This is a genomic window from Paenibacillus pasadenensis (assembly GCF_023715725.1).
Taxonomy (GTDB): domain Bacteria; phylum Bacillota; class Bacilli; order Paenibacillales; family Paenibacillaceae; genus Paenibacillus_O; species Paenibacillus_O pasadenensis_A.
In genome coordinates, this window is sequence record NZ_JAMBOT010000001.1 from 1 (window position 1) to 57671 (window position 57671).

The 57671-nt window shown below is 50.0% G+C and carries 52 protein-coding genes (1 of these 52 running past the window's edge); 9 read left to right on the top strand and 43 right to left on the bottom strand.

Annotated elements, in window-relative coordinates; genetic code table 11:
* Nucleotides 1-556: 556 nt before the first annotated feature.
* The 17 genes from M3223_RS00005 to M3223_RS00085 form a co-directional block, all read right to left on the bottom strand.
* The gene (locus M3223_RS00005; RefSeq protein WP_251557703.1) at nucleotides 557-1882 is read right to left on the bottom strand and encodes a hypothetical protein; all 1326 of its coding nucleotides are present in this window, start codon (nucleotides 1880-1882) and stop codon (nucleotides 557-559) included.
* 101 nt (nucleotides 1883-1983) lie between these two features.
* Nucleotides 1984-2898, bottom strand: coding sequence for a hypothetical protein (locus M3223_RS00010; RefSeq protein WP_251557705.1), 915 nt, complete (start codon nucleotides 2896-2898; stop codon nucleotides 1984-1986).
* On the bottom strand, nucleotides 2895-3725 hold the full coding sequence (locus M3223_RS00015) for an inositol monophosphatase family protein (protein ID WP_251557706.1): 831 nt from the start codon (nucleotides 3723-3725) through the stop codon (nucleotides 2895-2897). The genes M3223_RS00010 and M3223_RS00015 overlap by 4 nt, the downstream gene beginning before the upstream one ends.
* Nucleotides 3722-4786 (bottom strand): ABC transporter ATP-binding protein, encoded by a 1065-nt coding sequence (locus M3223_RS00020; protein ID WP_251557708.1) that lies wholly within the window; start codon nucleotides 4784-4786, stop codon nucleotides 3722-3724. Before M3223_RS00020 ends, M3223_RS00015 begins: the two co-directional genes overlap by 4 nt.
* Complete coding sequence (locus M3223_RS00025) at nucleotides 4783-5631, bottom strand: carbohydrate ABC transporter permease (protein ID WP_251557710.1); 849 nt, start codon at nucleotides 5629-5631, stop codon at nucleotides 4783-4785. Before M3223_RS00025 ends, M3223_RS00020 begins: the two co-directional genes overlap by 4 nt.
* Before the next feature lie 17 nt (nucleotides 5632-5648).
* On the bottom strand, nucleotides 5649-6605 hold the full coding sequence (locus M3223_RS00030; RefSeq protein ID WP_251557712.1) for a carbohydrate ABC transporter permease: 957 nt from the start codon (nucleotides 6603-6605) through the stop codon (nucleotides 5649-5651).
* A 59-nt stretch (nucleotides 6606-6664) separates the two neighbouring features.
* Nucleotides 6665-8074, bottom strand: coding sequence for a sugar ABC transporter substrate-binding protein (locus tag M3223_RS00035; RefSeq protein WP_251557714.1), 1410 nt, complete (start codon nucleotides 8072-8074; stop codon nucleotides 6665-6667).
* A 16-nt stretch (nucleotides 8075-8090) separates the two neighbouring features.
* Nucleotides 8091-9104: a LacI family DNA-binding transcriptional regulator gene (locus M3223_RS00040; RefSeq protein WP_251557716.1), complete on the bottom strand. Its 1014-nt coding sequence runs from the start codon at nucleotides 9102-9104 to the stop codon at nucleotides 8091-8093.
* Nucleotides 9105-9422: 318 nt separating this feature from the next.
* Nucleotides 9423-9962, bottom strand: a complete 540-nt coding sequence (locus M3223_RS00045; RefSeq protein WP_251557718.1) for a hypothetical protein — start codon at nucleotides 9960-9962, stop codon at nucleotides 9423-9425.
* Nucleotides 9963-10018: 56 nt separating this feature from the next.
* Nucleotides 10019-10681: a hypothetical protein gene (locus M3223_RS00050; RefSeq protein WP_251557720.1), complete on the bottom strand. Its 663-nt coding sequence runs from the start codon at nucleotides 10679-10681 to the stop codon at nucleotides 10019-10021.
* Between the two features lie 255 nt (nucleotides 10682-10936).
* Nucleotides 10937-13675, bottom strand: coding sequence for an alpha-L-rhamnosidase (locus M3223_RS00055; protein ID WP_251557722.1), 2739 nt, complete (start codon nucleotides 13673-13675; stop codon nucleotides 10937-10939).
* A gap of 155 nt (nucleotides 13676-13830) precedes the next feature.
* A complete protein-coding gene (locus M3223_RS00060) occupies nucleotides 13831-15504 on the bottom strand; it encodes an extracellular solute-binding protein (RefSeq protein WP_251557723.1) in 1674 nt (557 codons plus the stop codon).
* Between the two features lie 35 nt (nucleotides 15505-15539).
* A complete protein-coding gene (locus tag M3223_RS00065) occupies nucleotides 15540-16424 on the bottom strand; it encodes a carbohydrate ABC transporter permease (RefSeq protein WP_251557726.1) in 885 nt (294 codons plus the stop codon).
* Between the two features lie 12 nt (nucleotides 16425-16436).
* Nucleotides 16437-17294, bottom strand: coding sequence for an ABC transporter permease (locus M3223_RS00070; protein WP_251559745.1), 858 nt, complete (start codon nucleotides 17292-17294; stop codon nucleotides 16437-16439).
* A 77-nt stretch (nucleotides 17295-17371) separates the two neighbouring features.
* Nucleotides 17372-19267, bottom strand: coding sequence for a family 20 glycosylhydrolase (locus M3223_RS00075; protein WP_251557729.1), 1896 nt, complete (start codon nucleotides 19265-19267; stop codon nucleotides 17372-17374).
* Between the two features lie 135 nt (nucleotides 19268-19402).
* Entirely contained in the window at nucleotides 19403-21046 is a 1644-nt protein-coding gene (locus M3223_RS00080; protein WP_251557731.1) for a response regulator, read from the bottom strand.
* A complete protein-coding gene (locus M3223_RS00085; protein ID WP_251557733.1) occupies nucleotides 21021-22712 on the bottom strand; it encodes a sensor histidine kinase in 1692 nt (563 codons plus the stop codon). Before M3223_RS00085 ends, M3223_RS00080 begins: the two co-directional genes overlap by 26 nt.
* 228 nt (nucleotides 22713-22940) lie before the next feature.
* Here M3223_RS00085 and M3223_RS00090 point away from each other — a divergent pair, with 228 nt between their 5' ends.
* Complete coding sequence (locus M3223_RS00090) at nucleotides 22941-24137, top strand: multidrug effflux MFS transporter (RefSeq protein WP_251557735.1); 1197 nt, start codon at nucleotides 22941-22943, stop codon at nucleotides 24135-24137.
* 47 nt (nucleotides 24138-24184) lie between these two features.
* Here the strand turns inward: M3223_RS00090 and efeB are convergent, their stop codons facing one another.
* From efeB to M3223_RS00105, 3 genes are read right to left on the bottom strand one after another with little or no spacing between them, the layout of a single operon-like run.
* Nucleotides 24185-25420 (bottom strand): iron uptake transporter deferrochelatase/peroxidase subunit, encoded by a 1236-nt coding sequence (efeB, locus tag M3223_RS00095; protein ID WP_251557737.1) that lies wholly within the window; start codon nucleotides 25418-25420, stop codon nucleotides 24185-24187.
* Nucleotides 25420-26592, bottom strand: coding sequence for an iron uptake system protein EfeO (gene efeO / locus M3223_RS00100; RefSeq protein ID WP_251557739.1), 1173 nt, complete (start codon nucleotides 26590-26592; stop codon nucleotides 25420-25422). The genes efeB and efeO overlap by 1 nt, the downstream gene beginning before the upstream one ends.
* 24 nt (nucleotides 26593-26616) lie before the next feature.
* Nucleotides 26617-28116 carry an FTR1 family protein gene (locus M3223_RS00105; RefSeq protein ID WP_251557741.1) on the bottom strand — a complete coding sequence of 500 codons (1500 nt, stop codon included), beginning with the start codon at nucleotides 28114-28116 and terminating at the stop codon, nucleotides 26617-26619.
* 300 nt (nucleotides 28117-28416) lie between these two features.
* Between M3223_RS00105 and M3223_RS00110 the strand changes: the two genes are divergently transcribed.
* The 4 genes from M3223_RS00110 to M3223_RS00125 all read left to right on the top strand — a co-directional run bounded on the left by M3223_RS00110 (nucleotide 28417) and on the right by M3223_RS00125 (nucleotide 33478).
* The gene (locus M3223_RS00110) at nucleotides 28417-29733 is read left to right on the top strand and encodes a hemolysin family protein (RefSeq protein ID WP_251557743.1); all 1317 of its coding nucleotides are present in this window, start codon (nucleotides 28417-28419) and stop codon (nucleotides 29731-29733) included.
* Nucleotides 29734-30789, top strand: coding sequence for a hemolysin family protein (locus tag M3223_RS00115; protein WP_251557745.1), 1056 nt, complete (start codon nucleotides 29734-29736; stop codon nucleotides 30787-30789).
* Nucleotides 30790-31128: 339 nt separating this feature from the next.
* Nucleotides 31129-32724, top strand: coding sequence for an ATP-binding protein (locus M3223_RS00120; RefSeq protein ID WP_251557747.1), 1596 nt, complete (start codon nucleotides 31129-31131; stop codon nucleotides 32722-32724).
* A gap of 13 nt (nucleotides 32725-32737) precedes the next feature.
* The gene (locus M3223_RS00125) at nucleotides 32738-33478 is read left to right on the top strand and encodes a response regulator (RefSeq protein ID WP_251557749.1); all 741 of its coding nucleotides are present in this window, start codon (nucleotides 32738-32740) and stop codon (nucleotides 33476-33478) included.
* A 70-nt stretch (nucleotides 33479-33548) separates the two neighbouring features.
* Here M3223_RS00125 and ndk read toward each other — a convergent pair whose 3' ends face one another.
* The 3 genes from ndk to M3223_RS00140 all read right to left on the bottom strand — a co-directional run bounded on the left by ndk (nucleotide 33549) and on the right by M3223_RS00140 (nucleotide 34664).
* Nucleotides 33549-33953: a nucleoside-diphosphate kinase gene (gene ndk, locus M3223_RS00130; protein WP_251557752.1), complete on the bottom strand. Its 405-nt coding sequence runs from the start codon at nucleotides 33951-33953 to the stop codon at nucleotides 33549-33551.
* An 85-nt stretch (nucleotides 33954-34038) separates the two neighbouring features.
* On the bottom strand, nucleotides 34039-34209 hold the full coding sequence (locus M3223_RS00135; RefSeq protein WP_251557754.1) for a DUF3934 family protein: 171 nt from the start codon (nucleotides 34207-34209) through the stop codon (nucleotides 34039-34041).
* A gap of 83 nt (nucleotides 34210-34292) precedes the next feature.
* Entirely contained in the window at nucleotides 34293-34664 is a 372-nt protein-coding gene (locus M3223_RS00140) for a GIY-YIG nuclease family protein (RefSeq protein WP_251557756.1), read from the bottom strand.
* A 174-nt stretch (nucleotides 34665-34838) separates the two neighbouring features.
* Between M3223_RS00140 and M3223_RS00145 the strand changes: the two genes are divergently transcribed.
* Nucleotides 34839-36026: an MFS transporter gene (locus M3223_RS00145; protein WP_251557758.1), complete on the top strand. Its 1188-nt coding sequence runs from the start codon at nucleotides 34839-34841 to the stop codon at nucleotides 36024-36026.
* A gap of 655 nt (nucleotides 36027-36681) precedes the next feature.
* Here M3223_RS00145 and M3223_RS00150 read toward each other — a convergent pair.
* The 4 genes from M3223_RS00150 to M3223_RS00165 all read right to left on the bottom strand — a co-directional run bounded on the left by M3223_RS00150 (nucleotide 36682) and on the right by M3223_RS00165 (nucleotide 40913).
* Entirely contained in the window at nucleotides 36682-37164 is a 483-nt protein-coding gene (locus M3223_RS00150) for a DMT family transporter (protein ID WP_251557760.1), read from the bottom strand.
* A gap of 1 nt (nucleotide 37165) precedes the next feature.
* A complete protein-coding gene (locus tag M3223_RS00155; RefSeq protein ID WP_251557762.1) occupies nucleotides 37166-37891 on the bottom strand; it encodes a Crp/Fnr family transcriptional regulator in 726 nt (241 codons plus the stop codon).
* A gap of 17 nt (nucleotides 37892-37908) precedes the next feature.
* Nucleotides 37909-38334 carry a DMT family transporter gene (locus tag M3223_RS00160; RefSeq protein ID WP_251557764.1) on the bottom strand — a complete coding sequence of 142 codons (426 nt, stop codon included), beginning with the start codon at nucleotides 38332-38334 and terminating at the stop codon, nucleotides 37909-37911.
* Between the two features lie 101 nt (nucleotides 38335-38435).
* Entirely contained in the window at nucleotides 38436-40913 is a 2478-nt protein-coding gene (locus tag M3223_RS00165) for an excinuclease ABC subunit UvrA (protein ID WP_251557766.1), read from the bottom strand.
* A 251-nt stretch (nucleotides 40914-41164) separates the two neighbouring features.
* Here M3223_RS00165 and M3223_RS00170 point away from each other — a divergent pair, with 251 nt between their 5' ends.
* Nucleotides 41165-41872 carry a MerR family transcriptional regulator gene (locus tag M3223_RS00170; protein ID WP_251557768.1) on the top strand — a complete coding sequence of 236 codons (708 nt, stop codon included), beginning with the start codon at nucleotides 41165-41167 and terminating at the stop codon, nucleotides 41870-41872.
* A gap of 71 nt (nucleotides 41873-41943) precedes the next feature.
* On the opposite strand, the gene M3223_RS00175 is transcribed toward M3223_RS00170, so the two are convergent.
* The 11 genes from M3223_RS00175 to M3223_RS00225 form a co-directional block, all read right to left on the bottom strand.
* Entirely contained in the window at nucleotides 41944-42438 is a 495-nt protein-coding gene (locus M3223_RS00175) for a hypothetical protein (RefSeq protein WP_251557770.1), read from the bottom strand.
* 64 nt (nucleotides 42439-42502) lie between these two features.
* Entirely contained in the window at nucleotides 42503-42952 is a 450-nt protein-coding gene (locus tag M3223_RS00180; RefSeq protein WP_251557771.1) for a hypothetical protein, read from the bottom strand.
* Nucleotides 42953-43306: 354 nt separating this feature from the next.
* A complete protein-coding gene (locus tag M3223_RS00185; RefSeq protein ID WP_251557774.1) occupies nucleotides 43307-43705 on the bottom strand; it encodes a hypothetical protein in 399 nt (132 codons plus the stop codon).
* A 148-nt stretch (nucleotides 43706-43853) separates the two neighbouring features.
* Nucleotides 43854-44285 (bottom strand): rhodanese-like domain-containing protein, encoded by a 432-nt coding sequence (locus M3223_RS00190; RefSeq protein ID WP_251557775.1) that lies wholly within the window; start codon nucleotides 44283-44285, stop codon nucleotides 43854-43856.
* A 132-nt stretch (nucleotides 44286-44417) separates the two neighbouring features.
* Nucleotides 44418-45287, bottom strand: a complete 870-nt coding sequence (locus M3223_RS00195; RefSeq protein ID WP_251557777.1) for a LysR family transcriptional regulator — start codon at nucleotides 45285-45287, stop codon at nucleotides 44418-44420.
* Between the two features lie 65 nt (nucleotides 45288-45352).
* The gene (locus M3223_RS00200; RefSeq protein ID WP_251557779.1) at nucleotides 45353-46072 is read right to left on the bottom strand and encodes a YebC/PmpR family DNA-binding transcriptional regulator; all 720 of its coding nucleotides are present in this window, start codon (nucleotides 46070-46072) and stop codon (nucleotides 45353-45355) included.
* 211 nt (nucleotides 46073-46283) lie between these two features.
* Nucleotides 46284-46685, bottom strand: coding sequence for an iron chaperone (locus tag M3223_RS00205; RefSeq protein WP_251557781.1), 402 nt, complete (start codon nucleotides 46683-46685; stop codon nucleotides 46284-46286).
* Nucleotides 46686-46807: 122 nt separating this feature from the next.
* Nucleotides 46808-47635 (bottom strand): carbohydrate ABC transporter permease, encoded by an 828-nt coding sequence (locus tag M3223_RS00210; RefSeq protein ID WP_251557783.1) that lies wholly within the window; start codon nucleotides 47633-47635, stop codon nucleotides 46808-46810.
* Nucleotides 47636-47637: 2 nt separating this feature from the next.
* Nucleotides 47638-48588 (bottom strand): carbohydrate ABC transporter permease, encoded by a 951-nt coding sequence (locus tag M3223_RS00215; protein ID WP_251557785.1) that lies wholly within the window; start codon nucleotides 48586-48588, stop codon nucleotides 47638-47640.
* Between the two features lie 51 nt (nucleotides 48589-48639).
* Nucleotides 48640-50118 (bottom strand): ABC transporter substrate-binding protein, encoded by a 1479-nt coding sequence (locus M3223_RS00220; protein WP_251557787.1) that lies wholly within the window; start codon nucleotides 50116-50118, stop codon nucleotides 48640-48642.
* A gap of 111 nt (nucleotides 50119-50229) precedes the next feature.
* Nucleotides 50230-52113, bottom strand: coding sequence for a sensor histidine kinase (locus M3223_RS00225; RefSeq protein ID WP_251557789.1), 1884 nt, complete (start codon nucleotides 52111-52113; stop codon nucleotides 50230-50232).
* Between the two features lie 132 nt (nucleotides 52114-52245).
* Between M3223_RS00225 and M3223_RS00230 the strand changes: the two genes are divergently transcribed.
* Both M3223_RS00230 and M3223_RS00235 read left to right on the top strand, forming a co-directional pair.
* Entirely contained in the window at nucleotides 52246-52983 is a 738-nt protein-coding gene (locus M3223_RS00230) for a response regulator transcription factor (RefSeq protein WP_251557791.1), read from the top strand.
* A 202-nt stretch (nucleotides 52984-53185) separates the two neighbouring features.
* Nucleotides 53186-53698, top strand: a complete 513-nt coding sequence (locus M3223_RS00235; protein ID WP_251559747.1) for a YdeI/OmpD-associated family protein — start codon at nucleotides 53186-53188, stop codon at nucleotides 53696-53698.
* Between the two features lie 6 nt (nucleotides 53699-53704).
* On the opposite strand, the gene M3223_RS00240 is transcribed toward M3223_RS00235, so the two are convergent.
* The 5 genes from M3223_RS00240 to M3223_RS00260 form a co-directional block, all read right to left on the bottom strand.
* A complete protein-coding gene (locus M3223_RS00240; protein ID WP_251557793.1) occupies nucleotides 53705-54007 on the bottom strand; it encodes a hypothetical protein in 303 nt (100 codons plus the stop codon).
* A gap of 35 nt (nucleotides 54008-54042) precedes the next feature.
* Nucleotides 54043-54747 (bottom strand): DNA alkylation repair protein, encoded by a 705-nt coding sequence (locus M3223_RS00245; RefSeq protein ID WP_251557795.1) that lies wholly within the window; start codon nucleotides 54745-54747, stop codon nucleotides 54043-54045.
* Nucleotides 54737-56071 (bottom strand): histidinol dehydrogenase, encoded by a 1335-nt coding sequence (gene hisD / locus M3223_RS00250; RefSeq protein ID WP_251557797.1) that lies wholly within the window; start codon nucleotides 56069-56071, stop codon nucleotides 54737-54739. Before hisD ends, M3223_RS00245 begins: the two co-directional genes overlap by 11 nt.
* A gap of 258 nt (nucleotides 56072-56329) precedes the next feature.
* Nucleotides 56330-56845: a hypothetical protein gene (locus M3223_RS00255; RefSeq protein ID WP_251557799.1), complete on the bottom strand. Its 516-nt coding sequence runs from the start codon at nucleotides 56843-56845 to the stop codon at nucleotides 56330-56332.
* Between the two features lie 17 nt (nucleotides 56846-56862).
* Nucleotides 56863-57671: the 3' portion of a phosphotransferase family protein gene (locus M3223_RS00260; RefSeq protein WP_353057654.1), read on the bottom strand. 10 nt of this gene lie beyond the right edge of the window; only the last 809 of its 819 coding nucleotides appear in the window; its start codon lies beyond the right edge, outside the window; the stop codon is at nucleotides 56863-56865.

The following is a 57671-nucleotide window of genomic DNA, read 5'->3' on the forward strand; positions in this document are numbered from 1 at the left end:
TTACAACCGAAAGCGAATCCACGGTTCACTGGGTTACGAATCGCCAGATCGGTTTGAAGCAGCTTACTACGAGCAGCAGAACCGATGAACTACGTTATGCGGTGTCCACTTTCTTGACAGAGGTCCACAAACGACCTTACGCAACCTCCAAAACGCCAATCCTACTCCCGTAAGGTCGTCAAACGACCTTACGCAGGCTCCAAAACACCAATACGACTCTCGTAAGGTCGTCAAACGACCTTACGCAACCTCCAAAACGCCAATCCGACTCCCGTAAGGTCGTCAAACGACCTTACGAACTCGGCACCTCCGCCATTCCCACTCAGACCCTGCTCATAAAAAAAGCCGCCCGACTCCAAAGAGCCGGGCGGCATTCGTTTACCGAGCAGCGGGCATTTTCTCGCCCAACATAGCCATACATTCTAATCATTCCGTACTACGCATTCCGTACTAATCATTCCGTACTAATCATTCATTTTGTTCCATCCATTCCATCCGTGCTGACCGTCTATTCTAGTCTCTCTATTCTACGACTCCACTCATCCCTACAACCCGCTCAGTTCACCTTCACAGACGTCGCTTTGTCGTTCATCGGATTGGAAGAGAAGTTGGTCAACCCCGTGGAAAAGGCCAGGCTGGTTCCCGTCAAATTCAAATCCGCATAAAGCATGGCGCTGTAGGCGGAGCCGATAATATTAACCGAGGAAATTGAATCGTCGCCGACGAGGCTATTGCGCAAATCGCCGATGCTCTGGGTCGTATGCAGCATCCGTCCTTGCCGGTCGTTATGCTGGTACAGATACACCCCTGGCAGATCGTTGCCGCTAGCGTCGCGTTTTACATAGGCGTACGAATACGTTCCCAAGTTATTCAGCATAAAGTCGACCAGCTGAGCCGGATCGAAAAATACTTGGCCCGATGGGCTGTCATGATCCTTGTAGCCGGAGCCCCAAGGCGCATTGGCCGAATCATCCATGCCGTCGCCGCCGTTAAATACTCCGAACGAATCGAACAGGTACGGATCGCCGAACTCGTTGCGGCGGTCCCATAGCGGCGTCAGCGGAATCGCTTTATACGTTACTGGCGTGTACGTGCCTGCGCCGTAAGCGCTCAACACGGTATTTCGGTCAGGAATTGCTGCTGTGGAGCCGACCTGATACTTGATGCCGCCAAAACCTTTGCCCGGAGTCCAAGGGCTGACGTTATGTCCGAAACGCGTCGTGTTAATCTCCAGAACGCTGCCGTTGGAAGAAGCGAACACCTCCGGATGAGTGCCGTCGCGCATCGTAATGGTGCCGTCGAAATCGTCGCCGCCATTTGTGAAGCCGGAGCTTACACCTTGGATATGGTACTGAAAATAAGTTCCATGCTGCTTCGTCGAGGCAAAAACCGGTTGGCCGAAGCCGCCGTTTTCCATGCCTTTGCGCACCACGATGAACATGCCCTCCATATCGTTCTCGTGCCGGTCGGGGTGCAAGTCGCTGTCGTCTCTGCCGTAATAATTCCAGTAGCTGATGAAGTAATGCGTCTCTGTTTCTTTAACATCGTAATAAACGTAGGATTGGAGCGTCGTTTTGAAGTCTCCCAAACGGTCCCAATTGTTGTTGGCTTTCCAGTCGCCGTCATAGTTGACGTTGGTGATGAAATCCGCTGAGATATCATAGCCGTAAGTGAAATTGAGGTATCCCGGCTTGCTGGTTCCTTTTTGCCGAACTTCCTGGTGAATATCCGGCGCGAATTTATCCGCTACAGCCTGATAGCGTGCCAGCACATCCGTTTCCGTTGCATAAACAGGATTAGCATGTGCGGTACTGCCCGCGGATAACGCGGCTGCAGGGGAAAGCATAAGAACGGCAAGAGAAACCAGCAAAAGCTTCTTCATCCATTTTCACCTCTTTAACGTATTGGACTCGCCTGGTTACCAAACCCTCCGACAGGTAGCTCTACCAATACGATCGTTTCAGAAGACGCATCACCTCCCTATCAGCGGAAAGTTTGTTGGTACCGGCCCGGCCACTCCATTTTAGGGTGAAAATTGTACAACAGGCAGCTCGTTTGCAATATCGCATTCGCCCAGCGGGTTTTAAACATCAGCGGTTTGCGGCTTAGCCAATCCAGCGGATCAACAGTCACAGAGAAGTCGGTATATTGCTGGAACGTCCCTTCATATCGGTCCGGCCAAAATCGCTTCAGCGGATGGGCAGCCTGACGGCCGCCAGCGCTTACATGAGCGTAAGTATCCTTTAGCCATTGCATGATGGATAACCCCGTTAACGACTCCGACATCTCTTCCCAGCCCTTCAGCAGTGAGCCATGTTTGCCCCATTCCACGCGAATAACCGCACGCTGCCCGTTGTTTCGCGCTTCCGCGGCCGCAGCCTCTGACTCGATAACCCGGCTGTGGAAAAAGCTCATCACCTTCGTTACGGACTCTTCAGCCGGGTTGTATTCGACCCAAATTTCCTCATGATCGCAAGGCTCAAAATCATCGGGATAATCGTAATCATCCTCCCAGAACAGGTGGTAGCCGATCAGCGGCAGCTCAGGATGATGAATGGCCACAACATCTTTCAGCGGAAAACATTCCTGGGCAGTCGTTTGCAGCACGGGGCAGAATTTGCGGATCAGCCGTAGTTCATCTTCCGTCAGCGGCGGCGGCGGGTCCTGCTCCAGCACGCTGCGGTACTGCTCGCCGGAACGGCGCAGATTGCCGTCGAGATGGTAATACTCGGCCTGCCAGGACGTATAATGCACATTTTCAGGGCACGCTTTTTTCAGCAGCTCCAGCTGGGCAATCGATATTTGATAATAATCGGTTTGCGAAATGGCGCCGTTTTTGACTAGCTCCAGCCACTGTTTCTGGGCAGATTCCATTTCAACGGTGAAAATATCGATCATCCCGCAACACCTCTCCTATCGGATATCCCGTTCAAAAACTCGTCGTGAATGCTGCTGTTGGATGCAACAAGCGTATCGTGATGCAGCTCGTATTCATCGCCATTAAAATCGGTAATCTTTCCGCCTGCCTCCCGCAAAATAAGCCCGCCTGCGGATGTATCCCATGGATGCAGCCCTTTATGCCAAAATCCGGTAAGCCGGCCCATCGCGATCCAGCAAAGGTCCAGGCTGGCTGCCCCGTTTATGCGCAAATTACGGCAGGCTCCGGCAAGCAGGTCCATCTGCGATACAAGCTGGGACTTGCGCGCCCACTGTTCGGCCTGAAAGCCCGTTGCCAGCAGCGCCTCCTCCAGCTTTTGCTCTTTGCCCGTTTGGATCGGCACGCTGTTGCGGAAGGAACCGCTGCCCCGTTGCGAATGGAACATTTCACCGGTTAACGGATTGTACACAACGCCAATAACCGGCTCATAATTCAGCACAATTCCGATCGATACCGCAAAATGCGGAATGCCGTGAATAAAGTTGGTCGTTCCATCAATGGGATCGATAATCCATCCATAGCCTGGTCCGTTGCATGCCAACGATTGATAGGAGTTCCGGCTGCCGTTATCCTCCTCTGACAAAATCCAATGGCCGGGATAATCGGCCCCAATCCGTTCGCGCAGCAGCGTTTCACTGAGCACGTCGACGTCGGTAACCAGATCAGAAACGTTTTTTTTCTCCAGGATGCTGCTGAAGCTTCCTGTCCGCTCGACAATCAATTCACCGGCTAGTCTTGCATAAACGATTGCCGATTGCAGCAAAGATGCTTCATACGCTTCGGTCATACGGCAAAGGCCTCCTTGATGCAGCTTTCAACGTTCTGGCTGTAACCGGAATCCTTATCAAACACGGAGACGCTATGGAGATCAGCCGAGCATACAACAGCCGTTCCGCGCTCCGCTTGATAGGAGCTTTCCGCAAAAAAACGCACTAACGTATCACCGATTCTCGCGCTGACCAGATTGGAATGTCCAAGCGGCTCCACAAGGCTTATTGTCGCGTTCATCACAACATTGCCTTGATTGCCCAGCTTCAAATCGTAGGGACGAATGCCGAGCACGCTGCCATGAGCGTTTTCTTTATAGGCATAAGTATCGCCGGCTTTAACGAGATCACCTTTCAGGAAATTCATCGGCGGCGTGCCGATGAACTGGGCCACAAACAGATTGCTTGCCCGGTTGTACAGCTCCATTGGCGTGCTGTATTGAATCAGCGAGCCGTCCTTCATGACGGCGACCCGGTCGGCAATCGTCATCGCTTCCTCCTGGTCATGCGTAACCATAACGGTCGTAATTCCGATTTCCTTCTGCAGCTGGCGGATTTCTTCACGCATTTCAATTTTCATCCGTGCGTCCAGATTGGAGAGTGGCTCGTCGAGCAGCAGCAGGCGCGGTTTTTTGACGATTGCCCGGGCAAGCGCGACCCGCTGCTGTTGTCCGCCGGACAGCTGGCTCGGCTTGCGCGCGGTCAGATGACCAAGCTGCACCTGCTCTGCTGCCGCTTGCGCTCTTACGATGCGTTCCGCCTTCGGCACCTTCATCTGTTTGAGCGGGAACATAATATTTTCAAGCACCGTCATATGCGGATATAACGCGTAGCTTTGGAACACCATGCCGATGTTGCGGTCCTTCGGCTCCACATGGTTGATCGGCTCGTCGTCAAAATAAATCATGCCGCCAGTCGGCTTGTAAATGCCCGCCAGCATGAGCATCGTGGTCGATTTGCCGCAGCCGCTCGGGCCGAGCAGCGCCACGAATTCCCCGTCCTTTATTGTCATGGACAAGTCGTTAACGGCGTTGCTCCCTTTTGTAAAGGATTTGCATACTTGCTTCAGCTCAATTTTCATACGCCTTTTCCTCCTGTCGCGCTGACTTGCATGAGTGATTTTTGAGTGAAAATGAAGAAAATCAGGACCGGTATCATGTAAAAGATCGACACGGCGCTTAAAACGCCGTAATTAATGACGTTTGGATTGCTCATCAGCTTTTGTAAATAAGAGGCCAGCGTGATGTTTTCGTCACTGAGAATGAAGGTGTACAGGAGCAGGAATTCGGACCATCCGGCGAGGAATGAAAAGATGCTGACCGCTGCAATGCCGGGCTTCACCAACGGAATGACAATGGTATGCCATACCTTGAACCGGGTGCAGCCGTCGATCAGCCCCGCCCACTCCACATCCCAGGACACATCGTCGAAAAATCCTTTGATGATCCAGGCCGTCATCGGAATTTGCAGCGCCGTTTTGACCAAAATGACGCCCCACAACGAGTCGAACAAGCCGAGGAAATTCAAAATGTAAAACACGGCGATGAGCAGCGCCACGCTCGGAAAAGCATGCAGCAGCATCGTAGTTTTCAACAAGCCTTGGCGGCCCGGAAAGTTCAGCCGCGATAAGGCGTAACCGGCCATAATGCCTACGACCAGCTCCAGCACGGTCAAAGCTCCCGCGAACAGGAGAGAATTCAGCGTAGCGGTCCAAATGCTCGGCATTTCGGTGCCGTTAACGACGACGTTTGACCAGAGGAACTTCCAGTTTTCGAGCGTAAAGCCTGTCGGGATTACCCCGTGTTTCATCTGCGATGTGAATGAATTAATGAGCAGCCACAAATACATCAATATAATAGGCAGCGTGATTATGCCCAAGATGACGTAAGCGCCCGCAGAGGGCAGCCGGCTTTTCTTCGTGTTCAATGCGCGTCCCCCTGTCATTATTCAACCCTCGACGATTTGATCATTTTGTCCATGCCGAATATTCTCCAGAAAATAAACGTACAGATCAGAGCGATTACGACAAGCACTAGCGCCACGGCCGAACCGTAGCCATATTCAAAGCTTTGGAATGCTTTGTGATAGGAGTACAGCGCCATAACCTCGGTTTCGATCAAAGGCCCGCCTTTTGTCAGCAGCAAAATGTATTCATAAGAGGTAAGCAGCGACAACAGCTGCCAAAGCGTCACGAACATGAGCGGCCAGCGTACGGCGGGAATGATGATGTCAAAAATAATCGATCGTTGAGCAGCACCGTCCACTCTAGCCGCCATGAACAGATCGCCCGGTATGGACTTAATCGCAGACGAGAAAATAATCATTCCATAGGAAGCGCCGATCAGACCGTTGGCGAGAACGACCGCCGTCATGGGCTGATCAACGAGAAAGTTAGTCGCAGACATATCAAAAAGGGCTCGCAAGCTGTTCAGAACCCCGTATTCGCTAGGATCAAAAAACCATAACCATAACAGAACATACACGACCGGCGGTGAAATCCGCGGCAGCATCCATATGGTGCGGATGACAAGCCCAACCGTTTCCCGTTGGATGAAATAGGTCGTAAGCAGCGCAAGCGACAATCCAAGAAAAATATTTAAAGCCAGCGTAAGTCCAACGTAGGTTACCGTATTCAGCATAATTTCGCCCAGGTTAGGGTCGGAGGCCATCTTTTTGAAATTAAGCAGTCCGTTCAGATCCCACACCATGGCGGAGTCCATGTTCGTAAACGCCAAAATGATAATCAATACAACTGGCGCAATAAAAAAAACCGTAATTAAAAGGAGAAAAGGCCCTAACAATACTGCAGGCAATCCCCATTTTCGGAGCAGCTCTGCCATTGGCTTCGGTTTATTTATCGTCGTTTGCGGAACTTCGGCCGCCGCCTTCAGATTTCCCATATGGCTCCCCCTCGGAAAGTCGTGCCCGGTCTTTCGGCCGGGCACGCTGTTCAGGTCGTTTAGTTTTTAATGATGAGCCCATCGCCAAGATCGTTTTTCAATTGGGTTTCCAAATCCTTGAGAGCGCTTTCCGGAGTCTGCTTGCCGAGCTCAACGGCTTGGATTGCCTTGTAGATGGAGCCGCTGTATTTGTTAAAGCTTTCGTGATTCGGCAGGAACGTCGTGTACTCGGACATATAAGCGACTCCGCCAAGCGTCGCATCCGCTTTGTACGTTGGATCTTCCGCCGCCGCCTTTGTAATCGGCAGATGGAAGGTTTTGATGTTGTGCTTGGTCTGCAGCTTCGGATCAACTACAAACTCAAGCAGGCGGTTGACCAGATCCGGATGTTTTGTACCGGAAGATACGGTGTATACGATGGGGTGAGACAGCGTGACAGGTTTGCCGCCTTTTTCAGCCGCAGGAATGAGCATCATGCCAAAACGCTCGTTGACCCATTTTGCATCCACCTTGCCAATCGTGTCGTGGTAAGCGTCGGATGCCCAGTTGTTGACGTTCCAGATGCCGCCGTAGTAAAACAGCGTTTTTTCATTGACGACGATTTTATGGACGTTTTTGAATTCCATCGTCGTCAAGTTGTCTGGGAGCAGCTTTTTCTGAGCAAGATCGTAGTAATATTGAAGCTGTTTTTGAACGGCCTGTTTGTCAAAAACAATTTTGTTCGCATCCGCGTCGTACAGCTGAGCGCCAAAGTTGTACGCCATCGCCTGGAAATCGGGGCCGTCTGTCGGACGATGGACAACTCCGTATTGTGCAAGCGCTTTCGATTTTGCTTCTTCCGCTACCTTGGTCATGTCGTCCAGCGTAAATTCGCCGGTTTTCACTTTTTCGGGAAGTTCATTGATTTGCTGATCCGTCCAGCCAAGCTTTTTCAAAATGCCTTTGTTATAAAACACGGGCCGAGCCTCCGTGTCCTGAGGAATTCCCCAAATCTTTCCTTGGTAGGTGACCGAGTCCCACAACACCGGGAATAAATCCGAGTAAGCCTGAGAGTTTTTCAAGTCGTCCAGCGGAAGGATGTACTTGCCATTGGAAAGCATACCGACGTATTCATGACCGATTGCGAAGATATCCGGAGCTTTTTTTGATTTGGAAGCCAGCATGAACTGTTTTACGGAATCGTCCCAGCTGCCGTCGAACGATTTGGTTTCCACTTTGACTTCCATGTTTTTCCCTTCTGCCTTGAGCGCTTCATTCAGCTTTTCCGCCGCTTTGACGAGGTTGTCGACACGGGTCAGCTCGATGCCGGTTGTGTGGGCCGATAGCGTAACCACTTCCGGCTTGCCGCCCGCTGCTGCGCCGGTTCCCTCATTAGCCTTGGCGGGGGTATTTTCCCCGTTGCTGCAGCCGGACAGGATGCTTGTAAGCAGGAGTGCAGACATGGTAACAGCTGTAATCGGTTTTTTCATGAATTAACCCTCCACATTAGGATTTGGTTATTTGCGTGGAATGTCTGATTTTTAATTCAGGTTTATACTGCGGCGGATTGCTCCATTTCTCCCCGCCCTGAATGGCTTGATCCAGTATAGTTACCGCGTCATGCCCCATTTTTGTTTTTGAGCTATGGACGGTAGTTAAAGAAGGATTTGCCATTGCCGCATAGTCGATATCGTCGAATCCCATTACGGCAATATGGCCTGGTACTAGCATGCCTGCTTCGTAAATCGCTTTTACCGCTCCCAATGCCATCATGTCGTTTGTTGAAAATAAGGTCCGAATGCTGTGGGACCGTTCCCACAAAGTCAGAAAACCTCGGTAGCCTTCTTCAAACTGGGAGGATTCTGCATAAAAAATGTCCTGCTCTTGGATAGCAACCCCATGTTTCAAGCATGCGTTTCTAAACCCCTCAAATCTTAACTTATGGCTGCGATGTTCCTGCGGTCCTGCAATTACGGAAATTGCAGTCGCTCCCAGAGACAGCAAGTGCTCTGCTGCGAGCTCACCTCCCTTCAAGTCATCATTGACCAGATGGATTACGTCCGATGACTCGCTTGTGCCGTTCACCATTACAAAAGGAATACCTGTATTTTTAAAGTATTGGATCAGTTCGTCGTTCAGCTTACTGATGAGGATTAGTCCGTCCACCCTTTTCTCCAAGAGGAAATCGGCTGATTTGCTCGTAATATCCTTGTCTGTCATGACAAAGATGGAATAGCCGAGCTCGGAAGCTTTTTCAAGAATGGCGTCCAAAATTTTGCCGTAAAACGGATGAGAGGCAATCGGATGATGTTGTCTGTAAATAATGACTCCTATATTCTGAGTTTGCCGGGAAACCATGGCCCGCGCTACTCCGTTCGGCTTATATTGCAGCTCCTCAATTGCTTGTAATACTTTATCTCGAGCGGCAGGGCTGACGTACCCCGAGTTGGAGATCACTCTGGAAACAGTAGACTTGGATACTCCGGAAAGCTTTGCGACATCTATGATTGTATAATTCACCGGAATAACCCCCAATGTGGGAAGGTTCCCACGAGTATGTAATTGATCAATGTAATCATTAGTTGCTCATCACAATCTCATCATAGCATACGAACCTTTATTTGGGCATTAAATTTTTCTTGACAAATTGTAAAGCTGTAATGTCGAATTTTGACGTAATATTTCTGAACCAATATCGCAGTCGATTGGGGAAACTTAATGCTGAAAAGCAAAAGCGAACGGATCCCATTAGACGGGATTCCGTTCGTCATCGTCATTAGTTTAAGTCAAACGTTATGACAGACTGTCTGAGGTATGCACGCTCGCCGTATGGCCAGCCTATTCTGCAAGTTCAATCGCTGCGGCAATTTGCTCCATTGTTTTGCCTTTTGTTACAACTCCGCTTTCCTCTGCTCTTTCTTTCAATTCAGCGAATTTGACAGCTTCGGCTTTAGCCACTTCGACGCGGATTTGCTCCATTGTTTTGCCTTTTGTTACAACTCCGCAATTTTCGGCTCTATCTTCCAGCTCCACTCGATCAAATTTAATGAGTTTAATTTCTTCGGTAAGCTGGCTTGACGTCTTGCCGCTGACTGCAATGCCGAGCTTTTTTGCTATCTGAACAATTGACGCCTCACCGGCATTTTTTTCTGCTTGTTTCACTTCGTTGCGAATCTCATCAACCGTTTTGCCTTTTGTGGATATGCCCCAAATTTTTGCGGATTTATAAACGCGGTCAGTATCTTTATTTGCTCCCGTAACTACAATATCGTTCTTTACAGAGTCAGAACTCGTCAGGTAGCTCGAAGCTGAAGCAACCACTGGCACCGACATCACAACTGCACTCGCTAAAATAATTCCGGTAATTTTTTTCAACATGGTAATCTCTCCTTTAGATGTGTTTTTCTAAAATCTACAACACAATGTGATGCGGTTTAGTCATTCGTGGCTTGCTCAGCAGCTTTAAGCTCGATTTTGATTTTCTCCAACGACTTCCCTTGAGTCTCAATGCCCCATTGTTTTGCTTTTGCTTCCAACGATTTTCGTTCAGTCGCCTCGGCGTGTTTGACTTCCTTCGTGACTTGCTCAATCGTTTTGCCGCTGCTTACAATGCCGAGCTTCTTCGCTTTTTGAATAATCGCTGTTTCATGAGCTCTTTTTTCAACTTTCTCCACTTCTTTGCGGATCTGATCCAGCGATTTGCCTTTTGTTACAATGCCGGATTTTTTTGCTCTTTTTTCAAGAGACGCTCGTTCAGCAGCCTCCGCATGTGTAATTTCCTTCGTAATTTGCTTCATCGTTTTGCCGCTGGTCGCAATGCCAAGCTTTTTCGCTTTTTTAATCGTTGCCGCTTCTGCACTTCTCTTTTCCGCTTTTTTCACTTCGACACGAATCTGATCCACCGTTTTGCCTTTTATGGAGATGCCCCATTTTTTTGCAGATTGGTATATTTGATCAACATTCTTATTTGCTCCGGTTAGTACATTATGGGTTTTCGCTGAGGAAGAATCCATCGTGTAGCTTGAAGCTGAAGCTACAACGGGAACTGACATTACAATTGCACTTGCCAACAAAATTGCACTCATTTTTTTCAACATGTTGTTTCTCTCCTTTATGTCTGTGTTTGCCTTACAACACTCATATTAAAGACAAGCTATGGCAGTAAAATCGAATAACTGTGGCAAGTTAATGGAATTGGGCCGTTAAATGGGCATATTAAAAAAACCGGCTGGCAGAAGCCAGCCGGAGCAATTGTTATTGTTCTTCCCAAAGCTGAATGGAATAAGCGGGCAGCGTAATCATCTTATTGAGTGATCCCTTTATTCCAAAACGTTTTATAAGATATATGGCGATTAGTTAAGTACGATGCTAAAGGAATAACGGCCTGAACCAACCTCTATACTCGTATAACGACCATCCGTTTTGAGCTGGCGAACTTCCTCCGACGCATGAATTTGATCCGCTCGAACATCGGCAAGCTCAATAACCCCCGTTGTGTTAACCGGCAAGCTAACGTTTAACTGCAGTTGATTCGTTTCTTTCCGCTCCCAGCTCACTTCTATTTTGCCTTGAATGAGCTCATGATGCGCTTTAACCCATTCGATCTCCTCCACGAACCGCGGTGCGATATTGACTATGCGGCGCGACGATTCATCATAAGGAATCCTAATTCCGGCAAGACCGGAATAAAACCATTCCTCCGCATGACCAAGCATAAAATGATTTTGTGAATGCCCGGCAACCGGCCCGTCCCATCTCTCCGTCAGAGTTGTAGCCCCATTCAGCAGCTGGAAGCCGTAGCTCGGATCCTCGGTTTGACTCAGTATTCTGGAAACGATTCCAGGTTGATCGAATTTCAACAGCGCCATCAGCAAGTATCTGAATCCTACGTCACCGCCGGTTAGGTGATCGCCATGAGCCTGTATATCAGAGATAAGCTGACTCATCACGTCTTCCTCTTGCTCTTTTGGCACAAGTCCGACTGCAAGCGGGAATGCGTGAGAAGTCTGACTGCCTGTAGCGTATTGTTTTTCCGCTTCATTCCAGAAATGCGCGTTAAAGGCGGACTTTATTTGCAGAGCAAGCTGTTCAAAGTATGCAGCGTCGCTTGTCGAACCGAGCAGCAGCGCGATTTTGCCCATCGTATCTGCAGCGTAATAATAGGTGGCCGTTGCCGTAAGCGGAACAGGAGTGTTTTGCGCAAATCCCGGGTCCGGCCCAACGTCGCACCAATCACCAAGTCCATGCCGCAGTATATAACCGTCCGCTTTGGTGCTCAAGTATTCCACGTACCGTTTCATCCCGTCATAATGCTCTTCCAGCAGGCGAGTATCTCCATACCAGTTGTAGGCATACCACGTTGCCAAAATATACGCGGCGCCCCACTCCGGCGAATCGCGGAATCCGCCTTCAAATACGGTATACTCTGGAGCAATATCAGGAATCAAGCCCTCTTCCGTCTGAGAATCCCTCATGTCGCCGATAATTTTGTTGTAAAGCCCAGCCACATCGTAGTTGTACATAATGGACGGCCCCATTAAATGAACCTGCTCCAGCCAGCCAAGCTTTTCCCGATGCGGACAATCCGTAAGCACGCTTTTCATATTGCTGAGAATGGCCCAATTTATGATTTCATGGGTACGATTCCACATTTCATTGGAGCATTCGAACGAACCAACCGTTGCTACGTCTGGATAGATCATTTCTCCTTCAATGTCCAGCAGCACCGGAATGGAAGCCCCGCTGTCGGAAGCGGCGGTTCCTTGCATCGAAGCAGGAATTGCTCCCTCCACCTGCATGTACCGGAATCCGGTATACGAGAATCTCGGCGCCCATACCTCTACCCCGTCTCCTTTGAGCGTGTAAGAGAAATAAGAGGGGCCTTTTGAAGTTTCTTGACTCACAGTGCCATCCTCGTAGAGCAGTTCGCCTGACGTAAGCGTGACCGTCGCGCCTGCCGGCCCTTTAACGGCAATTTTCACCCAGCCCGAAAAGTTCTGTTTGAAATCATACACATAACTTCCGTCCGGACCTTCTTCGCGCAGCTCGGCTGCAAAACGGCGCATGACTTTCAGGGGAGCCGTTTGTTCCGACTGCAAAGTTCCGCTTGGCGCAGATACGAGCGAGGCTTGTTTCCAGCGTCCATCTTGTGCAAAATCCGCTTGATCCCAGCCGTCCTGCTCCAGTAAAGCATTGTAATCTTCCCCGCCGTACATGCAGGAGAAGGTTACCGGACTATGGCTCACCGACCACTCTTCATCGCTGTAAAGTTGAACAACCGTTCCGTCCATTAACTCCGCATGGAGCTGGAAGATCAGCTTTGGCAGCCCAAAGCTGCCCAGATACTTGGCATAACGTCCTCCGGCGACATGATAAAAGCCGTTACCGAGCATAATGCCCACCGCGTTGTTTCCGGCCTGCAATTGCTCCGTTACGTCAAATGTGGAATACAAGCAAGTGTGGTCATAATGCGTCCAGCCCGGAGACAGCACATTATCGCTCACTTTGCCGCCATTTAAACGCAGCTCGAATTGTCCCAATCCACAGAGATAAATTTTAGCCCGTTTTACGGAATCATTTAGCTGGAACTCCTTGCGGAAAATCGGCAGACCGGCAGACTTTATCTCATCCCCGCTTACGCCTGTCCATTCCTCCTGCTCCTTTTCCGTTACGCCAATCCACTTGGCGGCTTTCCAATCATCCGTATGAAGCAGCGCCATCTCCCATGTTCCGGACTCGCTGTAATCTGAAGCGTTCCCCGCTCCATCCCAAGCCCGAATCTTCCACAAATAGCGCCTTCCCGATTGCAGCTGAGGTCCTGCATATTGGATGCCTGCATTTTCCGCTGAATCGACCTTTCCACTGTCCCAGATTAGAGCTTGGCCGGTATTAAGTGCTTCTGAACTGTCGGCAACAACAATTTGATAGGCCGTCTGCCGTTCGTTTTGCCGGCTGCTGCGGAACCCCCATGAAAATCGAGGCTTGAGACTATTCACAGCAATTGGATTGACTGCATATTCAACCTTTACTTGTTCAATCTGGAAAGTCCCGTCCCCATAACTTTTAACCGCTTTCAACTGCTCTCGTTCCATTCCATCCCTTCTTCCAATAAAATATCGCGGATTATCCGGCTGGTGCGCGAGGTTTATGTTAGAACTGCCGGATAATCCATACTTCTCTAAGAATATCAATTTGCCATATTGTTTCAAGTCATGTTTTAGTGAAGCTGTGAAAACATACCTTTACATTAACGGTTTTCGTTCCATTCGTTCACTTCTTTCGTAATCTGTTCGAGGCCAAGCTTGTTCAGCTTCTGTACAAAATCGTCAAAGCCGTCCAGCGATTCCGAGCCCATAATAACCTTGGTGTAATACTCCATTTCCGTTTTAACGATGGTGCTGAATTTGTTTTTCATCGTCTCGGTTGAAGCTCCGTAATATTCGTCCATCATGAACAAATTGTTTTTGTAATACTGGTCCATGACGGAGAAGGAGCCCGTTTCGCCAAATACCTTTTCAAATTGCGCCAGCTTCATATCTCCTGCCTTGTATTTGACGATATTGTCATAATAGCTTTTTTCTTCCGAATTCAGTTTGGAGGTGTCGCCCGTTGCAAAAGCTTCCTTGACGTGAAGATGAGCGTTCATGTTCTTTTTGGAAGGCCAGGCGCGGAGCTGGTTCAAATGGGCGGCGCCTGTTTCCAGACTGCCGATATACTTGTCATACTCCTCTTTACTGGAGCCCCAATTTTTATCCGTCCAGAAGTTCAGCAGCTTAATTAACGCCTCGGGATTCTGAAAATCCTTACGGACGACATAATAGTTCGCCACGTTCAGCTTCACCTGAGGACGCGCAGGCTGGCCGTCGTTGGACAGCAGCGGCATCGCCCGCCAATCCGAGTCCGGGAAATTCTCCTTTGTCTGCTGCAGCGGATACATGCCGTTCCACATCGCGCCGAATTCAACTCCGACCCGGTTTGCACCGGCTAACTCGGCCGACTTGCCGGAATCCTTCGCTCCAAAGTCCTTCTCAATAAAACCATCCTTGTACAGACGATGCAAATAAGCTAGCGCATCCTTCATCTCAGGCTGGACGCTCCCGTATACAAGCTTGCCGGACTCATCCTTCACCCAGCTTTTGGGATAGGCGTGGAATCCGTTAAAAATACCGACCGCATCGCCAACCCCAGGGCTGAGAAAATCCTTGTTCAGCATAAGTCCAACGGTGTCCTTTTTTCCGTTGCCGTCCGGGTCCTTTTCCACAAAAGCGCGGATGACCTCGTACAGCTCATCCATCGATTTGGGTTTTTCCAGGTTGAGCTTTTGGAGCCAATCCATCCGAATCCACAGGAAGGAAGCCAGATCACCGGAGGAATCGGTGTTAGGAATCGCAATCAGCTTCCCGTCAAAGGTAGCTGAATCAAAAGCGATATCCCCTTCCTCATGCATGATATCCTTGGTGAGCTGAGAGGCGTATTGGTCATATACCGGAGCCAGATCTTTGTTAATCATATTGGTTTTGGACAGCGTGGCCAGCTGCTCCTTCGTCACGACCATAATATCGGGAATGTCTCCCGAAGCGATCGCAACGCTGGATTTCTGAAAGCTCTGGTCATCCCCTCTGGCAATCCACTTGTACGTAAGCTTGATGCCCAGCTCCTCCAGCTGGCCTTTGGCAAACACATTGGTGTTCAGCTGCTCATCCTTGAATTTGTCCGCAAATGAAGCGCCAACAGAAAAATGGGTGGATACCTCAAGCGGCGGATCGTATTTGGCGTTTGGATCGGCATTCACGGCCGTGCTGGCCGTTGGCTGCGGCGAAGATGTTCCCGCATTGGAATCATTTTGTCCCGAACATCCCGCCAATGCTGCTACCGCAAGCGTTATTGCCGCCGATACCTTAAACATGACCTTTTTATCCATAGCAGTTCCCCCTGGCCAATTGGTTTGGTTATGCCTTAACCTTTCACACTGCCGAGCAGCATGCCGCCTATAAAATACTTCTGTAAAAACGGATAGATCGCCATTATCGGAAGCATGGATACAAATATTTGCGCCGCTTTGACGGTTTTGTCGGAAATAGCGTTAATCTCTTTTAATTCGTCCGGCCTCAGATTGGTCAGATCCGAGCTTACAATGATGGATTGAATATAAGTTTGCAGCGGATAATTGTCCACATCATTCATGTAAATCATACCATCGAACCAAGAGTTCCAATGCAGAATGAGAATGAGCAGCCCGTTCGTCGCCAGCGATGGCGTGGATACCGGAAGATATACGCTCCACAGTGTCCGCAGATGACCCGCACCGTCCATAAAGGCCGCTTCCTCCAGCTCCTCCGGAATTTGGCGAAAAAAATTGAGCATCAGCAAAATGTTGAATACCGGCACGGCCGTGGGCAGCACCAGCGCCCAGATGGAATCCATTAATCCGAGTGATTTCACAACCATAAAACTAGGAATAAGGCCGCCGCCGAATATCGTCGTGAACATGAAAAACCAAGCGTACACGGAGCGTGAGCGGAGCTTGCGGACGTCCTTGGACAGCGGATAAGCAGCAAGCAGCACCATAACCAGACTTAACGTCCCGCCTAGAGCCACCCTTTCCAGCGTAACGCCAAACGAAGTGAAAAAAGCAGCATTTTCCAAAATGTAGCGGTAGGACATCCAGGTAAAATCTCTCGGCCATAGCGTAACCAGTCCGGCGCCAGCTGCAGCCTGCGAGCTCATGGACAGAGCCGCTATGTGGACAATCGGGAACAGGCAGGCAAATGAGAGCAGAATCAGAACGGCGGAATTAACGGCAACAAACAGCTTTCTTCCGAGCGGCGCTTCCTCTACCATGAGACCGTCCTCCTAAAAGATTCTGTAATTCACAACTTTGTAGGCCAAATAGTAGGACAGCGTAATCAGGACGAAGGAGACGATAGACTTGAACAATCCGACGGCGGTGGCAACGCCGTATTGCATTTCCTCCATGCCGATCCGGTAGACAAACGTATCCAGAATATCGGCGCTGTCATAGACCTGCGGACTGTACAGATTAAAAATCTGATCAAAGCCGGCGTTCAAAATGCTCCCGATATTAAGCAGCATCAGCAAAATAATAATCCCGCGTATTCCCGGCAGCGTAATATGCCACATTTGCCTGGTGTAGCCTGCTCCGTCCAGCACAGCGGATTCATACTGAGTCCGGTCGATGGATACGATTGCCGCCAAATAAACGATCGTGTCAAAGCCGACCTCCTTCCACACATTCGAAATAATGAGCGTTGCCCTGAACCAGGCTCCGTCGCCTAGAAAATAAATCGGCTGCATGCCCAGCGCCTGCAGCATATTGTTGATGATGCCTCCCGATGGCGACAAAATATCGATTAAAATGCCTGCAAGCAGCACCCAAGACATAAAATGCGGCAAATAAACGATCGTCTGGATGCCTCTTTTAAACAGCGTTTTTTTCACTTCATTCAGCGATAGAGCCAAAATAATCGGACAGACAGTGCCAGCCGCGATTTTAAGAACGGCAATAAAAAAGGTATTCCAAAGCACCTGCCGCACATCGGGAAAATCAAGCACGTATTTAAAATTATCCAGCCCAATCCAGGGGGAATTAAACCAGCCGTTAGCAGGCACAAAATCCTGAAAGGCGATCACGATTCCGGCCATTGGCCCGTAGCTGAATACGAGAACTAGAATGACCGGCGGCAGCAGCATTAGATGCAACGGAAGCTCCCGGTACAACCGCTTTAACGTTTTATTTGAATTCAACGGTCATCCATCCTTTCCTCGCTTCACTCTCCGTTCTTCAGACTGATGCTGCGCAGCACGACGGAACCGCTCGTTTCGTTTCGCGCCTTAAAAGCGGCGCCAGTTAGCGTTTTTCCGGGATAAGGGTGTGGCAGCACCATTTTGAACCATGTATGGCGGCCGTCCCTCACCGGAAGCACCGAGCCGGATACCTGAATGAGCGTGCGGTCGAAGTCATAAGCATCAAATCGATTTCCCGGCTTCAATCCCCAGGAGCAGTCAAGCGCGGAAAGATCGGTTCCGTAATTGACCGGCACAATAACTTTTTCCCCGCCTTCAAACGTAAGCTCGTACTCTCCAAGCAGGTCATGATCGGAATCGATGAAACGGCCGTCAAAAAACCATTGGAATTCGCGATACTGTGAAGATGCATGCGTAATCTCAATATGAGGGCCTGCCAAAATGGCTTTATTTTTATATTGGAACAGCTCCTCAAACACTTCTTCCGCAAGCTTGGGATACATGCTCTCCTCGTAGTGGTCCTGCCAGAACATCCTGCAGCCGTAAGCCATATTGAAAAAGATTCCGTTCCGCTGCAGGTAACTTTCCTTCAATGCGCTCCAGTTGGAAATTGCCGCTCCTTGAATGCCTTTGGCCAGCCTCGGCCCCCAGCCTGGAATGCCGGGACCTTCAAAGTTGCCGTACACCGTGTACAAATTCCGGTCCAGAAGCTGCTCGTCGAACTGTTTGCCGAAAAACCAGTACCAGTGCATAATCTCAATATCCTTCGGAATCATATCGATGGCGGCAAATGTAGCGGGTATCACTTGCTCGACATATCCTGCCTCGTTCACAATAATTCGGCGTGCTCCGGCGAACGCATGGCTGCTGCTTCCGCCGCTGTCCAGCAGCTTCTCCCCCCAGATCATCGTGCGGATGTCACGTTCCGTCAAATAACGGCTTATTTTCACCAGATCGTCCGTATACAGCTGGGCGGCGTCTTTGCCCCGGCAGGCGTCGCATACCGCAATGGTGTACAGCTCGTCATGGCCGACATGAACGGTCTCTGGCCTAAATACATCGATAATCTCGTCCAACACGTCGAATAACAGCTCATAACTTGCCGGGTTAGACGGACAGTAGGTGTCAGGGTATGGATCATCCTGCCGCTCCGCCAGCTCGGGATGCCTAGTAAGCAAATAATCGCAATGGCTGAGCGAAGGAACCTCCGGGATGACATCCAGGCCGCGTTCCGTGCAGTACTGCACTAGCTCTTTAACAGTTTCCTGCTTCAGCCAGCCGCCGCCGCCGTTTTCGCAATGAATCGAATTTTTCTCCCACGTAAATCCGTTCTGGATATCCTTTCCTTTGCCTGAATATTCGCGCATTTCATCGCAAAATTGCTGCCAGCCCTCATTGATTTCGGGATGCCGCTTAAATTCCATAGCTCCGCCAACCTCAAGGACGATTTTGTTGTACCGGTAATAACACGCCATATCGATGAAGGCTTTAAAGTATTCCACATCCTCTTCACCGGGCAGATAGATTTTCAGGCCGCGAAAGGAACATAACGGGTCGTTATAAATGATGCCCTTGCGAAAAAAACCGTTTTCACTTTGCTGTAAAAGGGAATATACGCCGTACATAAGCCCTCTCTGGCTTGCTGCATAGATTCGAATGTCATCAGCAGCCACAATGACGTATCCATCGGCATTTTCCCGATAGACAGGGCCAAAAGCGGCATTTACGGTGCCGATTATGTTCTCATCCAGCCCATTAATAAGCCGGACGGCGCTGTAATTGCCGGCTTGAGGCGTTTTGGCAGCAGCCTGTTCCAGTATAGGCTTAAGGAATCCTTCGGCCCCTTCAACCGCTGTATCCGCAGTTAAATAAGCTCCTTCCTGCTCCAGCCTTTCGTACCGGTTAAGCTTGTTCATCATTAGGTTTGACCTCCTTAGCTGCTTGCGGGTTAAAAAAAAGAGAGTGCGCAACAACTCCTGCGCTCTCTCTTATAGTAGAGTAGGGGCCTTCGCCCCGACTATTTCACAATCTTGATTTTGCTTGCACAATTCCGACTACTTGCCTGAGCTGCGGTATTCCTCCGGCGTTAATCCCGTCTCCTTTTTGAAAAAACGGGTAAAATAACCTGCTGTTGAGAAGCCAAGCCGCCTGGCTACATCCTGAATAAGATCGGCGTTTTCTCTTAACATCGTTTTTGCTTCCAAGATTTTTTGAGCGGTAATATAATCGGAGACGGTTTCCCCTTCCCTTTGTTTAAACAGCCTGGACAAATAATCCGGGTTCAGATGAACAAGCTCCGCCAGCCGGGTCAGCGACAGGTCCTCCTTCAAATTAGTCTTGATGTAACGTTTGATTTTGATGATGGCGTCATCCTGAATCCGGATGCCTTGGGACTCCTGAAAGTCGAACAAACTCTCGGCAAGCTGCCGCAGGACTTGCAGGAACGGAACGAAAACATCCGATTCAACAGCCGCAGCCCTCAGCGCTTTGATTCGGTCCCGATAATACGGCTCCTCTCCGATGCCGAGTCGGTTCACAGCCATGATCCCATGCAGAGACAGGGCGTAACAAACTTCAAGCTGCTCCGTATGATGAAGTGCCAATTCTTTAACCAGCTCTTCAATGGCTTCCAATTGTTGAAAGTAGGCTGTCTTTTGCGCAGTGTCAAAATAATGGCTTAACCTTCCGATCTCCCGCTTCAGCGGCTGCTGATGCTCGGCACGGATCGGGCCCATGCGCAGCTTCTCGATTTCAGCCATGTTATGTTCCGTAACGATAATTTGCCGCTCCTGGCTGTAATGCAAGAACAGCAGCTTCAGATACGAGAAGGTTTGCGGAATCGAGTCCCACTGTACCGGAGCTGTTTTCCAGGAAAAGGATATAGAAACGTCCAGATTTTTGGAGCAGGCCTGCTGGATCGTGCCCATCGTACCGCGTATAAACGTAATCAGGCTGTCCCAGGCGCTTTTCTCCGGCCCATGCGGCTGCATCAGCAGAACGAGATAGGTACGGTTGTAGGAGGGGTCAAGCATGTTGGCCATCGGTGATAGATAGCGGCGGCAAATAGCCTGGAGCCCCAAAAAAAGATCGTCCATCTCCCGCCTTAGAAGACCGGCTGGCGCATCCTCCAGTCTGACGATTCCCACCAGCACCGGCTCACCGCGGCGCAATGGAATATGCAGCTGCTGCAGCTCATGCTCGCTTCTGTCCGCTTCCGTCAGCAATCCTTCCAGCAAATCGGTAAAAAAGAGCGAGCGCATATAATCGCTCTGCCGTTTCCTCACTTCCTGAGCGTCGGCAAGCAGCGTTTCGATCGTAAGGCTTTCCTCCAGCTCGCGGATGCCGTCCTTTACCGCCTGAATAATCCGACTGTCGCCGTCCAGCTTCAGAATGTAGTTGGCATTGCGGTCTTGAATCGCTTTATATACATAATCAAATTCATCATAGCCGGTCAAAAAGATGATTTTACAATGAGGCCATTTGCCGCGAATCTGCTCCATCAGCTCCAGGCCGCTCATTTTAGGCATATGGATATCGGTCAGCACAAGATCGATCTTTTTGTGTGCGAGAAGGGCAAGCGCTTCGAAGGCCGAACTGGCCTTATGCAGCTCCAGCTCCAGATCGTCCTGCTGAGCAAACAGGTCAATCAGCCCGTCCAAAATATGCTTCTCGTCATCCACGATCATTAACTGGATCATTGTTCTCCTCCGCCCGGGTTAAGGTCAGCACCATCTTGATTCCGCCAAGCTCGCTTCGCTCGGCAGCAAGTCCGCTGGAAGGCCCCATTTTAACTTGCAGCCGTCGATGAACATTCAGCACAGCTGTCACCTCGGCGTCATGCTGCGGCAGATTCAGCATGGAATACAGCTTGCTCCATTGCTCCTCCGCATGATCCCCATTGTCTTCAACCGCGATTTGCAAACCGTTGTCCGCCACTTGGAACGACACGCGGAGCAAGCCGCCTTCGATTTTATCCTCTAGAGCGTGGACAAACGCATTTTCAATTAAGGGCTGCAAAATCAGCCGCGGCACCTGCATGTCCTTCCACTGCGCAGGCGTCTCCTCAAACAGAATGGAGATCCGGTCGTGAAACCTCACCTGCTGAATACCGGCATAATTTCTGGAATGGGCAATTTCATCCGCCAAGCTGACGGTATCCTTGGCATTACGCGTGACAAACCGGAAGTATCCGGCCAGCTGATGCACAAAATCGCTTGCCTGCTCCAGCTTCTCCGATTTGATCAGCCGAACCGTCATAAATAGGCTGTTGTACAGAAAATGAGGATTAATTTGCGACTGCAGCTGCTTCAGCTCCGCGTCCTGCAGCAGTATTTTCTGCTTATACACCTGGTCGATCAGCTGGCGGACACTCGCCATCGTTTGGTTGAACCTGTCATAAATATAATTGAATTCGTCGTCTCGACGATGATGAATCGGCAAGTTAAAATTTCCTGCTTCGACATTGCGGAATGCCCGGACGATTTTGGCCAGCGGAAGCCGGATGATCCGGTTAATATCAAGCAGGAACAGAGCAGCCGCCGACAGCGTTAAAATCGAGAATATCCAGAACCAGCGAACATGGCGGTTCAGGGATTCATAGATGCTGTCCTTCAAAATCCACTGTATGTAGGTCATATCGTAGTCAGCCGAGCGAGCCTGAACCGTAATATAATCGCCCTCCCGCTCCGGCGCCTCAAAGCTGGATTGAATGCCGAACCCGTCTCCGAGCGTCAACGACATTTTGCCCGAATACGAGCGTTCATTGGAGAGGTTCATATCCTGCTTCAAGGCGTCCGCCGACAGCTCGATTTCAACGATGAAATCGGGCCTGTATTCCGAGGTGCTGCCATAAGCAATAAGCGGAGAAGCCGCTTCCATAAACAGCTCGCCTGCGTCATGCACAAGCCGATAGGGTGAAGACAGACGACTTGTATTAAATGCTGCTTGCTCCATCGTATCCAAGCCGTCTGAAGCAGAGAGCCGGAGCTGTTCATGAGGCACCAGCAGGCGCACATCCTTAATCCATGGACTGCTGTTCATGACGGACTGCAGCCTGGCGCGAATGTAGAGCATCGCCCCGATTTTATCGTAGCTTTCCAGACTTTCCGGCGAATTGGCCAGCTGTACGACATACGGATCGCCAAGCAGCTCATACTGCATGGCAGAGATTTGGTTAAGACGGTTCTGCATGTCATTGATGTAATAATTCGCCTGGGCTTGAGCGGAAGCCGTAATTTCTTCCTTAATCTCGTTTTTGCTCCACTCATACATATAGAATCCCAAGGCGTAAAGCGGAGTAAGCGCAATCAAAAAACTGACCAACAGCCGTTTAAAAATACCGAATCTCCACTTGTTCCCCCACATAGGCTGCTCCTTCTTGGAGCGGGTCCGTGAACCCGCCCGGCGGATTTGACAGAACGACCAATTCATCTTAAGCTTAGCAGCATTGATAGCCCCCTATCAAAATGATTTTAATCAGGTGATGCGATTTGAATTATATCGGCAGAATGAATAAATGTCCCCCCGTACCCCGATGACCTAGCTCGATTCGGATGAAACCGGGAATTTGAGCTACCGATAGGGGGATTAACTGTGAAACCAAATATCTCGACTCCGTCCTTGCTGCTTCTGACCGTTCTGGTCGGATTTCCGCAAATAAGCGAAACGATCTATTCGCCCATCCTGCCTGATTTAGCCGAGGCAATGCGGGCAAGCAACAATATGGTGCAGCTGACGTTTGGCATTTACTTTCTTGGCTTTGCGCTTGGCGTATTTACCTGGGGCCGGCTTTCGGATTCCATCGGGCGGCGTCCGGCTATGTTATGGGGCATTCTCGTCTATGCCATCGGCTGCATCGGTTGTTATCTGTCCGGCTCCGTCTATTGGCTGCTGGCGAGCCGTTTTGTACAAGCTTTCGGAGCAAGCACCGGCTCGGTCGTCACGCAAACGGTTCTCCGGGAAAGCATGGATGGCCCCAAGCGGCTGGCGGCCTTCTCCGTCATCTCCGCCGCGCTGGCCTTTTCGCCCGCGCTCGGCCCGCTAATAGGCGGCTGGATGGACCAGCTCTTCGGCTACCAGGCCGTGTTTCTGGTGCTGATCGGAATGAGCGCTTTCCTGCTCGTTTACGTGTACCGGTCGCTTCCCGAAACCCGAGCGGCAGCAGCGGTCAAGATCAGCTTGAGCTCTGTTGCATGGAGGCTTGTACGCGACAAAAGAGTGTGGGCGTTCGGGCTGCTCATTGGCGTGACAAACGGCATTTTGTTCAGCTATTATGCTGAGGCGCCGTTTGTGTTTATGGAGTTTTTCCGCCTCGCTCCTGGAACGTACGGGTTTCTAGGCATTGTCGTCGCTCTCGCTTCCATGTTCGGCGCGATGCTGTCGCGGAAGCTTTCCAACCGTTATGCCGCTGAGCGAATCGTCCTGCTTGGCGCAGCCATAACCGTCGTTGGCGCGGCTCTGCTGCTGGGAAGTGCTTATGCAGCCGACAGCTCTTCGATGCTCTCGATGGCATCCGTCATTGCGGCGCTGTTTGTATTGCTGGCGGGCATCGGCCTGATGATTCCGGGTTGTTTAAGCCTTGCGCTTGCCGCTTACGGCGATGTGCTTGGCACGGCCGGAGCCATTTTCGGGCTTGGCTATTACCTCATTGTCAGCCTAGTGACAACGGGGATGAGCCGTGTCCACAACGGCACCTTGCTTGCGATGCCGGTCTATTTTCTGCTGCTGGCCGCAATTATGCTGGTTGTCTGCATTAGTCTGCAGCTGAAGCCGGTCCGGCCGCGGGCATAGGTAATCAAAAAGCCATTCCCGTTGTTATTGGGAATGGCTTTTTTTGATTAAGCTTCCAATAAAGACTGCCCGATATACTGCCCCTCCCGTATACCCGGCGGACAAGCATACAACGCGCTTGCTACATGCTGCGTGTATTCGTTTAAGCGGTCCTTGCTTTGCATGAGCCGGAGCATCGGAATGAACTGCTCCTGAGGATTGCGCTGATAGCTGAGAAACAGCAATCCGGCGTCAAGCTGGCCCGTTCTGGAGTCAATTCCGCCCGTGTAGGAATAAGCCCGGCGATGAATGCTTTGCCGGGATTGCTTCGCCAGCTCAACATGTGAATCCGCCGGCAGCCTGGCAGCCGTTACGGCATCGAATTCGCCGGCAGCACCGTACGCGGCCCCGCTCTCCTTCGTTCTTCCAAAGGTGTCCTCTTGATCTTTCAGGGAAGTCCGGTCCCACACCTCCAGCAGCATCCGGATTTTTCGGTAAGCCAGGTAGGATCCTCCCTGCATCCACAGAGGCTCGCTTTGTCCCGCCCAAACGACATCGTTGTAACCCTTGTCAGAATGATGGAGCAGATTGGCCGTACCGTCCTTGAAGCCGAACAGATTGCGCGGAGTCTGGCCTCCGTCGGGAACACTGATAAAACCTTCCTCCATCCAGTTTACAATAGCTTTTCCCGACGCCAGGCGAATCAGATTGCGCAGCGAGTGAAACGCAATTTGCTGGTCGTCCGCACATACCTGCACAGCAATGTCCCCCGCTTGAAAGGAAGGTTCGAGATGGTCCTTCGGCATGTGCGGAATTGACTGCAAATAGAGCGGTTTACGGTGATTGATGCCGAACCTGTCCTTGCCATCCGCTGCAAAAAACGACTCCCCAAATCCAAATGTCAGCGTCAGGTTAGCCGCGCCTAATCCGACCGATTCACCCGTATCCGGAGGCGGCAGCAAGTTGCTGCCGCTGTCCTGTCTGTGTCCGCCATCTGCCGCCAGCGTGCTGAACTTCGTCCACTCCTTCAGCATGGCTGACAGCTCGCCTTTGCTCTCGGCAATAACGCGAAAGCTGGCCAAATACATGTATTTTTGCTGCGGAGTCACAATGCCTGACTGCCGCGCTCCATAAAATGGATGTTTGTCGCTCTCAGACGCTGCAGCCGTTGATTGATCTCTGCCGAGCGCGGACATAATTGCACTGGCTCCGCCTCCTCCGAGCGTAAGCGCCGCTCCCGCAACAGCCGACAGCTTTAGAAAATCCCGGCGGGTCAGCCGGGAGGAGCCTTTGTCCGATTTCATTACAAAATCGCTGCCGTTTCCGTCATGAGCTCGGACAGTTGGCTCAATTTATCGCTAAGAGCCCGGATTTGCTGCTCCGTCAATTTATCGTAAGCGATGTAAGCTCCATTTTCCTGATAGTCGAGCAGCATAGCCTCCATTTCCTGGAACTTTTTGTCTATGCTTACGGCTAAATCGGGATTATGTTCGTTCAGAGCAGGAATAATGGCCAAATAAACGGTTTTGGAGCCATTAACATTGGCGGCAAGATCAACAAGATCGGTTTTGGAGAAAATTTCCTCTTCTCCAGTAATTTTTGATGTGGCTGCCTCATTGATCAGCTCAATTGCTCCGGCTACCATCGTTTTGGCATCCAGCTTAATGTCCTGAACCTTGCGCTCCAGTTCTTCCGTATCCTTCACGAGCTGATCGGCGTATACATCCTGACCCTTCAAGCTTTTGTCAGCCCATAGAGCTTTTTCAATCCGGTGGTAGCCGGTCCACTCGTCTTCGTTCTCCACATCGGCAAGGCGGGCGTCGACTCGCGGATCTAGATCCCCGAAGCTTTCTGCCACAGGCTCAATTGTTTCAAAATAAACCCGCGCTTTTGTATACTCCAGCTTGGCCTTTTCCATATCCCCGCTTTTCACCGCATCGGCAAATGTTTTTGTTGCTGAGGCAAAAGCAGCCGCCTGCTCCTTCACAAAAGTCTCATAGTTCGCCACCGCTTTATTTAGCAGCTCCGAGGAACTCGCGCTTGAAGGCTTCGCCTGCTCCAGCTTATCCAGAGCCTTCATCAAGTTCCGCGCCGTCACCGCAAGCGATTCAAAATCGACCTTGTCATATGCGGAGGCAGAAAAAATAGGCATTTCATATTTTTCAACCTCAGTGTATTCCAGTGGGAAGGTTTGGCGGACTGAATTTTCATAGGACAGCCAAAGGTCGTTAATTTCTTTGCCCAGCTTTTTGACCTCCGCCTCATCTTGCTTCGTCAATGCCGCTTGCAGCTGTACCGTCTGCTCTTTCATCTTGGCCGTACTGTCTTGAATAGCGGCTGTCGCTCCTTCAGGAGCCGGACTTTCAACCGCAGTGTTTTCTTGATTGGCATCGGAGCCCGCATTGCTGCCGCACGCCGTCAAAAGGATGACTCCGCCTAAGGAAAGAGCTTGTAATGCTTGTTTGCGTTTCGACATCTTTTATAAACCTCCGATAAAAAATTAGGTTGCAGGGTTAATCGAATTTTTTGCGGCTCGCTTGAACCGATTTGTTACAGCCGCCGCCAGCGCCAGCAGGATGAGCAGAAGCTGGGGAAGCGTGCTGTACCAGGAAGGATACAGGCTTATCGCAGCCAGCTCCGGCAGCCTGTCGCTTGCATTTGCAGGAATGATCCCCGCCATTTGCAGGCTGTGAATGCCGGAACCAAGGAATTTGAAACATAGGTAGAACACAATCAGGCTGGAGATGAGAAATAACGGCCGCACCGACACTTTGGAGCCGGCGAGGCGAATCAGCCATGCGGCGACACCCAGCATGCCAAAACCTGCGGCCAGTCCGATGACAAGCGTTCCGGCCGGCATTTTTCCGGCTAGGCCGATCAGAAAAAGAACCGTTTCCAGTCCCTCCCGGACAATGGCGAAAAATGCCAATAGTCCAAAGCTCGCCGCCCTGCCCGCAGAAGCCGCCCTTTGTGTTTGGCTTCGCAAAAATGCATTCCATCTTTGCACATCCGCGTTCCGATGCAGCCAATAGCTGACATAGAGCAGTAAAAGGCTTGAAACGACACCCGTCCAGCCGTTCAAGACGGAATTGCCGCTGCCGATTTCCGACGAGGTGAACAGCATGGACACCGCTATACCCGCTGCCAGGCATAATGCGATTCCAGCCGCGCTTCCCCCTGCAATCCAGCGTTTTGCTTTTCGGGAGGAGGATTGTTTTGCAGCTACGCTCAGCGATCCGATTACAAGCACAGCCTCAAGTCCTTCGCGAAAAGGAATCATAGCCGCATCAAGCCAGGAATAGCCGGTCTGTGCGAGCGGCTCAAGGTTTTCTGCCATCCGCTTCAGCAAAGCTGACGCTTGATCCCGTTGGGAATCATTCGCCAAGTAAGCGTCGGCAAGCACTAAATCCCGTTCCATTGCGTTGTATACGGACTGGGAGCGTCCTACCACATCGCCTTCGATAGACAGCCACTGCTTTTGCAGCTGCTTGACCTGCCTGGCCGCACCATCCCAGTCCTGTTGTTCAGCCAGTTGGCCTGCCTGATTGATCTGTGCGATATATCCGGTTAACGTCAAGCCGTTCCGGCCCTCATTGTTCGTGTAAGCTCCACTTTCGTAGGAATGAAGCGCAAAGCTCAACTCCGCCGCTGAATCGGAGGCCTTTGCGTCATTTCCACCAATAAGTGCAAGCGATAGAGACGCGATATGCCGGTCGATTTCCATGGCCAGATCAAACGATTCCAATTTAATTGAGCTTTTATGCTGAACCCACCATTTTTTAATCTCCTTAAATTGCGAATCCGCATCTGTCTGGTTATTTTGATCCAGGTCGGCAAGCAGCGCATCCGCCTTTGCAGCAATTTGCGGCGAACCGTTTGATTCCCCAGCAGCGGCGCTTGCACCGGCGAAACTTCCCGATAAGACAAAAATGACGATCAGGACCGCTGCGGTGAGCCGGCGGAGCGTACAGCTGAGACCGGCTCCCGTTGTACCCAGCATTCTGTTCCCCCTTATAATGACTACCAAAATTGAATCATCTTCATTGATAATGATTATCAATTAATATGTAAATAATAAGGCAGAAGTTTATTTAGTGTCAAACTAATTTTGTTCTAAACAAATTGGAAACATTTATTGAGTAGGATTAGCGGTGTGGGAAATCCTACAAGCGGGATGGAGTCTGTTGTAAAAGCTCCAAGGTTTGAACCGGTAAAGGACTGCGTTATTAATTCATATCGAAATTAATTCATAACGAATAATGGAGCAATTGGAGGTGAGCCCCGCTTCACGGGGAACAATGTGGACCTGACAACTATAATTAACCTGTTCATTCTGATCATTCTGCTTGCAATGACCGCATTTTTTGTCGGGTCGGAGTTTGCCGTCGTCAAAATTCGGATGTCCCGACTCGAGCAGCTCATAGCCGAGGGCAACAAAAAAGCCGTTACGGCCAAAAAAGTTGCCGGAGATCTCGACTACTACTTATCCGCCTGCCAGCTCGGCATTACGGTCACGGCGCTCGGTCTTGGCGCAATTGGCAAGCCAGCTGTGAAAAGCGTGCTGTCGCCGGTTTTCAGCGACTTAAATCTGTCTGACTCGGCCGCGTCCGCAGCCTCTTACGCCATAGCTTTTATCCTGGTGACGTTTCTGCATGTTGTCGTAGGAGAAATGGCGCCAAAGACTCTAGCGATCCAGTTTTCTGAGAAAATGACTCTTATGCTCGCCACGCCGCTGTACTGGTTCGGAAAATGGATGTATCCGTTCATCTGGGCGCTGAACGGCGCCTCCCGGGTACTGCTGCGCATGTTTGGCGTCAAGCCTTCTCCGCATGAACAGGCTTACTCGGAAGACGAGCTGAAAATTATTATGACGCAAAGCTTCCAAGGCGGCGCGATCGACGAGTCCAAGCTGGATTACATGGAAAATGTATTTTCGTTCGACGAACGAGCGGCCAAGGACATCATGGTGCCCCGCACTTCTATTGTTGCGCTTGATTTGCAGATGACCGACGCAGAAATTGTGCAGGTGCTCGATCAGTACAACTACACGCGGTACCCTGTCGTTGATAACGGCGACAAAGACCGTGTCATCGGCATCGTCAACGTGAAAAAAATGCTGCCCCATATCGTTGCCGGCCGGAAGCACAGCCTGAACGAATATGTCCGCGAGCTTCCTTCCGTGCTTGAGGTGACCTCGATTCAGCAGGCGATGATGCTCATGCAGCAGGAGCGCGTTCATATGGCGCTTGTAATCGACGAATTTGGCGGCACCTCCGGCATTTTGACGATGGAGGATATTCTGGAGGAGCTGGTCGGGGAAATCCGGGACGAGTTCGACGCCGATGAGGTAGCCGATATTCGGATGACCGGCAATCGAGAGTTCGTCATTCACGGCCGGGTGCTGCTCGATGATCTGGAGAAAGAGCTCGGTATCAGCTTCGAGGACCGGGAAGACGCCGGCGTCGATACGATTGGAGGCTGGATTCAGGTGCATAAAGGAGCCGTTGTCAGCCCCGGTGACGAGCTGAGAATGAACAAATTCATCTGGACGATTGAGGAAACGGATCATCTGCAGATCAAGCAGGTCCGCGTGCGTCCCTTGGAGGTGAATCGCTAAATGGATGGAATGATAGTGCTGAATTTGCTGCTTGTCGCTCTGTTTATCGGTTTGACCGCTTTTTTTGTCGGTGCGGAATTTGCGATTCTAAAGGTACGAATGTCCCGTCTGGATCAGTTGATTGCCGAAGGCAATAAAAAAGCGGTCAAGGCCAAAAAAGTGGCGCAAAATCTCGATTATTATTTGTCCGCCTGCCAGCTCGGCATAACGATTACGGCTCTCGTGCTCGGAGCCTTGGGCGAGCCTACCGTAGAGCGGATGCTGCATCCGCTGTTCACCCGGATGGAAGTGCCGGAGACGTTGTCCACTGTGCTTTCCTACGCCATTGCATTATCCATCATTACTTTTCTGCATGTCGTAATTGGAGAGCTGGCACCTAAAACACTGGCCATTCAATTTTCGGAAAAGATGACGCTGCTGCTGGCCCCTCCCCTCTACGGGTTCGGCAAAGCAATGAACCCGGTCATCTTCGTATTAAATCATTCCGCGCGAATTCTGCTCCGCCTATTCGGTGTTAAGCCGTCCGGGCACGAGACCGTGTACTCGGAAGAAGAATTAAAGCTGATTGTGGATCAAAGTTATAAAAGCGGTGAAATCAATCAGACCGAGCTGGAATATTTGAAAAACATTTTTGATTTTGAAGATCGCATCTTAAAGGAAATTATGATTCCAAAAGCTAAGATGGTCACAATTGAAGCCAATCTGCCTGTCTCTCTCGTTTTGGAAAGACTGGAACGGCACAGCTTTACCCGTTACCCTGTCGCCGACGGCCAGCAGCTTATCGGTTACATTAACTCCAAAGAGCTGCTGACGGGCATCGCAGCCGGAAGAAACCGCAGCCTGCAGGAAATGACCCATCCGATGCCGAGCTTTAAGGAAACCTCGTCTATCCGGGATGTCCTTATCGAGATGCAGAGAATACGGGTTCATATGGCCATTGTTACGACCGATATAGGCGTTCCTTGCGGACTCGTTACGATGGAGGACATTCTGGAGGAAATCGTCGGAGATATTCGTGACGAAGCCGTGATTGCACCGAAGCCGGTATGGCAATAATATCAAACGGAAATACACAGGCTCCCCTTTTTGGGTTAAGTGCCTGTGTTTTTTTCGTATTTGGAATTCATAACCAGAAATGTAACTGCGCTCTCGCGTCATTATTTGCAAATGCAACCATTTAATTTGATGAATTCCCCTTATATTCTCGTTTAATTCCGATGAGATTTTAAAGTATAGTTAACTTAAATTATTAGTTTAATCGCTTACATTTACCACCTGTCTCCTCTTTTTTAACGTCTGTTAATTAAGTTTCGCAAAAAAATTTCGTTTTGTTCATTTTGTTCACGGGCACTTTGCTGGAAAATTTGAGAAACTGTTTGAGAGGGGGTAGCTTCAATGCGTTTACAGACTAAATTAATCCTTACTATATGCTCCCTGTTGGGGGTCCTAATTCTCGCACTGGGCATTACGTTTTATTATGTTGTCACACGTATTGTCGAGCAACAAATTGGCGTCAGAGCATTGGCGCTTGCGGAGTCCATTGCGGCATCGCCGGATATTCGGGATGCAATGAGCGGTTCCAATCCCAGCCTAGCCGTTCAACCAATAGCAAACAAGATTCGTTTAAAAACAGGGGCGCAGTATATCGTCGTAGGCGACAAACACGGTATTCGCGTCGCACATCCCAATCCGGAAAAAATCGGAAAACCGATGGTTGGCGGAGACAACGGCCCCGTTCTTGAGGGCAAGTCGATTATTTCTGAAGCAACAGGCTCGCTGGGCCCGGCGCTGCGCGGCAAGGTTCCTATTTTTAACGAAGAAGGGCAAGTTATCGGCATCGTCAGCGTCGGATTCCTTACTTCTGAAATCGACCGAATTAATGATCCCTATCAAAAGATAATTTTTGTCGTAGGAGCTCTCGTGCTGCTGCTTGGAGCGGCAGGCGCCGTCTGGACTGCACGCGGCGTAAGGCGTTCTATCCACGGGCTGGAGCCTAAGGAAATCGGAGCCTTGTATATGGAGAAAAAGGCCATTCTGGAGTCAATTCGAGAGGGCGTCGTCGCCATTAACCGCGAAGGCCGCATTACCGTCATAAACCGAATTGCCCTGGACATTTTACAGGTGCCGGAAGATGTTACCGGAAGGTTAATTGAGGAAATTCTCCCCCATTCCGGTCTGCCGGAAGTCATTCATAACGGCGAGGTCCAGCTCGATCAGGAAATGATCATGCGCGGAAGAGAGGTTGTCGTTAACCGGGTGCCGATTATCGACAGCAGCGGCCAAGTAGCCGGGGCCGTCTCCAGCTTCCGCGACAAATCCGAGCTTTACCAGCTTGCCCAGGAGCTTTCCCGGGTAAAGCTGTTCGCCGATTCTTTACGAGCCCAGACGCATGAATTTTCCAATCGGCTATACGTCATCTCCGGGCTGATTCAGCTTGGCTCTTATAAAGAAGCTATTGACCTTATTCATTCCGAGGCTGGAATCCAGCAAAATCTACTCCAGTTTATTATGAGAGAAGTGCCCGATCCGGTCCTGGGCGGATTTCTGATAGGCAAGTACAATCACGCCAGAGAGCTAAAAGTGGACTTTATGCTCGACCCGGAAAGCAGCTTCCGTGATGTGCCGGAATCCATCGACCGCAGCCTTCTTGTAACGATTATGGGAAACCTGATTGATAACGCGCTTGACGCCGTCATTGCGAGAAGTACCCTCGCGGCGGATGAACGCAAGGTCAGCCTGCTGTTAACGGATCTTGGAACGGATTTGATTATTGAATGCGAGGATAACGGTGCCGGCGTGAAAGAAGGACTCGGAGAAACGATTTTTAATAAAGGGGTTTCAACCAAGCAAGGTGAAAATCGCGGCATTGGCCTCTATCTCGTCCAGCAGGCAGTCATTCGTCTCGGAGGCATGCTAGCCTTTAGCCGAAAGCCTTCAGGCGGCACGATTTTTATTGCTGCGGTACCTAAACATCAAGAAATTGAAGGGTGAGGAGAGATTACCGATGGTGCATCCAGAACAACCCGCCGCAGAAACCTTCATCGATGTGCTGATCGTCGAAGATGACCCCAGAATCGCAGAAATTAATCGGCGGTTTATCGAGCAGATTACAGGCTTCCGGGTTTGCGGCGTCGCCACCGATGCGGAGCAAGCCAAGCTTCAGCTAGAGCGTCTGGAGCCGCATCTGGTTTTGCTCGACATCTATTTGCCAGCTTCCAGCGGCCTGGAGCTGCTGTATCATATCCGCCAGCATCATCGCGGTACCGACGCCATCATGATTACCGCTGCCCGTGAGATTGAAGCGGTTCAGGAGGCGATTCGCAGCGGAGCATTTGACTATTTGATGAAACCGCTTGTGTTTGACCGGCTTAAGGAAACGATGCAGCGTTACGCCGCTTTTCGCCGGGAGCTGATTCGCCTCAGCGATTCGTCGAGCATCGGGCAGCATGACATCGACAGACTGCTTAGCCGATTGTCCGATTCGACTGTAAGCTCCGACGGCGCTCCCATGCTGCCCAAGGGCATCGACAAGCTGACGCTGGACAAAGTGTCACAAGCCATTTACAGCATCAAGGACGGCATGTCAGCCGACAAAATCGCCAAGCTGATTGGAATCAGCCGCTCTACCAGCCGCAGATACTTGGAGTATTTGGTCGGACTTGGCGTAATAGAGGCGGACTTGTCCTACGGTATCGGCCGGCCCGAGCGTGTATATCGCAGCCGGAACGCCGACGACAGGCACTGAGCTGCAAAAAAAGGTCTGAACTTCCATCACTCCAGATGATGTAGGTTCAGACCCTTTTTTCTGTTGGCGTTTAACGAATAAAAAAGCGGGCGATCTCGATGCTGGCATTTCCCGGCGAATCCGATCCGTGAATGACGTTTTCCGAAACGTCGAGGCCGAAATCGCCGCGGATCGTGCCCGGAGCAGCTTCGGCAGGATCCGTAGCACCGATCAGATAGCGTGAATTTTTCACGGCAGCCGGACCCTCCACGATCATGGCGAATACAGGACCCGAGGTGATGTAATCGACAAGCTCGCCAAAAAACGGCTTATGCGCCAGATGGCCGTAATGCTCCTTCGCCGTTTCCGCGCTAACCTGAATAAGCTCGGCCTTTGCGACGGAAAGTCCCTTTTTTTCAAACCGGGATACGATCTCGCCGATGAGACCTCTGCGCACCCCGTCGGGCTTAATCATGACGAAAGCTTTTTCGCTCATATGTACCTGCCTCCTTGTGTCCCGTAGGAATAAGAGAATTGTACCATGTAGGATGTGCCAGGAATGCGATCGATATCACACCCGTTTAGGAAGGATCGTTCAGGCGGGCAGCCTTTGCTTCCTCCGCTTTTTTTTGCAGCCCTTTGCTTACATACGGCTTAGGCTTGCTACTGGCTTTGCGTTCTGCAGCCTGCCAGCGGTTCCAGCCTTTTTTGCCGGTTCCGCGTCCAGTGCCGCCGCCCTTTGATTTACTCATTGTGTATCCACTCCGTTCGTCCCCTAATCCTATCAGGTTGGGGCCCCGGCCGCAAATTTAAGCTTGTCTTAAGCTTGTCTTCTCTATCTTCCCGGCTGGGGCGGACGATTGTAGCCGTTCTCTCCGTACGGCTGGAGCTTCTCCAGCCATGGCTTCATCATCATTTTTAATTCCCATTTGCGGTCCGTAATTTTGACAGGGTCATACTCTTTCTGCTCCAGCACTTCATATTCAAACGCGTCCGGTCCATGCTCCCTCCAATCGCGCTGCAGCTCTAGATTAGCGAACATGCCCATGGCAAGCTGGCCTTGCAGCGTGCTCCATTTATTTTTGAGATTGGGATAACTCGCCACAAACACTTTGCCGTTTGTTTTATTTTTAATTTGAATGACGCCTATATACGTTTTGATTTCTTTAAATTGCTCTTGAAGCTCCTTTTTGCGGCTTTTGTCCACGGTGTCAAACCTCCAACTTAGTAAATTACTGATTTAGTAATTTTAAAGTGGGGCTGCATCCGCTGTCAACTCGAGTCCCCGGATTAACGAAAGTCTGGAAATGAACGGGCTTCCGGGTTAAGATAGACCCGGTGCTGCAATTCACCTAACTAAACTCATCCAAAGGATACCCATATGAATAATAACGATAGTCAAACAGGCTCCCTTAAGCTGTTTTTCTGGTTTTATTTCGTGCTCTATTCCGGCAATGCGCTATACGGCACCTTCGCTCCGCTCTATTTCCGCGAGGAGGGCTACAGCGCCTCCGACATCGGGCTGCTTTTAAGCGTCGGCCCGTTCGTCGCGATGCTTGCGCAGCCGGCCTGGGGCTCCGTAACCGATAAAGCAAGCTCAAAAAACAGCGTGCTTGCAACGATGCTTATCGGCAGCGGTATTGTCATGCTGCTCTTCCCCATCTCACCGACATACGGATGGCTTATGGCTGCGATTGGTCTGTTCACGCTGTTCCAATCCTCGATTACCGCCGTAGCCGATGCCATTACGCTTGAAGCGCTTGGCAAACGCGCCGCGCATTACGGTCTGATCCGTATCGGCGGCACAATCGGGTTTGCCGTAATGAGCATCGGATTCGGCATGTACGCCGAGCGGGTGGCGCTTGATGGCATGTTTGGCGCCTACGCCATCGTCATGGCTGCTTCTGTCGCAATCCTGATGTTTTATCCTAAAGTGAAGGGCCATCAGTTCGGCGGTCGCAAAATGAATGTGACGCAGCTGTTCCGCAACCGCAGGCTTGTCCTTTACATGAGCATTTGTTTTGTCATCAACACTACGCTCGGGTACTATTACGCCTTTTTCCCGCTCTACTTCACCGAGATTGGAGCCGGCAACGATATGCTCGGCTGGTCGATGGTCATCTCTGCATTAGCCGAGCTTCCGTTCCTTTTCTACAGCTCCAAGCTGCTCAAAAAGGTGCCGGTATCTGCTATTCTGTTATTCGCCGGCGGAGCGGCTGTCCTGCGATGGATGCTCTACTTCCTCCTAGATTCGCCGTGGCTGGTGCTTCCCGCGCAGGCTCTGCACGGATTGGTGTTCATTGTTGTCGCCGTAACGATGTCGGTATACATCAATAAAGAGGTGCCGCCGGAGCTGAGGGCAACCGGCCAGACTCTGAATGCGCTCATTAATTTGGGCGCCGCAAGGGTCTTCGGCAGTTATTTGGGAGGTTATGCTAGCGAGGCGTCCAGCCTGCGGGCCGTATTCCTGTATGCCGCACTCATTCTGAGCGCTGCGCTCGTTGTATTCGCCGTTTGCTCCTGGCGCATGGAACGCAACGGCCTTGAAGGGAAACGTATAGCGGGATAATGCTTGTTCAAAAATAGTCAATTAGCCGTATCCTTCCTGCCTTGTCCTGCATTATATGAGGAAAAGGGAGGGATACTAGAATGGCCGTTATTTTCAAACAAGTAGGAGAGACCGCTATATTCTCTGCAGATGCTGAAGTAAGGACCAACGATGGAATCCTAGAGGTCAGCATTGTAGAAACTCAGCGAATCCCAACTGGCAAACTGAACGGGGTGCTTCAGATTTCCTTAAACGGAAGGCCTTTACTTATTTCCTCGAGCAGCGTTTGGCCGTTGTCGAAAGGCGGCGGCATCCGGAAGCAATTCCAGGTTTATGACAGCAATAAGCTTGATGAGCTTGGAGTTGCGCTCGTCCGGGTTTTTGAAAAGCTGGCCAGGGAATTGAAGAGATTTGAAAGCAATGGACCCATTCCGCAAAGACTTCCGTGTTTTATTCGGATTCCTCTATGCCGTCTCGCCTATTCCCAATACATCGTTGCCTGCAGGCTTAGGGGCAGACCCGCACAGGACTGTCTGCGGGAGGCGGAAGCGATTTACAACAACTGCAAGGGCAGATGCTGAAGCCTATTACGGCTCTGCTGCAAAAAAATAAAGCCGTTCGGAGCCGGGACAATTTCCCGGTGTGCCGAACGGCTTTATTTTCAAATCTTACTTCTTCAGGCCATCTGCTCTGTGTTGGCGTCATCGCTCCGAGATTCATGGCTGCCGCGTGCGCCAAGCTTGAACACGAGAATCCCGGCAACAAGCAGCAGCACGCCGGCAACCTTTGCCGGCTCCAGCGGAACACGCTGAAGACCAAACAAGCCAAGGGAATCCCAGAGCATAGCAAATGCAAGCTGGGCGCACAATACGATGCTGATTGCATAGGTAGGACCGAGCCGCTTGATCCCCTGCACAATGCAGGTTACGATGCCGACTCCAATTAATCCGCTGAAGCCATGCCAAATCTCCACGCCTTCCAGCCGGAACATGTTTGCTCCCTTGAAGCCTAAACCGAGCAAAAAGGATGAGGAAAAACCCATCGCCAATATAAGCGTTGTAGTCGTCCACATGCCAGCCTTTTGATCCACTTTGTAATTAAACAGATTTTGCAGGCTAAGCAGTAAGCCAACTCCTAATGCCCACGCTAATCCAACCATGTTACAGCCCTCCCGTTTGAAGCTCATAAATGTTCTCTCTTGCAATAGCGGCAAGCGCCGTGCGGTCCTTAACCGCGATGCTGGAGCGTTTTCGTTCAATCAGGCCGTCCTCCGCAAACTGCAGCAAGACACGGTTCAAATGTCTGTAGCTTGTGCCGATCAGGTTGGCCGCATCATGCAGCGCTCCAGCTTCCAGTCTTGCGGTCGGTTGACCGCTTTCTTCGGCCCCGTCATAACAGACCGAGAGCAAATAACTTGCCAGCCTGACCTCAACGGGGTAAAGCAAATTAAAGCTAAGCGAGTTGTTTTTCATTTTAAACTTGCGCGTAATAATCTCCAGCAGAAACCGGAGAAATCCCGGCTGCTCCAGGCCATATAGATCAAGATGCCGATACGAGAAACGGATCATGGTCACGGGCGAAACAACTTCAACCGTATTCATCAGCTCCATTCCACGCTGAACATATTCAATATCCCCTATGACCTCAAGCGGATTAAGGAAGGACAAGATGAGCGACTTGCCGTCCGGCATTGTCGTAAACACTTTGATTTTGCCTTCAACTAACAGCAAAAGCTCATCGGGCATTTCACCCTGAATGGCGATTTTGTCTCCTGCTCCGCAATTCACAAGCTTTGCGGATGCTATCAGCTGCGCTGGAAACATAGCTTCAACCCCGAATTTTTGCAAATAGGACGAGACGAGCTCCCGTTCTCCGCCTGCCCCCATAGCACGTCCTCCTTTCTTTATAACGACAGCAGTATAACTCCGGCAACCATCATCGCCATTCCCGCCACCTGAGCCGGACCCATCTTCGTTTTGGGCACACCAAGCCAGCCTTTCCATTCGATCAGGAATGTCAATCCTAGCTGGCCGAGCAACGTCAGTGAAGTCGCGAGCGTAACCCCAACATGCTGAATAGCCGTTACTGTTCCAAATATAATAATCGCTGCAAAGGCGCCTCCGATGCCGTATATCGGCTTGATCTCCAGCAACCTGCGGGGCTTGAGATCCTTCATCAGCAAGGCAAGCAGCACTGCGCCGATAAAACCGGTCAGCTGCGTCAGCGCCGCGGCTTGCCAAGTTCCGATCGCCCCGCTTATGCTCGTGTTCGCCACACCCTGCAGCGTAATGAAAAATCCGGCGGCTAAAGCCGCTAATAGGCCTTTCATTTAGCCAGCTCCATTCTGTCTGTTTGCGAAACCAATCTCTAGTTTAACTTTAATCGCAAACAGACAAAAGAGAAAAGGACATATGTCCTTTTCTCTCAAACTTAGCGTTGAGCTTTGACGGGTTCATGCAAATTAAGGCTTGCGCCGGTAACGGAACGTTTGTCGGAGGCCAGCTGCTGCGGTGTTCCAGCGGCTACGAGCTCTCCACCGGCGTCGCCGCCGCCTGGACCGAGATCTAACACCCAATCCGCCGCGGCAATCAGCTCGGTATTATGCTCCACCATAATGACCGTATTGCCGGCATCAACAAGACGGCTGAGCAGCAAATGCAGCTTCTCTACATCCAGCGGATGCAGACCGCTCGAAGGCTCATCAAGCAGATACAGCGTATGGCCTTTCGCGGGAGCGCTCAGCTCCTTCGCCAGCTTGAGCCGCTGCCCTTCTCCGCCAGACAGCGTTGTGACGGATTGGCCCCATTGCAGATAGCCTAATCCTACCTCCGACAGAAGCTGCAGCAGCTTTGTCATCTTTTTATTGTTTGCCAGAAGCGGCTGGCTTTCTTCCAGGCTAAGCTCCAGAAAATCGGAGATGGAGCGGCCCTCGTATTTAACCTCCAGCACTTCCGGCTTAAATCTTTTCCCCTTACACTCCGGACAAGTAATTTGCAAATGGGACAAAAAGTGCATATCAACCATGACGACTCCAAGCCCTTCGCAGCGATCGCAGCGTCCTCCCGGCGTGTTAAACGAAAAATGCTTTTCCGCAAGCTTGCGGCTTTTCGCTTCAGGCAATGCGGCATAGGCTTTGCGCAGCAGCGCGAACAAATCCATATAGGTGGATACGCTTGAGCGCTGCATGCGCGACAGCGGGCTTTGATCAACGGTAATCAAGCTGTCAATCCGCTCCATTCCGCTAATATTTCCGCAGCCCTCCAGGCCTCGAAATGAGCTCTGACCCGGCACCGCTGAGGCCAGCAAATCGAATACAAGCGTTGATTTGCCGGAACCGGACACACCTGCTACCGCTGTCAGGCAGCCGAGCGGAAAAGTGGCCGTGATTTGTTGCAGATTATGGCGGCTGGCTTCATGAACGGTAATCCATCCATTTTGCGGTGCACGTCTGCTGGAAAGCATTCCTGGAGGATTTCGGAAATAACTGCCGGTTACGGAGCTATCCTGCCCGATCAGCTCTTGAAGCGAGCCTTGGCCGACAATATTGCCGCCAAATCGGCCGGCTGCAGGTCCGATATCAATAATATGGTCCGCTTCCTGCATCACTGTAACATCATGTTCAATCAGCAGCACCGTATTCCCCAGATCGCGCAGCTCCTTCATGACCTGTACAAGACCGGCCGTATCTTTGGCATGCAGCCCCGTGGTCGGTTCGTCCAATAAGTAGAGCACGCCGGTCAGCCCTGATCCAAGAATCGTTGCGAGACGCAGCCGCTGCGCCTCTCCGCCGGACAGCGTCAGCGATTGGCGGTCCAGCATCAAATAGCCAAGCCCCACATCCTCGATCCGGCGAACCTTCACTTTCATATCCTGCAGCACCGATGCTAGCAGCTCGTCGTCGTCGCTAATTGCCTCCGCATAGGGCTGCTCCAGCCATGCAGCCAGCTCCCCAAGCGACATTCGCGTCAGCTCTGGAAGTCTTCGGCCGTATGCGGTTATCGAGCGGCTAATTTCATTGAGCCTTTCACCGCCGCAATCGGTGCATGGACGGCTGCGAAACAACGCCGCTTCGCCGGATTGGCCGCCCTTCTCTTTGTAGCGTTGCCACATTCCGGTCAACACGCCCTTGAACCGTCCTCTGCCGACCGATTTCGGAAGCGGCTTATCTGGATAATGGCGGGCAAATTCGGGACTCTCCACTCCGTACAGCAGCAGATCCCATTCCGCTTCGCTCCATTCGCCAACCGGGATGGTTGTGTTCATCGGCAGCCCGTAATACTTGCCTGCCGCTTCCAACATGGCTGCGTTGTAGTCCGCAAACGATTCAAACCAGAACACGACCGCGCCTCCGCGAATGCTTTTGCTGCGGTCGAATACCGCCTCCACATCGATGTCCACGACGCTGCCCAGACCGCTACAGCTTTCGCAGGCTCCGGACGGAGTGTTGTAGGAATAGTCCGCCTTGCCGAGCGAACGATGGAGCTCGCCGCAGGCTGGACAGGCGATTTCCGCAGCTCCGTTCTCAGCAGAAGCCGGCATAGCGGAGCCGCAAGCCCGGCAGTCGCGAATCCCCTTCTTCTCAAATACAAGCCGGAGATATGTTTGCAGATCCGTTGCGGTGCCGACGGTTGATCGTGGATTGCGGTTGGCCGCATGCTGGCCAACTGCAATAGCCGGGGAAAGTCCGGTGATGGACGTTACCTTTGGTTTGGGAATCGATTCACCGGACTGGCCGCTTGACTCCAGATACTGGCGCTGACATTCACGCTGCAAAATATCAAGCGCTAACGTTGATTTACCGGAACCGGAAGGCCCTGTCACAACAATCAGCTGATGCTTCGGAATGTCTACATCGATGTTTTTCAGATTATTTTCCCTGGCTCCGCGAATACGAATCGTATCAATCATAATTTAATTCCTCCTCAAGGCTTCTCAGCCTGAATCTTTAAATTAACGGCTGGCAGCTGGATTTCCATTATTCACTCTTAACTTTACTACATTAATGCAAATGCAAAGCTTTAATGAAATAATTGCTTTATTATAGGCAGGGTTAGACCAGAACCTTATCATGGAGGTTCAAGTTTTTACATAAAGATTTGAACCTCTCTAGCAGTATCTGCTATCGTTAAGACAGCTATAGGAAGGGAAGAAACGGAACTATGAGCGAAGTCTACCGTCCAATCGATATAGCCCGTCAGCTCGGCCTCAGCACTAGCGCTCTTCGCCATTACGAGTCCTGGGGCGTCGTGCCGCTCCCGTCGCGCTCCGCCAGCGGGTACCGGCAGTATACAAATGAGCATTTGGCGTGGTTCCGCTGTTTGCGGGCGTTGAATGACGGCTTTGGGATGAAAATAGCCTGCGATACGCTGATTTTGCTGCAAACGGGGAAAGCCGAGGAAGCGATGTGGCTGGTGAATGAGCAGCAGGCCAAACTTCATCAGGATAAAGCGGCAGCCGACCGGACGCGGCAGCTGCTCATGCAGCTGGAGACGGATGAGCTGGATGGAGTCAAGCTGAAACCGTATATGTCCATTGGCGAAGCGGCAGAGCTGGCGGGCGTCGCTCCATCCGCGATCCGGCACTGGGAAAAAGAAGGGCTCATTCAACCCGTCCGCAGCCCGGACAACGGCTATCGCCGTTACACCCCTCTACAGCTTCGCCAGATTCTGCTCATTCGAACGCTGCGGACGACGATATTTTTTCTCGATGGTATGAAAGAAATTGTGCAATTGATGGGGACGCGTGGCGTTGAGCATGCAATCAAGGGAACGGAGCACGCGCTGGAAACGATCGGGGCCAGAATCAAAAGGCAGTTTGTCGGCATTCATGAGCTGGTGCTGCTCTGCCGGGAATTGAAGCTTATGTAGTCAGAGCCACAGCGGAAAGCCGCAGCCATGGGGAAATCCTCCAAACGGGACATCTTTCCTCTATCGCTTTGTCACGGATAAGGCGCATTGCGGATAGTAACGGAATTGTTACCGATATCTGCGAGAATTGGCCCTGATTTATACGGAATTGTAATGGTCCTTATATCCTGACCCGGTGGATGTACGCTCATCTCGATTTGAATATCTGCAGTTAGATCCGATGGTACTACGGTTTCAGCTCTATACGTGACGTATCCTGTATAAGTTGTATAATACTTAAATTTCACTTGGAAATTATGCGATTTTCCGGGCCGGATGATGTGAGTCGCAGGAAAAGGAGATTCAAAGTCTCCGCTTAAAGAAATGGAATAGAATTCAAAATTTGTTGTTCGGTTATTAATATTGAATCCTAAACTTTGAAAAGGCGTCAAGTTATTATCCGGTTGATTTTCTTCTTCCTTACACCCGCTAATGAGCTGCGTCACGATGACCAATAAAATAAATAGGACTAATAGAATGGCTAAGCCTGAGCTGTTTTTGTCCCTTTTTAAAGCAGGTTCATTCATAATGATCGTTCTCCTCACAGCATGATTTGATTCTGAGATTAACTTAGAGACATGTGGGCAACTATCAAGTCTCAGGTATAAAATTTCGGACATAGACATAGGTGTTTCCATTATCCAGCGTAAAATCAGAACCTACCTTGCTAACAATTGTCGTTGAAGGCACATGCGTGTTTAATCTCATCTTGATCTCAAAAGATCCAATAACTTCTCTGAATCTCGTAACCACGTTGTAAGTTGCAAAGGCTTCCGTAATATAAAAATAATCTCTTTTTACCTGGAAGGAGTAGGTGCTTTCAGGCCCAATTTCGTGCGGAGCTGGCGGGGGAGATTCGAAGTCTCCATATAAATTTGTTGAAACTAAAGTAAAACTGGGGTAATTTGCTTGGTTAATAATATCAAATCTGCGGCTGGCCTGTGGTGCAATGTTCGTGTTTCCTTCTCCTGAACTTTTACCAAAAACACTCGTTACGATGACTAATAAAATAAACAGCACTAAAATAAAACCTGGCCTCAATCTAACTTCCTCCTTGAATTAATTAGTTGATATATTCATATTATGAGGATTTGGCAGAATGGTGCAGGCTTCACCTTATAGCACAAACCAATTTGAGATTACGAAATCATCCACCTGTACAAATCGAAAAGCACTTCCGGTTAGCCGGAAGTGCTTTCTGTGCTCCAAATGGGTTTCGCCTAGTCCCATACAAGGCAGTTGATTGAAGTTACTTTGATTAACCAAAACAGCGCTCATACTGTGTTCGCGAGCCTAAACCATAGACCCGTATTTCAGATAACTTAACCACCTCTAAAAGATCATTTCTGGTTGCCATTCTAATAATCATCATAGAAAGTCGCTACCAATCCAGCGTTATTCAACATTTGTTATGGAAATAATTTTCCATATACTTTCTGAATTTAAACGCAGCTTTACTTTATTGATTTCAATCCTTTCTTTATCATTTCTGTCCACATAGACTAATTTGACTTCTGTAGTACCTACTCCATTCTTCTCGTTTAAAATTGTAAATTCAATTTTTTGTAGCGATACAAGATCGTACTTCCTATGCTGTTGACTCATATTCGCATAGTAATCAATAATACTGCCTTCTTTGAGATCCCAATCTAGAAGCTCTTGGGACTCCTCCATCTGTCCTTGGAATATTAATTCGTAATATTGATATACAGTATCTTCAAGTGACATTTGCTTGTTCTCACATCCCATTAATATTGTGACAAGGAAAATAGCTATCCAATTTAAATATTTCATATTAACCCTCAGTAGATCCTGATTTTTTTGTTAATACTACCAAATCCTTGCTACCAAGGCTATGGATTACGAGTTACAGAAATCCGATGGATTTATAAAAAAAAAAAAGCGTATCCGGTTCGCCGGATACGCTTTTTAAGAGGTACCATCAACCAAGCAACAGAGTCTCAGCCGTATTCCCCCCCTCCACCGGAAAGCCTTCACGCCGCCAGTACTCGATTCCGCCAAGCATTTCCTTCACTTGAAAGCCTAGCTCCGCCAGCCGCAAGGCTGCCTTTGCCCCGCCATTACAAGCGGGACTCCAGCAATATACTACGATGAGCCGGTCTTTTGGCCAGTCTGCCGTAGACTCCTCGCTGATTTCTCGATAGGGGAGGTTTTGCGCTCCTGATGCATGGCAAGCCACGTAAACATTCCTCGCTCGAACATCAAGCAGCAGAAAGTCTGCCCTTCCGTTTTTTTGATCGTGACGGACATCGGATGGATCTGTTTCCATTGATAGCTTCGCCAAATAATGAGCCTTAATCGCTTCGGGGGCGGCGGCAGGCGTTTCAAACACAAGAGAGTACGGCGTGGTCATCGTGCATTCTCCTTTGTCTGAGCTGCCGATCCAGCAGCTCGCTCATTCGTCGTTTGTTCTGGAGAAAGCATATCATGGGCGGCGAAATAGCCGTTATCGAGCGGATTCGATACCAACTATCGAAAAAACCGATTATACGCCGAACGCTTCCAAAAAGCTTCGAAATCCCGGCGACATCCATTTTTTACGGCTGTAAATAAGCTGAATGACAAACTGGAACGATTCATCCTTCAGCCTGACAGCCGCCAGTGTGCCTTCACGCTGCTCGCGCTGCACAGCAAGTCCAGGCAGAAGCGCAATGCCTAGCCCGTGCTGGACGCATTGTTTAATGGCTTCGACACTGCCCAGCTCGCAGGAAATACGGGCCTCCGTGCCGGTTTCCTTCAACCGCCGAAGCAGCTGCCCCCGATACGTGCAGCCGTGTTCGGTCAATACAAGCGACTCGCCGGCAAGCTCCGTTACGGCAGCAGAGCGCTGGCGGGCCAGCCGGTGATCCGGCGGACAGACGATGACGAGGGTTTCCTCGCGCAGCGCTGCAGCCGAAAGCTCGGGATCAAGCAGCAGCGGATCAAGAATAAACGCTGCATCAAGCATTCCGGATTTTACTCCGCGAATAAGCTCCGGTTCGTTTCCGGGCTGAAGCGTAATGTATGCTTGGGGCTGACCCGCACGGTACGCCTGCATATAGGGCGGCAAATAATAGGACGCGAGCGTTTCAATGGAACCGATCGTTAAACTGCCGCCGGAGGCCGAGGCGACAGCTTCAAGTGATTCGCTGTACAACCGCAGTATCTCATTGGCGTACTCCAATAGCTTCTCGCCAGCGGCTGTCAGCCCCATCGCTCTTCCCCGCCGCTCCAGAAGCACGGCTCGATATGTCTCCTCCAGCTTCTGAATTTGAGCTGTAACGCTTGATTGGGCATATCCCAGCTGCTCAGCAGCTTTTGTATAACTTCCGCAGACCGCCACCTCCCGGAAGCTGCGCAGACAGGTTAACTCCATGCCTCTCCCCCCCTCATAAGACAATCCGCCCGGATACCTCGTCGGCGTCCGGGCGGAAAGTAATCTTATTCTGCAAATTCCACGTTGTGGTAAACCTGCTGAACGTCCTCGAGGTCCTCCAGCGTGTCGATAATTTTCTCGAATTGAGTCTGCGCGTCTGCAGGCAGCGTCACGTCGTTCTGTGCCAGCATCGTCAGCTCAGCAACAGTGAACTCGGTAATGCCGGCAGCCTTCAGCGCTTCCTGAACGGCGTGGAACTGATCCGGCTCCGCGTAAACGAGCACATCCTCGTCTTCCTCGACGATATCGCGAACTCCTACGTCCGCTTCCAGCATCAGCTCCATAATTTCATCCAGCGATTTGCCGGTGACGCCAAATACAGCGGTAGCGTCGAACATGTAAGCAACAGAGCCGTTTACGCCCATGTTGCCGCCGTTTTTGCTGAATGCGGCGCGGACTGCGGATGCGGTGCGGTTAACGTTATTCGTCAGCGCATCGACGATTACCATGGAGCCGTTCGGGCCAAAGCCCTCGTACCGCAGCTCCTCGTAAATTTCGTCGGAGCTTCCCTTTGCCTTTTCAATGGCGCGGTCGATAATTGCCTTTGGCACATTGTACGTTTTGGCCCGCTCCAGCACGACCTTAAGCGCGCGGTTGGATTCCGGGTCCGGCTCGCCTTTACGCGCGGCTACGTAAATTTCCAGACCGAACTTGGCGTAAATACGGCTTGTATTGGCGTCCTTGGACGCTTTCTTTTCTTTGATATTATTCCATTTGCGACCCATATTGAACCCGCTTTCCGGTTAAAGTTTTCCTGTCTATTATAACGAGATCGCTGCTGTCAGGACAAGCCTGCTCTCAAACCTTGCTGCCCTAAATGCCTCACATTTCGATAAAATACCAAAAGTCCAGCCCCGAAGGGCCGGACTCATCATGATGGTACAGTAAAAGGGGCTGTCGAAATAGCCGTATTGCGGTCCCGACATAAAAACGGGATTACTTGTTTTTCTTTTTGGCAGGGTTAGCTTTTGCAGATGCCTTGGCCCGATTTTGCGCTACTCGGTATTCAACAATTCTGCGGATTAAATCCATCGGAAGAGCTGTGCCTATCGGAAATTGCAGCGTCCCTTTTGCTTTGTGGTACGGTTCCAGTTCTTCCTTGAAGGCTTCGATTCCGCTTGGTGCCGGATAAAAACCGATATGGTTTTTAAACGCAGCGAAATGCACCAGATTTCCGTACAGCTCAAAGGTTGGCATCCCGTAGCTGATCTTTTCCTTTGCGTCCGGCACCGTTTCCCGAATGAGGCCGCGGATGGATTGAAGAATTTCCTGAATACCAGGCTCAAACTGAGAGATGTATTCATCGATTGATCCCTTAGCGGTTTTGGATTGTGTCATGCGGACGGCTCTCCTTTGCACTCGCAATTATTTACCCAGATTATACAACAAAAACAAGCCGACTCCTATTTGGGAATCGGCTTGCCCGTTGCAAAGCTGCATTGTAAACCATTGCACTAAATCTAGCCCTTTACCGCTCCCGCAATTCCCTCCACGAAATATCGCTGCAGCGCGATAAACACAATCATTACCGGCAAAAGCGCGATGGAAGCGGCAGCCGTCAGTCCGGTATAATCCGATTGATATTGCCCGATGAAGGAGAACATGCCTACGCTGAGCGTGCGCAAATCCGGCGTATTGAGCGTGAAGATAAGCGGCGTCAGGAAGGAGTTCCACGTCCACATGAACTGCATCAGTATCGTGGTCGCAATGATCGGCGTGGAGAGCGGCAGCATAATTCGGAAAAAGGTTCGCAGAAAACCCGCTCCGTCGATTTCCGCCGATTCCTCCAGTTCACCCGGCATGCCTTTGAAATGGGCGGTGAACAGCAGAATAAACAGAATTTGCGCGCCGCCCGCCTCCGCCAAAATAACGCCCGGCATCGAGTTCAGCAGTCCCAGCTGCTTGATTAGCATATAGATCGGGATGATCGTGTAGCCTTTGGGAATAAAGATCGTTGAAGTGATGATGAACAGAAACAGCGTTCTGCCTTTAAAATTAACGCGTCCCAGCGCATACCCGCATAAAGCGCTGGTAACAACAACAATGGCCACAACCGCAACGGTCAGCACGATGGAATTGTTGAAATACGTGGAGAAATTGGCAACCTCCCAAGCGCGCTTGTAATTGCTCCATTGGATCGCATCCGGTATCAGATCAAGCCCGCCGCCGAGATACTCCCTGTTGCTCTTGAACGAGGAGGAAAGCATCCACACAAAAGGGAAAATCCAGATGATGCCAAACAGAATGAGCAGCGCATGCGTAGAAAGCCGGGTTATTCTGCTGTTCATCGTCATTTCCCTCCTTTGGCGTTTGCGGTTTTGACGATCCAGCCGAGCAGCAGTGATACGGCGAAGATCGATAGGCCGAAAAAGATTCCCGCTGCAGACGCATAGCCAATGGACGGAATTCCGGCAAATGCCGTGGTGTAAATATAGAGATCAACCGTCTGCGTAGCTATGCCGGGACCTCCGTCCGTCATGACCTTGACGAGATCAAAGGCATGCAGGCCGTCCACGACGGACAGCATCAAAATAACGGCACCAACCGGCATGATGAGCGGAATCGTAATATACCATAACGTCTGCCTGCGATTGGCTCCGTCAATCATGGCCGCTTCATACACTTCGTTCGGAATGGATTGCAGTCCTGCGAGGAAATACACGAGCTTGATGCCAAGCCATTTCCAGGAGCTGATCAACGCAATGGTGAACAGCGCATAGTCCATGCTGGACAGCCAAGGAACCGGTTTTTCAATGAGGTTGAGCATCATCAGCGCTTCGTTAAATACTCCGTTTCTCTGGCCGAAGATATAACGCATGACAGCGGCCACTACGGCAGACGAGGTTACAACCGGCAGAAAATACGTTGTGCGGTAAAGCACCTTCAGTCTCAGCTTGGGACTGTTCAGCACTAACGCCAGCAGCAGAGCAGCGGGAAGCTGCGTAACAACGGTCGTAAGCATGAACAGGAAGCTGTTTTTGTACGCATTCCAGAAAATATGGTCCGACATCAGCTCGCCGTAATATTTCAATCCGACGAAATTTTCGCGCGGTCCGATGCCGTTCCATTCATACATGGAATAGACGTAGCTCATGACGATGGGATAAGCGACAAAAGCCATAAACATAATCGTTTGAGGCAAAATAAACACGTAGGCCCAAAGCTTCTTTTGTGTTTCGCGCTTTAATAACCTGCTGTAAGTTCGATCCGTTTGCGATGCTGTGTTTACTGCTCTGGACATAGGATCCAACCCTCCACACATTTAAGATGGTCTAGTGGGAGCCATCCCGCTTTATTTCAATTCTTCGTATTTCTTCATGCTGTAATCTTCCGAGATGTTCCAGTTGGCGAACTTCCAGTTGTCCTTGCTCGAGCCCTCCACCTTGTTCAGCGCAGCCTCGAACTGCTCTTGCGTCATTTTTCCATACTGGTCAAACGCTTTAGCCAAATCGTAGCTGTCGCTGCTCATATACTGCTGAATCATTTTGCCCAGCGACTCCTTGATCGGCTGCGATCTAATGTCCGTCATGACCTGCGCCTCGGCGCTGTTGCGGACAAGCGGTGAAGGCTGCAGACGTACCGTGTCGTTTACGAGCTTGATATAATCCTTGAACTGCGGCGAAATGTTCAGGTTAGCGTCGTTGTTAACGCTGGCGATCGGCGACAGGTTTTGCTGGTTTTTAACTAACAGCGGGTAGTATTCTTTCGTAAAATGGTCCAGCAGCTTTTTGACGGCTTCTTTGTTCTCGGTTTTGCTGGACAGGTAAAACGGGTTCGGCGATCCTCCCCATGTTCCGGCTACGACTGGATTGCTTTTGGCTGGAAGCGCGGCAACGCCGAAGTCAAGATCCGGATAATCGTTCAGGAATGTCCGCAGGAACCAATATCCCGTCATCGTGAAGGCCGCGTTGCCTTCTCCGAATTGGGCGGCTGCGGTTGGCGGGTCCATGAGCAGGTAATCGGGCAGCATTAATTCGTCGTCGATAAAACGTTTGATAAAGGCATTCGACTCTACCAGCGCGTCTTTATCAAATAGGCTGCCGTCCTTGAAGTTAAAGAAAAAGCGCTCGCCGTTAAGCACAAACGTATTGTCATAACTGACGCTCGTCGCCAGGAGCTGGCTTAATACGTTGTTGAACCAATCGGCCTTCATCGGCTGTGCGAGACCAAAGGATTTGCCCTCCGTATGCTCCTGAATGGTTTTAGCCTGCGCGTAAAGCTCATTCCATGTTTTGGGCGGCGCTTCAGGATCAAGTCCGGCGTCCTTCATCAGTTTTTTATTGTAGTAGAGAATGATGCGCGGATCTTTAAAGGAGGAATCCGGGAAGCCGTACGGCTGGCCGTCAATGGAAGTGACGCCCTCCCACCAGGTTCCCTCATCAAATTGTTTGGTGAATGCCTCATCAACCGGGAGCGGCTGAATGAGGTTGTTCTCTTTCAGCTGGTACATATTCATCTGATCGAAAGGCTGGAACAAATCCGGCAGTTCTCCGCCGTTAACAGCCGCCTGCATGGCCGGATTGTACTGGTCCGGATTGAAGCTTACAATTTCCACGTTAATGTCCGGGTTCGCTTTGTTAAAGCTGTCTACAGCCTCTTGAAAATACGGAAGGTTGTCCCATGTCCGAATCCACATCGTCAGCTTAGTCGTTTTGACGGCTTCTTCCTTACCTGCATTGTTGACCGGCTCCTCGCCGGAGCCGCTGCTGCAAGCAGGTAAAAGCATTGAAGCGGCAAGCAGGCTTGCCAGAGCTAGACGTTTCTTTTTCATCTTTTTGTCCCCCCAGATATGCGTTCATGTTGCTTGAAGTAAGTATAATACGTAAGCGCATTCATCGATAACGAGGAGAAGTTTGCATCAGGTGGGGGATTATTAACATTATTATCGTTTAGGGATTTTGACCGTAATCGTCGTCCCCTGATCCAACACGCTCTCCATTGTGATGACATCGTGATGCGGATAAGCAAGTCCAAGCCGGCGGATGACATTGTACAACCCGGACAGCCTTTTTCCAGAGCGCTCTGTTTCATTCGCTTCTTGGCTTGCGGCAAAACTTTTCAGCTCCTCCAATCTGGACTCGCTCATGCCCACCCCGTCATCGCTCAGCACAATTCGGATATGCTCCTCTTCTTCTTTGATCGACAAGGTGATGCATCCCCCGCCCAGCTTCGGCTCCAGCCCGTGAAAGTAAGCATTTTCAACCAGCGGCTGAAGCGTCAGTCGAATGATCTGATGCTGCATCACTCTCGGACTTGCCTCCAGCTGAAAAGTAATTCGGCTGCCGTAACGGATCGTTTGAATCTGGACAAAGGCGTTCACATGGGAAAGCTCGTCCGACAGAGGCACAAAATAACCGCGGCCTTCCACGGAGTAACGGAGCATATGCGATAAATGCTTGACGGCTTGTTTGATGCCCCCGGTCCGCTCCATATCGGCCATGCTGTCAATGGAGGACAACGTGTTATACAAAAAATGCGGGTTAATTTGCGCCTGAAGCTGCGACATTTCGGCATCCCGCTGGCGCAGCAATGTCTCCTGCCGTTTCATCTCCGTAGCCTGCTGATCGATTTTCAGCTGCTGCGCGGCAATTTCCGCCTCCTGCTGCCGCAGCTTTGAGACAAACAGTTCATCAGTCAGATGTTTGAGACGTTCCACGGCCAAATTGTACTGATCCACAATAAACTTCAATTCTGCAGGCACCTCGGACAAAATCCGGGTCGTGAAGTCGCCCTGCCCCATTTTGATCAGGCGCTGGTTTAGCAAATAGATCGGCTTCAAAATGGATGAGATCAGCATCGCCGTGCATAAGAGAATAGCAATAAACGTTCCCAGACTTAACCAAATAAGCGTATTACGGATGGCATATACAGATAGATAGATTTCGCTTTTGGGCACGATGCCGACCAGATTCCAGCCCGTTAAACTGGAGCGGTTGTACGAAACGAGCGAATCAACGCCATTTAGCTGCAGCTCGCGAAACCCGCTTTCCTCCCCGTCAACCAGAGATAATAACGCATGGTCTACCTCGTCTTTTTGTGGCGCTGACTGATAAATGACCTTTCCTGCTTGGCTTAAAACCATCAGCTCGCCCTTATCCATGTTTTGAAAAAAGCGATAAAAATAACCTGCATCCAAATCGAGCCTGATTACGCCTAAAAATTCCTTGCTGGCCGTATCGTATACCGGCTTGTCGATCGAAAAAACCAATTTGTCTCCCACGTATTCCTGTGGATGCGGTCCGGAGATGATGAACTTTTTCCCCCGCTGTGCTTGATAGAAAAAACCCTGCTCCGTAAACGGATAATCTCGCTGCACAATACCCTGCACGTATTCATAAAGCACGCCGCCCTTCGCCGGGATGACAAAAAGCCCCCGGATGCCCTGCTGCCAGCTGAATAAAGATTGGATTTGACTGGAGGCGTTCATATATTCCACCGGATTGTCACGCCATGTGTCGGGGTCAAGCGATAATAAATATTTCAGATTGTAGTTCAGTTCAAGCGTAGTCATGGAGTTATAGCTTTGCTGAACCATATTGTCAATCCGTTCGCGCATTTGCTCGGAAACGCTCATGAAGGAGCCATGAATCTGTTGCTCCATCTCCTTTGCATAGGTAAAATAGCCATACATGTTCGTCGCTGCCAACGGGATGGCAACGAGCAGTATCGTCGTCGCGATCATTTTGGCGGTAATGGATTTAACCGAAAATACCGAAAGCAGATTGCGGAGGATAAACCAGTTCATAGAGCCATTTTTAAATTTCACAGCTGATCATCCTTCAACGATGAGATTTGCAATAACGATAAGTCTGTTGAAAAATTACCCGCATGCCAAAGATCGGCTCGATCCTTGGCTTTGCTCCTTTTTTCCAGCTGACTTTTAAAGGAGTCTGGTTCAATGAAAATAATGATTGTTGAAGATGAGCCGCTGTTCCGCGAAAGCCTCAAACGCAAACTTGCCGCCATTCCTGAAGCGACTGTAGTCGCCGAAATGGAAAATGGCATCGAAGCCGAAATGGCGCTGGAAGCAACCGAACCGGACTTGATTTTATGCGACATCCGTATGCCTGGAATGGACGGACTGACTTTTTTAGAGCAAATCCATAAAGATCACGGGCAAAAATACCTCTTTGTTTTCATATCCGGCTTCTCTGACTTTGAGTACGCCCGCAAAGCGCTGCGCTGGGGTGCATTTGACTATTTGACCAAGCCGCTTGATGATGCAGAGCTGCATGCATGCATCGCAAAGGTTCGCGAGCATATGAGCAACAGAGAGGACAGCCCGCCCCCAGAGCCGGAAGAAACAGTGGTCTCTCCGCTCCCCGCTGTAACTGCCGTGCAGCTGTGCATTCAGTGGGTCGCCGATAACCTGGAGCATGCCACGCTTGACCGGGCAGCCGAGATTGCTGGCATGCATCCGGCCTCGTTTAGCCGCAAATTCCGTACGGAAACCGGAGTTACGTTTATAAGCTTCATGACCGAAAAACGCATGGAGCAAGCGAAGCTGCTGTTGAAAAATCCACTGCTTAAAATACATGAAATCGGCCTAAGAGTAGGCTATTTGGATCATCGGCATTTTTCGGAAACGTTTAAACGGCATGTCGGCTGTACGCCGACGGAGTACAGAGGCCAGTAACGCCTGTCCATATTGTCCATACATCCTCTAAACCGGGATTAATTGTAGCACATCAAATCTAGCTGCCTCTATTAATTTTCAGCCGCAAAAAAAACCAGCTGCCTGAACCAAACTCGACTAGCAAGGATGGTGTCAGATTTAAACGATGGAAATGGACAATTTGCTAAAAGCCGCGACTAGAGCAGAATTAAGGGATTGGCTGCTGACGAACAGCAGCACGGAGAAAAGCTGTTGGGTCATCGTTAGCATGAAGCCAACCCCCGAACAAATGTTATATTTGGATGCGGTCGAAGAGGCATTATGCTTTGGCTGGATCGATGGAGTTAAAAAGAAAATTTCGGAGAATGAGCTCGCTCAGAGACTTTCGCCCCGAACTAAAAAAAGCTCATGGACGGAATTGAACAAAGAACGTGTCCGCCGCCTTGAAAAGCTGGGCTTAATGAGAGAGGCTGGAAGAAAAGTACTTCCCGATATGGGTCCTGATTCATTTAAAATCAATCCGTTAATCGAACAGAAGCTCAAAGAAGACCAGCAGGTGCATGACAATTTCCTGGGCTTTCCCGAGCTTTATCGCAGAATCCGCATCGACAACATCCAAAGCTTTAAAAATCAACCGGAGCTGTTTCAAAGAAGACTGGATAAATTCATAACAAACACACGGGAAAACAATATGTATGGCCAATGGCATGATGGCGGGCGGCTTCTGGACGAATAAGATGATTTACCGACCGCGTTCCAAAAAGGCTTCGATCTGTTGTTTGTGGTGTTCGTCATGGTGAATAAATATGTCAATAAAACTATTGAATGAGTGCTTTTGATCATCAATCGTAAAGCTTGTTGAATCATCATATTTTTCATTCAGCAACTCAAGAAGGCGCTTTCGGGTGGAAATAAAATCATCAACAAGTTCATCTAAAGATCGATAGGACTTAGCGCTCGCCGCTGCCTGACGATTGTGATTGTTCTCATTATTTAAATGGTTTTCTCCTAGCTCACTCAATAAAATAAGGCTGGCCCAAGTCACCTATGACTTGTTGGCCAGCCCATTCCATATTACGCTTAACAGCGCACGTATTTGCGTTTAAAGCCAATTTGCCCTTTTTCGACCGCTTTTTGAATATTGCCGCTTGGATTCAGGAAGCTGCTTTTTTTACCTCTTTTTACTTCCACTTGACCGATCGCTTCAGCCGTTTCTACTGCCCGTTCATGAAGCGGAGTATAGGATACTCCAACGGTATAAATAAAGTTGCTCATGGAAAGCTTAGTCCGATCCGGCATATCTTGAATCGTTTTTGTTACCAAATTAAGCATCCCGTCCAGCTTGCTCTCGGAGAATTCATGATCCGGACGGTTACCAAGCAGCCAGCAGTAACAACTCCAGCCCGCCGACATTTTCAGCTCATCGCCGCTTGCGATCCATGCATCGGAAACCTCTTGAGCGATGTCAGTTTCCGCCAGAGTTACGGAAACGATAAAATCGGAAATCATATAAAAGTAAGCCCCGTTCATCCACCGATCAAAATCAGCGTGAGTCATCGCTTTCGGGTCTGCAATAACGCCTGCAAAGTACATCGCGTCATAGTTTCCAGTTGCAAAAAGCTCCTCGGCCAATGGCTGATTCAGCTTGATCTGCTTGGCAAGAGGTTTCATCGCACCGGTCGCCACGCCAAACAGCGGCTCATGCGCTCCGTTGGACATATACATTTTTTTGGTTCTTTCTTTGCCGAGAGCTTCTAACTCCTGCATTACCATTTCAGCGTTCATGAAGTCCCTCCGCCCATAGTCTAATTTCAGCCGATTTGATGTGACATGGCAATTGTTCGTAATTCCCCAACTGCTGAATAATCGGAAAAAGTTCCTCCAGCGAAGTCTTGTCCAACTTGCCTATTGTAGAGTACTTTATCATATCTTTCGCCGTTATTCCTGAAAAAGCTTTGGCAAAATGATTGGTCGGAAGTACGGCTGTAATGCCAATTGCGTAGTTAGCCGCCGAGAACGGCGTGTATTCACCAATTAAAATTTCTCCTGCGTTCCTCACTCTATTTAAGACTAATTTCTCTGAATCATTATCGCATACGACCATCAAGTGTTCAGGAGCCAGCCAGTTAACGAACTCACAAGCTGCATCTAAATCAGATACAATTATTATCGCTCCCTTGCCTTTGGCTCCAAAGACTTGCTGCAAATTTTGCCTACGCTTTTCTTTAACTTCCCCGATGCAGTTCCAAATTAATGATTCCACCTTAAATGCAAAATCAACCGAGGCAGTAACGAGAACTGTTGACGAATCGGGACCATGTTCGGCTTCATTGATAAGATCATAGGCGATTGTTAACGGATCGGCTGTCTCGTCGGCAATGATGGCGGACTCCGACGGACCGATTCCTAGTACGCTCTTTTTCCCATAGGTCATGGCTATGCTCATTGCCGCTGCAATCCCGCCAGGTCCGGGGCCGTAAATACCATCCACTTCTGGAATAGAAGCTGTTCCCTGCGCAAATCCTGCAATGACGGACACGCCGTTGCCAATTACGAATTGATCCGCCCCAGCCAGCTTCGCCGCCGCAACTGTTCCGGGATCTCCAAAACCATCTGGTAATGGAGGCATGCCAACGACAATTTTGCGGACTCCTGCTATTTGGGCCGCAGTAACTAGCATAATGGCCGTTGAAATCAGCGGCCCTTTGCGAGCCGGAATCCATATTCCTACCGAGTCCAATGGAGTAACTTTTTCGCCGATTAATGTACCTGGTCGAATCTCTTTTTCCCACGATTTTGGCAGCATCTCCGCATTAACTTTCTGCACATTGCGTATGGCCTGATCAATGGCGGAACGTAAGGCTGGATTTAATCCCGCTATGCAGCTCGCGATATAATTATCATCAAGTTTCATTTCTTGCAGAGCAACTCCATCATACTGTCTAGTCATCTTTCTGACCCCTTCATCTCCAAGCTTGGCAATTTCGTCAAAAATGGTCAAAACTCCGTTCAGCACATCTCTGTTGAATAACGTTTTGTGAGTTTTGAAGCGGTCAGCCAGAAGATTTTGCTGCTCCGGAATTTGAAAAATAATAGTTGAATTATGCATCACATTCTACCTCCAATTTGAAATAAACAAAAAGAGCCATTCGGGATAAAAAATACCCGCATGGCTCTTCTAACTAAGCCCGCAGGTACAACGCCGATAGGCGTTTGTACCTGCGGAATATGCCGCAATACAAACGCCTAACTGTGATGATGGATATAGGATTTTGATAGAATTTTCAGTGGGCTCATAATAACTCCTCCTATACCAAGCTTGCGCCTATTATAGACGGAAAATTATGGTTTGGGAAGCAGCATTAGTTCAACAGATGATTTTCTTCAAATACACCGTGAGCTTATAATTGGAGTCCGGCTCTATTTTCTCCGCTTCATACGCTTCTTTTGGCTCAACGTTTATCATTCTATCCAGTTGAGCCTTATCTACATATTGGGATAGAACTTCGTTCATATCAGTAGCCTTATTCAACGCGCATCCAAAAGGCAGTTCTAGCCCATCGAAATAAGAAATGATGGAAACCCTTAAGGCAGGAATTTGATAATCGCCCCAAAAGTAAAAAAGAAAGGATTTTCCTTGATAATACTTGCTCAAATAGTCGGTCCATGAAACTTCAATATAGCTCATAATCCGCTGCAACTCGATTACATTAATCCGTCCCGTGGAAATCAGCTTGTTTAACTTTTGAATCGTAAAAAAATTGTAACGAGCCTCGGACATCCGCTGATTCTGGTCGTTAGAAAATAATAAGTCCGGTTGCTCTGCAATCTTCACTAGTTCTTGATACACTTTTGTTGATCTGCTTCTTAAAAACTCAATCATTAAATTCCCTTCCTTCATCAAAAAAATGCATAGAGTCCCTTTTCAAAATACTCGAATTCCTCATTAGAAATGATATTGCCGCCATAACCGTCAAAAAAAGCGCGGTGGTCATTGGCCGACTGAAAAACATTAGGCTTTGGCCGAATAGCTAAGGCTACATCATAACGGGGATCTCCGTACGCTCCACCGCTCCAATCGATTACGCCTGATATTTTTCCATGATGGACGAGCACATTATCAATCGTAAAGTCGCCATGAATTAACGTTTGTTCAACGATTCGAGGCTTACTCTGTTTTAACTGGTAGAGTGTTTCTTGAGTACCATCGACTGAATAATGCTTAAAGTTATACTCGGCTTGACTAAGCATAGAATCGATCCATGTTTCTTCATGTTTCAGCTCAACCGGACACTGCGTTGAATGCAATTCTCTTAAGGTTTTGCCAAAGTTGAAAATAATATTGTATCTAACGGTTGCGTTATTTTCATATGTTAAAGCCTTGCGAATTGTCTCCCCTTGCAGAAACTGCATGAATAGCCAAGCTTGGGTTCCTGACTCTACATCCTCATGCTGAATGAACTGGTACATTTTAGGAATAACAAGATTTGTTCGAGACAAACCTTCTAACACGAAGGCTTCTTTTTTTAACCATTCCGAATATTGTTCACCCCGAGTTCTCTTTAAAACAAAGCGGCCTTTATGGGAATTTACGATTCCAACATTTGAGGTATGTCCTTGCCGCGGAAACGTAATCTCTTTAATTTCACCGATGGTTGTATGCAGTTCAGCAGGAATTTCGGTGCGAATAATGGGGTCGTTATTATGTA

Excerpts from the sequence above, each read along its gene's own strand:
- M3223_RS00175 (WP_251557770.1), bottom strand. The coding sequence starts at position 42,438 with ATGAATGAACCTGCTTTAAAAAGGGACAAAAACAGCTCAGGCTTAGCC.
- M3223_RS00010 (WP_251557705.1), bottom strand. The coding sequence starts at position 2,898 with ATGATCGATATTTTCACCGTTGAAATGGAATCTGCCCAGAAACAGTGG.
- M3223_RS00195 (WP_251557777.1), bottom strand. The coding sequence starts at position 45,287 with ATGGAGTTAACCTGTCTGCGCAGCTTCCGGGAGGTGGCGGTCTGCGGA.
- M3223_RS00255 (WP_251557799.1), bottom strand. The coding sequence starts at position 56,845 with ATGATTGAGTTTTTAAGAAGCAGATCAACAAAAGTGTATCAAGAACTA.
- M3223_RS00190 (WP_251557775.1), bottom strand. The coding sequence starts at position 44,285 with ATGACCACGCCGTACTCTCTTGTGTTTGAAACGCCTGCCGCCGCCCCC.
- efeB (WP_251557737.1), bottom strand. The coding sequence starts at position 25,420 with ATGAAATCGGACAAAGGCTCCTCCCGGCTGACCCGCCGGGATTTTCTA.
- M3223_RS00005 (WP_251557703.1), bottom strand. The coding sequence starts at position 1,882 with ATGAAGAAGCTTTTGCTGGTTTCTCTTGCCGTTCTTATGCTTTCCCCT.
- M3223_RS00045 (WP_251557718.1), bottom strand. The coding sequence starts at position 9,962 with ATGTTGAAAAAAATTACCGGAATTATTTTAGCGAGTGCAGTTGTGATG.
- M3223_RS00105 (WP_251557741.1), bottom strand. The coding sequence starts at position 28,116 with ATGCTGGGTACAACGGGAGCCGGTCTCAGCTGTACGCTCCGCCGGCTC.
- M3223_RS00085 (WP_251557733.1), bottom strand. The coding sequence starts at position 22,712 with ATGTGGGGGAACAAGTGGAGATTCGGTATTTTTAAACGGCTGTTGGTC.
- M3223_RS00115 (WP_251557745.1), top strand. The coding sequence starts at position 29,734 with ATGGATGGAATGATAGTGCTGAATTTGCTGCTTGTCGCTCTGTTTATC.
- M3223_RS00150 (WP_251557760.1), bottom strand. The coding sequence starts at position 37,164 with ATGGTTGGATTAGCGTGGGCATTAGGAGTTGGCTTACTGCTTAGCCTG.
- M3223_RS00185 (WP_251557774.1), bottom strand. The coding sequence starts at position 43,705 with ATGAAATATTTAAATTGGATAGCTATTTTCCTTGTCACAATATTAATG.
- M3223_RS00015 (WP_251557706.1), bottom strand. The coding sequence starts at position 3,725 with ATGACCGAAGCGTATGAAGCATCTTTGCTGCAATCGGCAATCGTTTAT.
- M3223_RS00020 (WP_251557708.1), bottom strand. The coding sequence starts at position 4,786 with ATGAAAATTGAGCTGAAGCAAGTATGCAAATCCTTTACAAAAGGGAGC.
- efeO (WP_251557739.1), bottom strand. The coding sequence starts at position 26,592 with ATGTCGAAACGCAAACAAGCATTACAAGCTCTTTCCTTAGGCGGAGTC.
- M3223_RS00125 (WP_251557749.1), top strand. The coding sequence starts at position 32,738 with ATGGTGCATCCAGAACAACCCGCCGCAGAAACCTTCATCGATGTGCTG.
- M3223_RS00120 (WP_251557747.1), top strand. The coding sequence starts at position 31,129 with ATGCGTTTACAGACTAAATTAATCCTTACTATATGCTCCCTGTTGGGG.
- M3223_RS00220 (WP_251557787.1), bottom strand. The coding sequence starts at position 50,118 with ATGAAAAAGAAACGTCTAGCTCTGGCAAGCCTGCTTGCCGCTTCAATG.
- M3223_RS00050 (WP_251557720.1), bottom strand. The coding sequence starts at position 10,681 with ATGTTGAAAAAAATGAGTGCAATTTTGTTGGCAAGTGCAATTGTAATG.
- M3223_RS00060 (WP_251557723.1), bottom strand. The coding sequence starts at position 15,504 with ATGGATAAAAAGGTCATGTTTAAGGTATCGGCGGCAATAACGCTTGCG.
- M3223_RS00030 (WP_251557712.1), bottom strand. The coding sequence starts at position 6,605 with ATGGGAAATCTGAAGGCGGCGGCCGAAGTTCCGCAAACGACGATAAAT.
- M3223_RS00215 (WP_251557785.1), bottom strand. The coding sequence starts at position 48,588 with ATGTCCAGAGCAGTAAACACAGCATCGCAAACGGATCGAACTTACAGC.
- M3223_RS00075 (WP_251557729.1), bottom strand. The coding sequence starts at position 19,267 with ATGATGAACAAGCTTAACCGGTACGAAAGGCTGGAGCAGGAAGGAGCT.
- M3223_RS00055 (WP_251557722.1), bottom strand. The coding sequence starts at position 13,675 with ATGGAACGAGAGCAGTTGAAAGCGGTTAAAAGTTATGGGGACGGGACT.
- ndk (WP_251557752.1), bottom strand. The coding sequence starts at position 33,953 with ATGAGCGAAAAAGCTTTCGTCATGATTAAGCCCGACGGGGTGCGCAGA.
- M3223_RS00245 (WP_251557795.1), bottom strand. The coding sequence starts at position 54,747 with ATGAACGCTGAAATGGTAATGCAGGAGTTAGAAGCTCTCGGCAAAGAA.
- M3223_RS00035 (WP_251557714.1), bottom strand. The coding sequence starts at position 8,074 with ATGAAAAAACCGATTACAGCTGTTACCATGTCTGCACTCCTGCTTACA.
- M3223_RS00230 (WP_251557791.1), top strand. The coding sequence starts at position 52,246 with ATGAAAATAATGATTGTTGAAGATGAGCCGCTGTTCCGCGAAAGCCTC.
- M3223_RS00165 (WP_251557766.1), bottom strand. The coding sequence starts at position 40,913 with ATGATTGATACGATTCGTATTCGCGGAGCCAGGGAAAATAATCTGAAA.
- M3223_RS00065 (WP_251557726.1), bottom strand. The coding sequence starts at position 16,424 with ATGGTAGAGGAAGCGCCGCTCGGAAGAAAGCTGTTTGTTGCCGTTAAT.
- M3223_RS00210 (WP_251557783.1), bottom strand. The coding sequence starts at position 47,635 with ATGAACAGCAGAATAACCCGGCTTTCTACGCATGCGCTGCTCATTCTG.
- M3223_RS00200 (WP_251557779.1), bottom strand. The coding sequence starts at position 46,072 with ATGGGTCGCAAATGGAATAATATCAAAGAAAAGAAAGCGTCCAAGGAC.
- M3223_RS00080 (WP_251557731.1), bottom strand. The coding sequence starts at position 21,046 with ATGATCCAGTTAATGATCGTGGATGACGAGAAGCATATTTTGGACGGG.
- M3223_RS00135 (WP_251557754.1), bottom strand. The coding sequence starts at position 34,209 with ATGAGTAAATCAAAGGGCGGCGGCACTGGACGCGGAACCGGCAAAAAA.
- M3223_RS00205 (WP_251557781.1), bottom strand. The coding sequence starts at position 46,685 with ATGACACAATCCAAAACCGCTAAGGGATCAATCGATGAATACATCTCT.
- M3223_RS00145 (WP_251557758.1), top strand. The coding sequence starts at position 34,839 with ATGAATAATAACGATAGTCAAACAGGCTCCCTTAAGCTGTTTTTCTGG.
- hisD (WP_251557797.1), bottom strand. The coding sequence starts at position 56,071 with ATGCATAATTCAACTATTATTTTTCAAATTCCGGAGCAGCAAAATCTT.
- M3223_RS00155 (WP_251557762.1), bottom strand. The coding sequence starts at position 37,891 with ATGGGGGCAGGCGGAGAACGGGAGCTCGTCTCGTCCTATTTGCAAAAA.
- M3223_RS00170 (WP_251557768.1), top strand. The coding sequence starts at position 41,165 with ATGAGCGAAGTCTACCGTCCAATCGATATAGCCCGTCAGCTCGGCCTC.
- M3223_RS00070 (WP_251559745.1), bottom strand. The coding sequence starts at position 17,294 with ATGCTGCTGCCGCCGGTCATTCTAGTTCTCGTATTCAGCTACGGGCCA.
- M3223_RS00160 (WP_251557764.1), bottom strand. The coding sequence starts at position 38,334 with ATGAAAGGCCTATTAGCGGCTTTAGCCGCCGGATTTTTCATTACGCTG.